Here is a 57,543-nt window from a genome sequence, read left to right as displayed (position 1 = left end):
TTCCCGGAGTTCACGTCATTCAGGACCACCAGGTCCCGGTTCACCCGGAAGACATACGACGGCGAGGCACTCGCCTTGGGCACGTCAACGTTCTTGTCATCACCATCATTGACACAGTCCCGCACATACTTGTTAGCCCCGGACCACGCCGCATGCACACACCCGCCCAACTGGACCGGGGCAGCCGGCACGCCCTCGCCGTCGAACGCCACCGCCTTCGCCGTGGATCCGTCCAGGGGCTGCTTCAGCAACGCCTTCCGCGTGGCGATGGCCACGAAACCGCTGGCAGGGCCGCCCTGCTGCAGCTTCGCCTCCCGCGCATTCTCCAACTGGAGCCGCTTCCCGCCGGGCAGGAACAACTTCCCGGCCGCCGCATCCAAAAGCACCGGCTTGTCCCCCACCACCGTGATCTGCAGATCCCCCGAACCCTTCAGCTCGGCCCAGGTCTCCGACTCCGAGGCCGTCACCTCGCCGTTGGCGTCAACAGCCGTCACCGTCACCGCGCCGGACTTGGGGTCCGCCGAGTAAATCCGGTCATCATCCCCGACCGCCGAGACAATGCCCTCCGAACCCACCATCACGGGCTCCGACGCTTCCTCGTCAAAACCATTAACAGTGGACGGAGACACAGCCCACACCTTGCCCGACGCCGCATCCGTCACGGAAATAACCTCCGAGCCGAAGCTCACGTCCGCCGATCCCGGCAACTGCTTATCCCCGCCCAGCCGCATGTTCGCCGGCGACACCTGGTTCAGTGTTGACCCGGTCTCATCATCGACGAACACATCCCCCGCATCCTGCAGGATGTCGAACGTCGTCGAAGCGGGCGTCACCGCCCCATCAAGAACGCGGGAGGGGTAGTTAAGCCGGCCCACCGCATTCTTCGACTTCGAGACCACCCACACCCCGCCGTCGTTCAACTCCACCTCGGTGGTCTTGAACCCCGGATACAGCACGGCACCGGTGACCAGGACAGCGACGACGGCACTGAAGGCAGTGCCCGTGACGAGTTTTTTGTGGCGTCTTTTCAGCCCAAGCTTCCCCAGCAGAGTTGTCACAGCTTTACTTTTCCCCTGAAATTTGTGGCGGCCCCCAGGCCAGCCCGTCCAAAGACCCGGTATAGGGCTCTCTGTTCCCGGGTTAGCCTACCGAAGCAGGACGGCGGCCGCGATGGGGAGCGCTCCCCCGCCGTGCCACCTGTGGCGCTGCCCGTTACTTCTAGCATTGCGGGATTCCATGTCCCTCAGGCTCACCCAAGGTGGTGTTGCCGACCTGGACGGTGCGGCCAACGTAGCGCCCATCAGGATGCGAACTGATGCGGTACCACTTGTAGGTGCCCCGGGCGTCGGGGACGGTCCGCCACATAAAGCAGTTGACGGTGAAGGTTGGGCCGGAGCCGTAGATCCAGGGATAGCCGCTGACCACACCATCGCAGGTGTGTTCCGCGCCCGTCGGCGACCGCCACGAGGTCTGGCCTGAGGCAGGCGCATCAGTACACGTCCGGTAGCCAACGATTGAGTTGCCCCACTCCGTCTTGGCCGGCCCGGACCTGGCGGTCGCCTCGGCGACGCCTCCGCCGTTCCCTATGGAATTCACGGTCTGCACCTGGATCGAGTGGGGCTCGTCGAAGCCGCCGGTGTTCACTGTCCGGCTTCCCGAAGCCGCCACCCTTTCCCAGCCCCGGCCGTCAATGTTGATCTGCGTGTAGGCGACATCGTTGGTGGCCGTGGACGGCGAGGTCCAGCTGAAGCTCAGCGACTTCTGGTTTTGCCCGCCGTTCTGCCCTGTCGCAGAGGGTGTGCCGGGTGCGCCGTGCGGCGTGGTGGTGGCGGCCGTGCTGGCGTCTGAACTCGGTGCCACACTTGAGTTGGCCACCACCGTGATGGACGTGGGCGTACCGTTCGTGAAGCCACCCACGGTTTGCCCGGGCCTGATGGGACCGGTTTGCCCGGTGCTGGCGTTGTAGCTGTAGCTGACCTCGCCATACGCCGACCCGTTGCGTTCGGCCGCCGTTAGTTCCTTGAAGTTGATGGTCACCTGTCGCCCAGCGCCGCCGGTGTCTGCCGCGGCGGCCGTCACTCCGGAGACCTGGCCCAGCTTGCCGGTGGCGCGCCGGGGTGCCGAAGCGGGACTGACGGCGCCCTTGCCGGCCTTGTTTTCCGCCTGGACGGTGAAGGTGTATTCGGCTTCGGAATTGTTGGCCGTGAAGTTGGCCGTGCGTACCGTGCCCGGGATGGCCTGGGTCTGCGGCGCGCCGCCGCCGCCGCTCATGGTGACGTAGTAGTTTCTGATCGCGTCACCGTTGGTGTCGGGTTCGGTCCAGTTCACGCGCAGTTGGTTGGTGCTCCCCACAGCAGACGCCACGGCGGAGGTCGGTGCCGCGGGCGCAGCGGGCACGCCGGCAGGGTTGTCTTCGGAGGAGTAGATGCCCCAGTCGGACGGGCCCAGCTCGTTGACCGCCTGGGCGCGCACCTTGTAGCGGACGCCGTTCGTCAGGCCAGGCCAGGTGTAGGTCAGGCCCGTGACCCCGTTTTTCACGGCGATGCCGCTGGCCGGCGGTGGCGAGATCTCCAGGTTGTAGCTCTTGACGGCCGAACCCTCGCTCCTGGCAGGGGGCCAGTCGATCACCATGTTCTTGTCGCCGGCTTTGACCGTGGGCGCCTCCGGCGGGGACGGCTTTTCGTCGGGCCGGATCTCGTTGGACTGCGCAGACGCCTGGGAGTCGCCCACCTCATTCGTGGCGGTCACAGTGAAGACGTACTTCACGTCGTTGGTCAGACCGCTCAAAGTGCACGTGGTGGTGGCGCACTGTTGTTCAAATCCGGTGTTGGAGCGCACGGTGTAGCCGGTGATGGTGGCGCCGTTGTCTGACGGCGGCGCCCATTTGAGCACAGCCGTCCGGCTGCGCACGTCCGTGGCGGTGGGGGCCGAGGGCGGGTCCGGCTTATCCCGGACGGTGATGCGCACCCGGCCGTCAGCATGGCGGGAAGGGTCATCGGTCTTGTCCGAAATGACGTAACGGAGCACCATGACGCCTTTGAATCCCTCTGCGGGAGTCACCGTGAGCGAGTCCCCGGCGACCACCGGCTGCCCTGTTGCGGACCCCGTTTCCACCGCCACTGAAACGATTTCCAGCGGGGTGTCGGCAAAGGGGTTGAAATCATTGGCGAGGACGTTGATGGTCTCGGCCCGGCCCGCGTTGGCCTTCTCGATGACGTCTTCCCCGGCTGTGGGAAGGGGCCGGTTGGAGGCGACTACCGTGGCTGTTACCGAGGCCTTGACCGGTTCGGATCGGCCGTCGGTGACCTTCAGCGGGATGTTTCCCTTCCGGCCGGCAGGCGAGCCTGCCGCAGCACTGACCTTGAGTGTCTGCCCCTCGAGGGAGGCAGTGAAGCCTTCCGGCATGGTCCCGTCAAACTCAAATTTGAGCTTCTCCTGGTCCCCGGCATCCACGTCCCTGGCCAGGGTGCCCAGTTCAAGGGCAGCAGTTTCGGCCTTCGGCACGTCAAGGTCGGTTCCACTGAAGGTGGGCTCGTGGTTCGCGGCCGGGTCCGGAATGACCCGAGTGATGATGGTCAGGGTGGATTTCAGGCCCTGCGGATCTTCCGGACCGGACCCGTCTGTCACTTCGAACGTCACTGAGCCGGGGCCGACGTAGTCTTTGAGCGCCGCATAGCGCAGGGCGTCACCGTTTCCGGCGATGACGCCCTGGGTGTCAGCGCCCTGGACCTGAACCTTGTCTGCCTGCGTAATGTGGGGAGAGCGGCCCTCCCGGACCCGCACGTATTCGCTCAGGGCGAAGGTGATTTCCTTGCCGGCCATCACTTCCACAACGTCGGTCCTGGCCAGGCTGGGGTGCTGTTCACCCTGACCGGGCACCCAGATGACAGCAGTGGCGCTCTGGCCGTCCACGTCGGTGACAGTGTATGGAACCAGCTGGTCCCCCGCGGCAAGGCCGACCACAACGTTGCCGTCGCCGCCGACGCGGGCGTTCGGGTTGCCGTCCGGCAGGCTGACCTTGAGTTCGGCGGCCACGCCGTCGGGGTCTGAATCGTTCTTCAGCACCGGCACGTCGACAGCGGACTTGCCCAGCGTCTCGGCGGGGGTGATCACATCGTCCTTCGCCACCGGCGCCTTCAGCGTGGCGTCGGGAGAGATGCTGACCCGGATCACTGCACTGCCCTGGGCTTTTTTGTCATCCTGGATCTTGTAGCTGACGTTCTCATTGCCCGCGTTGCCGGGCGCAGTAAGCAGCACCCTGCCGTCAGCGGTTTCGACACCGAGTTCCGGCCGGGCTTCAAACGCGTTACTGACGAGCCCGATCGGGTCACCGTCCGGGTCAGAGTCGTTGCTGAGCGCGTCAACGGCGATCTTGCGTCCGGGACGGACATCCACGGAATCGTCCACTGCGATGGGTCTCTGGTTGTTGGCCTCGGGCGGCGCGATGCCCGCAATGACCGTGCCGGTGTTCTCGGCGCCGATTCTGTCCCTGACCCGGTAGGTGAAGGTATCGGTGCCGGCCGCCGTGCCCGTGGCGGTGAATTCGAGGTAGCCGTCCCTGGCCACGGCGGTTCCCATGGCGGGGGCTTTGTCCACCCCGATGAGCTGCACGGAGTCGCCGTCGGAGTCGATGCCGTCCAGCGGGACGGGGATCCGAACCACCATTCCAGACACCACGCGGGCGGTGAGGTTCTTCGGCTCGGGACGGGTGTTCCGCTCGTCGTCCCGGGCGCGGATGCGGATGGTGACCTGCTGCGAATCCGACTGGCCGGATTCATTGGTGACTTTGTAGATTGCGTAGACGGTCTTGGGCACGTCTCCGGCGATAAAACGCAACGTGCCCCCGGCGTGGAACATCCGTCCGTCGGTGTCGTCGGGCTTCTGCGCCAGTTCGGGCTCAAGCGTGAGTTTCCCGCCGTTGGGGTCGGAGTCGTTCGCGAGGACCGGGATGGTCACCACGTCGCCCACCCGGACGGACACTTCGTCGGGTTTCGCCTGGGGGGCCTGGAGCTTGGCCGGGGCGGGCACCACCAGCACTGCGATGTCGCCACTGGCCGAGGCCAAGCCGTTCGAGATTGTGTATTTGACGTTGAGCTGGCCTTGCGCCCGGATGTCGGTGATCCGGATGACCGCGTGGTCCAGCACTGAAACGCTGACCGGCAACCCGTCGGTAGCTGTGACGGACTGGACTACCAGGACCCCGCCGGACGGGTCCGAGTCATTGCCCAGGACGTCCACCAGCACAGTTCCGCCGCTTGGCAGCAGGGCTGTGTCGCGCACCGCGACGGGGGCGCCGTCACCGTCGCCGGACACCACGTCCACCCGGACCAGCTGCTGGGCGCTGGCCGGCCCGTTGGTTACCAGGTACGTGACGTAGTGCGGTCCCTGGGCCGCGGAGTTGAACGTAAAGGTCTGCTGGTCCGCCCGCAGGGTTGCTGTGGCGTTGCCGTCCGGGGTGACCTGGGCCAGGCGGAGGGCGCCGCCCTGGGGGTCGGAGTCGTTTTTCAGGGGTGCTATCACCGCGTCGACGCCTGCGACGGCCACCACGTGATCCGCGTTGGCGATCGGGGGCAGGGCACCGGAGGCGCGGACGTCTACCGTGACCTTGCCTTCCGTTGTGGACTGGCCGTCGGAAACGGTCAGGGTGACCACCTTGCGGCCGGGCTCCGTTCCGGCGTCCTGGAAGGTCAGCAGGCCGTCCGGTCGGACCTTGACCTGGTCGCGGGGATCGCTGCCCGCAGCGCTGACCACGTACAGATCGTCGCCGTCCGGATCCATCCAGTCAGGAAGCACATTCTGGCTGACGATCTTGCCCGCCTGCACAACGAGCGTAGTGTTGCGGTTCGGCTTCTGCCGCGGGGCGGAGTTCTCCCCTGCCGGGATGATATTGAGCGTGACGTCGGAGGAGGCGGTGAGGCCCCGGCCATCGTCCACTGAGTATTTGAAGGTCTCGGAACCGGCTTTGTCCGCAGGGATGGCGACCTGGAAGCCGGTGGACCCGTAAATCGGGGCGAGAACGCCGGACTTAAGCTGATCAGGGGCGCGCACGGTGAGGATGTCGCCGTCCGGATCAGTGTCGTTGTCCAGGACGGGGAGCACAGCGGTCTTGCCGGCCCGGACCCCGAAAGTGTCCGGCTTGGCAACCGGAGCGCTGTTGGGCTTGGTGCGGTCCGGCAGCACCGTCTGCTGGACTTCGTCGGCGGAATCCTTGTCCGCGTCATCGGACGTTTCCTTGGGCGGGATGACGTCGTCCCAGTTGTTGACCAGCTGCATGTTCTGGTTCACCAGCCACACATTCCCGGAGTTCACGTCATTCAGGACCACCAGGTCCCGGTTCACCCGGAAGACATACGACGGCGAAGCACTCGCCTTGGGCACGTCAACGTTCTTGTCATCACCATCATTGACACAGTCCCGCACATACTTGTTAGCCCCGGACCACGCCGCATGCACACACCCGCCCAACTGGACCGGGGCAGCCGGCACGCCCTCGCCGTCGAACGCCACCGCCTTCGCCGTGGATCCGTCCAGGGGCTGCTTCAGCAACGCCTTCCGCGTGGCGATGGCCACGAAACCGCTGGCAGGGCCGCCCTGCTGCAGCTTCGCCTCCCGCGCATTCTCCAACTGGAGCCGCTTCCCGCCGGGCAGGAACAACTTCCCGGCCGCCGCATCCAAAAGCACCGGCTTGTCCCCCACCACCGTGATCTGCAGATCCCCCGAACCCTTCAGCTCGGCCCAGGTCTCCGACTCCGAGGCCGTCACCTCGCCGTTGGCGTCAACAGCCGTCACCGTCACCGCGCCGGACTTGGGGTCCGCCGAGTAAATCCGGTCATCATCCCCGACCGCCGAGACAATGCCCTCCGAACCCACCATCACGGGCTCCGACGCTTCCTCGTCAAAACCATTAACAGTGGACGGAGACACAGCCCACACCTTGCCCGACGCCGCATCCGTCACGGAAATAACCTCCGAGCCGAAGCTCACGTCCGCCGATCCCGGCAACTGCTTATCCCCGCCCAGCCGCATGTTCGCCGGCGACACCTGGTTCAGTGTTGACCCGGTCTCATCATCGACGAACACATCCCCCGCATCCTGCAGGATGTCGAACGTCGTCGAAGCGGGCGTCACAGCCCCATCAAGAACGCGGGAGGGGTAGTTAAGCCGGCCCACCGCATTCTTCGACTTCGAGACCACCCACACCCCGCCGTCGTTCAACTCCACCTCGGTGGTCTTGAACCCCGGATACAGCACCGCGCCAACCACCAGCACAATGAGCGCCAGCCCAAATGCGGTGCTGCCGAAAAGGCGGGAACGGAAGAGCCTGTGGCGGAACGCGGGTGCGGATACGGCGCCTTTTGCGCGTGCTTTCCCGCGAAGATTCATGGATCGGTTCCCCCAAGTAGACCCCGGCGACGGCCGGCTTCCGGCTTTAACAGCCGGGCAGAACAAATATAGCCCTATTGGCTAACAAATGGATAAACCTCCGGCCTTTCCCAGGCCTTAGTCCAGCACCAAGCCTTTGCCGAGCCCGCGGCTAAGCCGCACGGGGCGGATTTCGCCGAATCCGCGGACGTTTTCGGGCGGCTGCGGTTCCAGCACGAACCGTTCGTCGTGTTCCAGTGCCGAGGCGGTCATCGAGTCCACCAGCACCGTGCCGGGATCCGCGAGGGTGGTGAGGCGGGCGGCCAGGTTCACGGTGGGGCCATAGATGTCGCCGAGCCGGGACAGGATCCTTCCCCACACCATGGCCACCCGTGCTTCGGGAAGGATTTCGTCTTCCGTGAAGGCCTGGGCAAGAGCCAGGGAGATCTCGGCACCGGCGGCCGGGGTTTCGGCGATGTAGAGGACTTCGTCGCCCACGGTCTTCACCAGCCGGCCGCCGCCCACGGAGATGATCTCCGCGCACTTGTTCTCGAAGCGCTGGACCAGCCGGGCCAGGGTTTTTTCGTTCATGCGACGGGACAGGCTGGTATACGAAACAAGGTCCGCGAAGCCGACGGCGCGGGCCAGCGGAAGCGGGGCATCGTCCTCGTCGCCTTCCCGGCCCTCTTCGCTCGCCTGCAGGCCCGCTTCGGCCCGGACCGCGAGCCGCTGGACGCCTGCGTTGAGCTGGCGCCGCCAGGAGTAGACCAGCATTTCTTCCAGGGCGTCCACCAGTGCGGGAAGCTCATTGACCAGGCGCTTGCGGGCGACGGCATCGGTAACACCCTGCTCATGGACCATGTCCTCCACCAGGGCTTCGATCTGCCACACCACCATCCGGTCCGTCATCTGCCCGATGGAGCGGGTGACGGAGATGGCGGCTTCCTCGGTCAGTTTCCCCGAGCGGACCAGGTCCACCACGGTGGAGAGCGCGGCCTGGTCGCGTTCAGTGAACGCGACGTCCTCGTCGCCGAAGTTGGGGAAGCCGAGGGCACGCCACAGTTTGCGTGCGGACAGCAGGGACAGCCCGGCGCCGGCGGCGACTTCGCGGCGCCGGAGCTTGCGTTCGCCGCCCAGCAGCCTGGCCTCCAAAGCCTTCATGGCGAGCCGCTCGGCAGACATGGTGCCGGTGGCGGGGTGGGACTCCATCGCGGGCGGGGGTGTGGTGGAGTCCACGCGCTCCTGCTGGTCCTCATCGTTCATCCCGTCCACCTTCTCTCAATTCCCAGGGCAAAGCTCCGGCCGGATCGTCCATTGCTCCGCCGGCCTGGCTGTCATGTTCGTCGGGCAATTCCTCGATGGCATCAAGGATGAAATCCCGGAACGTGGCAACCTCCGGCACGTCCTGGAATGTCACCACGCCCTGGTACCCGGTTTCCAAGGATATATTCCCGGAACGCAACAGGCGCTGAAGTACCGATTCATGGACAGTCAGGTTGCGCACCGAAGCCAGGTTCACCTGCTGGTCCCGTCGCCGCAGGATGCCGGACCGGGCAACGAGCCGCCGGCTGGTGAGCGTGTACCTGGTGCCCTGCCACCGCAGCAGCCGGGGCAGGCAATAACCCAGCCAGACCCCCGCCACCGCCAAGGCAAACCCGGCCACCAGCCACGGCGTCCACCGGGGAGTCAGCGCGGGAATGAGCTTGGTCGCCTCCCCGCGGGTTGCCCAGGCGGAAGCGAACGCGGCAAGCGCCGGTGAAAATATAAAGGCCGCAGCTGCCCCGGCCAGCTTCCTCGGCTGCGGGCGGGTGGTGACAATCACCTGCTCGCCCGGAACGAGGTCTTTACGCATAACCGCCCTGGCCGGAACCCTCCGGGGAATGCCACGGACGCAAATGCACAACGTCGCCGGCCGTTACCACATGCTCCTTGGACTCGCGGTCCACCACCAGCAGTGAACCATACTCGTCGAGGCGGGTCGCGTGGCCGATAATTTCGTGGTCGCCCGGCAGCTGCGCCCGCACCTGCTTGCCCAGGGTGGTCAGGACGGCTTCCACCCGCTTGTGCAGCGAAGGGCCGCCGGACAGGCCTGCCGCCGGGTCGCCGTCGGCGTTGCAGAAGCCGCGGTAGAGCACGGCGAAGTGCAGAAGGTAGCTCTTCAGCAGCTCCGTACGGTCCGCAGTGCGCGGTGACTCCAGCACCACCGACGTGGCGGTGGGGACCGGGAGTTCGGCCGCCTGGAGGGTGACATTCAAACCGGTTCCCAGGATGACCGGGGGCGCGGAGCCGTCCACCATGGGGCCCAGCTGGGCCAGGATTCCCGCGATCTTCCTGCCGCGCACCAGGACGTCGTTGGGCCACTTCAACTCGGCAGGCAGGCCGGCCGTTTCCAGGAGGGTTTCCCGCAGCGCCAGGGCGCCGATGAGGGAAAGCCAGGAATAGCTCTGGGTGGGAAGCGGCCTTCCTTCGGCGTTGGCCGGCCGCAGAACGACGGAAACGGAGACGGAGCTCAGGGGCGGCGCTTCCCAGCGCCTGTCCAGGCGGCCGCGGGCCGCCGTCTGGTACTCCGCGGTCAGCACTGACATGTCCGGCCAGGCCGAAGGCTCCACCGTGACAGAGCGAAGGAGATCGGCGTTGGTGGAGCCGGTGGAGTTAACAACGTCGAGCCGCGGGATGCCGGCCGCGGACAGAAAGTGCTGGTCCGCGAGGGCCCTCCGGTCCAGTGGCGTGCCGGGGGCATGTGCGTCATCCATAGCTAAACTCTACCGACCCGGCTTAGTCCTGGCAGCCCGGCGTGCCGGCCCGCGGGAACCGGAAGGACGACGGCGGAGGCCAGGGGAAGCGGAGGCTAGAGGAAAATGTCCGGCACCAGCTGGTCTTCGGGAGCGCCAAGGCTGTACGGCCGGAAGTCGGTGACCCCCGCTGCCGCGAGCACTTCCTCATCCGTGTAGAAGTTGCCGCTTGGCCGGCCGCCGTCCGTGAGGTTGGAGCCCGTAAGCACGGCATGGGCTGCGTCCGCCATGATCTCCGCACCCCGGGCGGCCTGGACGATCCTTTCCCCGTGCGGCATGTTCCTGATGGCCGCGGTATCAATGAGGGTGCGCGGCCAGAGCGAATTCACCCGGATTCCGTCAGCCTTCAGCTCCTCTGCAAGGCCGAGGGTTGTAAGGCTCATCCCGTACTTAGCCATGGTGTAGGCAAGGTGCTTTCCCGCCCAGCGGGGATCGAGGTTCAGTGGCGGGGAGAGCGTAAGGATGTGGCCCTGGTCGGAGGCCCGGAGCGCCGGGAGCGCCAGCTTGGACATCAGGAAGGTTCCGCGGACATTGATGTCCTGCATGAGGTCGTACTTTTTCATGTCCACGTCATCGGTCCGGGAAAGGTCGATGGCGGAAGCATTGTTGATGACGGCGTCGATGCCCCCGAACCGTTCCACTGCTGCCGCCACGGCGCCCGCGACGTCGTCGTCATTCCGGACGTCACCCACCAGGGGAAGCGCCTGTCCGCCCGCCTCCACCAGTTCCCGGGCAGCTGTGTGGACAGTCCCGGCCAGTTTTGGGTGCGGCTCCCCCGTCTTGGCCATCAGCACGATATTGGCGCCGTCCTGCGCCGCGCGCAGGGCGATTGCCAGGCCGATACCCCTGCTCCCGCCGGAGATGAGGATGGTCCTTCCCTTGAGTGAACCGGCAGCCTGGTAGGGTCCGCCGAGGGCACGCGAAGCGTCATTGCTCGAAGTCATGGCACCACTGTAACCCAACTAAGTTACCGGCAAGTAACATGGCGCTACTGCTGATGACGGCGCAGAAAATTGTAGGTTCCCTACAGCCGCAGCCGCCGTAAGCGTCACTAGACTTGCCAGCAGGGTTCGCCTGTTGTGTGGAAGCTACTTAAACCTCAGTGCCACAGCCCGCCAGCATTCACAGCACCACAGAATCAATCTGCTACAGAGCCGGAGATACTTGATGAGCCACGATCTGACAACGACAGCGGGAAAGATCGCCGATTTCCGCGACCGCCAGGCGCGTGCCGAACAGCCCTCCGGTCCCGAAGCAATCGAAAAGCAGCATGCGCGCGGCAAGAATACGGCCCGGGAGCGCATTGCGCTCCTCCTCGACCAGGACTCCTTCGTTGAATTCGATGCCCTGGCTGTACACCGTTCCACGGCGTTCGGCATGGAGAAGAAAAAGCCGCTCGGTGATGGACTGGTTTCCGGTTACGGCACCGTGGACGGGCGCCTGGTGGCCGTGTACAGCCAGGACTTCTCGGTTTACGGCGGGTCGCTGAGCCAGGTCAACGGCGAAAAGATCGTCAAGGTGCAGGAGTTTGCGCTGCGCAACGGCTGCCCCGTGGTGGGCATCCTGGACGGCGGCGGAGCACGCATCCAGGAAGGCGTTGCCTCGCTGGCCATGTTTGCGGACATCTTCCGGAACAACGTCCACGCGTCCGGCGTGGTCCCGCAGATTTCGCTCATCATGGGCCCGTCGGCAGGCGGCGCTGCTTACTCCCCCGCGCTCACCGACTACGTGGTGATGGTGGACAAGACCTCCCACATGTTCATCACCGGTCCGGACGTCATCAAGACGGTCACCGGAGAGGACGTTGACATGGAAACCCTCGGCGGTGCGCGGCAGCACAATGCCACCACGGGCACCTCCACCTACCTCGCCTCGGACGAAGCGGACGCGATCGAGTTCGTGCGCGAACTGCTGGACTTCCTGCCGTCCAACAACCTTTCGGAGGCACCCGTCCTGGAGCACACGCAGGAACTGGAGCTCGACGACGACGACCTCGCCCTGGACGCGCTGGTCCCTGATTCCGCCAACCAGCCCTACGACATGCGCACCGTGGTTGAGCAGATCGTGGACGACGGCCACTTCCTGGAGATGCAGGCCCTCTACGCGCCGAACGTGATGATCGGCTACGGCCGGGTGGAGGGCCACACGGTGGGCATCGTCGCCAACCAGCCCCTGCAGTTCGCCGGCACGCTGGACATCGCCGCCTCGGAAAAGGCTGCCCGGTTCGTCCGCCACTGCGACGCGTTCAACATCCCCATCATTACCCTGGTGGACGTTCCCGGCTTCCTGCCCGGCAAGGACCAGGAATTCCAGGGCATCATCCGCCGCGGCGCCAAGCTCCTGTATGCCTACGCCGAAGCCACGGTTCCCAAGCTCACCGTGATCACCCGCAAGGCCTACGGCGGCGCCTACATCGTGATGGGCTCCAAGAAGCTCGGCGCCGACCTCAACCTCGCCTGGCCAACCGCCCAGATCGGCGTGATGGGTGCCCAGGGTGCCGTCAACATCCTGTACCGCCGCGACCTTGCGGCGGTTGCGGAGGCCGGCGGCGACGTCGAAGCACGGCGCGCCGAGGTCATCCGGCAGTACGAGGAAGAGCTCCTCAACCCCTACCAGGCGGCTGAACTCGGCTACGTTGACGCCGTCATCGCCCCGTCCGAGACGCGGCTGCAGATCATCAAGGGCCTGCGTGCCCTGCGCGACAAGCGCGCCAGCCTCCCCGCCAAGAAGCATGGGAACATCCCGCTGTGAACGCGGAAAAGCCGGTGGCCAAGGCTGCCGAAACCGAGGCACCCGCTGAACCCCTGCTGTCCATCGTCAAGGGGCAGCCCACCGCCGAGGAACTGGCGGCGCTGACCGCCGTCGTACTTTCCCTGGGCGGTGCAGAACAGGCGGAGACGGAGAAGCCGCCGGTGCGGCACTGGGTCCGCCGCCAGCAGCTGAGGCTGGAGCCCACCCCCGGCCCCGGAGCGTGGAAGCGAAGCCGCGGCTGAAAGGCAGGCCTTCCCGGATTCCGGGCGCTAGTCTCGGAGTGTGACTACAGACACCTCTCCTGCCGCCCGCCCGCACACCCGGATTGACGCCGTCGCAGATGACTACACCGAGACGCTCATCAGGCTCAATCCGTCCTTCGCCACCACCCTTGGCCTTGCCGGACACGAAACCGAATACCAGGACTTCTCCCCCGCAGGCATCGCCGAATTCGCGGAGGCCGCCCGGAAGGCCCTGGTTGACCTCGAAGGCCTCGAGCCGGAGGACGACGTTGACGCGGTCACCCTGGACGCCATGCGGGAGCGGCTGGGCCTGCAGCTGCTGATCCACGCCTCGGGATGGGATTACGCCGACCTGAACAACATTGCCTCCCCCGCCCAAGACATCCGGGCGATCTTCGACCTTATGCCCACGGAGACCGAACAGGACTGGCGGCATATTGCCGGCCGCGCGTCCAACGTACCCGGCGCCATCGCCGGGTATACAGAATCCCTGCGGCAGGCGAAGGACGCCGGCCGGGTGGCCGCCGCCCGCCAGGTGAAGATCGTCATTGAGCAGGTGACGAAGTACGCCGCGGAGGATGGCTTCTTCGCGAAGCTGGCGGCGGGGGCAGCCACTGCCGCCGGGCCGCTGCCCCCAGCCATCCGGGAAGAGCTCGACGCCGGTGCTGCCGCCGCCAGGGCAGCCTACGCCGGGCTGGCGGACTTCCTCCGCGCAGAGCTGCTGCCCGCAGCGCCCGAAAAGGATGCCGTGGGCCGGGCCCGTTACGCCCTCGCCTCCCGGTCCTTCCTCGGCGCCGCCGTGGACCTCGAAGAGACCTACGCGTGGGGCGTGGAGGAACTGGACCGACTCATCGCCGAGCAGGAACAGGTGGCCCACACCATCAAGGACGGCGCCACGATCGCCGAGGCCAAGGAGATCCTGGACAACGATCCCGCCCGCCAGCTGAAGGGCAAGGACGCGCTGCGGCGGTGGATGCAGGAACTCTCCGACAAAGCCGTGGCCGAGCTTGCCGGCGTCCACTTCGACATCCCCGACGTCATGAAGACGCTGGAATGCCTCATTGCCCCCACCGACGAGGGCGGCATCTACTACACCGGCCCGTCCGACGACTTCAGCCGACCGGGCCGCATGTGGTGGTCAGTCCCCGCCGGTGAGGACACGTTCACCACCTGGGCCGGAACCACCACTGTCTACCACGAGGGCGTCCCGGGCCACCACCTCCAAGTGGCCACCGCCACCTACCGCCGCGAGTTGCTGAACAAGTGGCGGCGCAACGTGTGCTGGACTTCGGGCCACGGCGAAGGCTGGGCACTGTACGCCGAGAAGCTGATGCAGGAACTTGGCTACTTGAGCGACCCGGGCGACCACATGGGCATGCTGGACATGCAGCGGATGCGCGCCGCCCGCGTGGTGTTCGACATCGGCGTCCACCTTGAACTGGAGATGCCGGAACGCTGGGGCTCCGGCACCTGGACCCCGGACAAAGGATATGAATTCCTGAAGGCAAACCTGCCCATCAGTGAAGGCCAGCTGAATTTCGAGTTCACCCGCTACCTGGGCTGGCCCGGCCAGGCGCCCTCCTACAAAGTTGGCCAGCGCCTGTGGGAGCAGATCCGCGCCGAACTCGAAGCCCGCCCCGGGTTCAACCTCAAGGAGTTCCACACAAGGGCTTTGAACATCGGCTCCGTAGGACTGGACACCCTGAGGCGGGCACTGCTTTCCTAGCTCTGGCTCCGCAGTCGCCCCGGCCCGCCGAGGGTGCCTTCCTCTGCTTGCTGCTCCTTCGTCGCTTTGACGCAAGCTGACGGAAGGCACCCACGTCGGGCCTTTTGCCGTATCGCGCGAGATGTTAAGCACACTCAGGCAGGGAATAAGTAACATGGCCGCCGTACAACCTTGATTTCCCGGGGTTTTTGGGCGCAGGCCGGATCGATGGACGCGTAATATTTCTCAATGTTCGTTCGCCGTGGTATTCGGGGTGGCTCTAGCGTGTTCGGGTGAGCACTCAGACAAGCACCCCCTCCCCTGCCGGGAAGACCGGCTTCCAGCTGCCCAAGTGGGCCGGCTCGTTCGGCGTCCAGATCATCGCCGCCCTCATCGTGGGGCTGGGCCTCGGCCTGCTGGCCAAGTACACCGGCAGCACCAAGGCAGCCCCGAACGGCCTCGGCGCCACGCTGCAGACCATCGGCTCCAGCTATGTGTCCCTGTTGCAGACCGCCGTCGTACCCCTGATCTTCACCGCTGTGGTCAGCTCCATTTCCAACCTTCGCCAGGTGTCCAACGCCGCGAAGCTGGCCTGGAACACCCTGCTGTGGTTCGCCATCACGTCGCTGATCGCCGTACTGATCGGCATCGGGCTGGGCGTTCTCCTACAGCCCGGCGCCAACACGGGCATCACCCAGGAAGCCAAGTACTCCGGCAAGTCCGGTGACTGGTGGGCCTTCCTGGTCGGCCTGTTCCCCAAGAACTTCCTGGGACTGGGCGCCAGCTCCACCGTTGCCGAGTCCGGCGCCGTCACCACCTCGGTCAGCTTCAACGTGCTCCAGATCCTGGTGATTGCCATCGCCGTCGGCGTTGCCGCGCTGAAGGTGGGCAAGGCTGCCGAACCGTTCCTGAACCTGAACGCCTCCGCACTGGCTGTCATCCAAAAGGTGCTCTGGTGGATCATCCGCATCGCACCCCTGGGCACCGTGGGCCTGATCGGCAACGCGGTGGCTGTCTACGGCTGGGACACCATCGGGGCCCTCGGCAAGTTCACCTTCGCCATCTACGCGGGCCTTGCCCTGGTGCTCTTCGCGGTCTATCCCATCCTTGTCCGCACCCACGGCCTCTCCGTCAAGCAGTACTTCTCGGGCGTGTGGCCTGCCGTCCAGCTGGCCTTCGTCTCCCGCTCCTCCGTGGGAACCCTGCCCCTGACCCAGCGCGTCACCGAACGAAGCCTGGGCGTCCCCCGCGCCTACGCCTCCTTCGCCGTTCCGCTGGGCGCCACCACCAAGATGGACGGCTGCGCCGCCATCTACCCCGCCATCTCCGCGATCTTCGTGGCCCAGTTCTTCGGCATCCAGCTGGACTTCACCCAGTACCTGCTGATCGCTCTGGTGTCCGTCCTCGGTTCCGCTGCCACCGCGGGAACCACCGGAGCCGTGGTGATGCTCACGCTGACGCTGTCAACGCTGGGACTGCCGCTGGCCGGCGTCGGACTCCTCCTGGCCATCGATCCCATCCTGGACATGGGCCGAACCGCAGTGAACGTGGCCGGGCAGGCACTCGTCCCCACCATCGTGGCCAAGCGCCAGGGCATCCTCGACGAGCAGCTGTACAACGCTCCCCGCAACGGCACGCCCTTCGTGGACGATTCTGTTGCCGGCGCTGATACCGATGCCCCGTCCGACGGAACCGCCACGGACACCGCCTCGCGTGAACTGGACGACGCGAAGGCCTAAGGGCCTCTGCTCACCCCCTGCAACAACACAGTAGAAGTTCCCGGGAAGTCTTCCCGGGAACTTCTACTGCGTTAGGCGGCTGGCCCACTTGGCGTCATGGCCGCGTCAGTGACCGCCGCCGCCGATTATGCCGTTTTCCACCGCCTTGGTGACAGCGTCGGCCTCGGCCTGCGTCAGCTTTCCGTCCGTGACGGCCTGGTCCAGCCGCGTCTTGAGGGCCGCAGCCTTCGCGGCCTGCCTCTCCGTGCGGAGCTCCTCCAGAGCAGCAGTGACCTTGGACTCCTCGATGCCCAGCGATTCGGCAAGCGACTTGGCCAGCGCGGCATCGCGGGCGGCGGGGTCCGGCCTCTCCCCCTCCGCAGGCGGCGTGGCAGGCTTATTGGCTTCGCGGAAGGCCTGGAGCGCTTCGGCCACCTTGGCTTCGTCGACACCCAGCTTCCCGGCGAGCGCGGCTGCCTGGGCTACGCCCCGTTCGCCGCCCCGGCCGTGCTTGCCCATGCCTCCGCCGGGAGCGGTGCCGGTGCTCCCGTCCGGGGACGCGCTGGAGCTGGCACTGGGCGTGGGAGCGGGTGCGGTGGTGGCGGAGGCCATGCCGGCAACTCCGATACCGGCACCAAGGGCCAGCGCCGTAGCTGACAGGCCAAGGGTCATCTTCTTTGTGCGTGACATTACGTGTCTCCTGGATCCGCCGTCGGGTGACGGCTGCTAATGATTGGTCCTTTTCGGGACACTTCCAGAATTGGGCAGCAAGTCATGCGGGGCCTGTTCGGAACCTTTCATTCTCCTGTGAAAGTAAGTTGCGCAGAGTGCAAAGTTGCACATAGTGTAAACGGGTGACTGTTTCTGCAGAGTCTGTCCAAGAGGGAACCTCCGTCCCGCCACCGGCCGCACCATCGCGCCGCGAGCTGAACAAGGCGGCCACCCGCCAGGCCATTACCGACGCCGCACTGGGCCTCCTGCGAACCAAGGGCCCCGGCAACTTCACGGTTGAGGACATCGCAGACGCCGCCGGGATTTCACGCCGGACGTTCTTCAACTACTTCGGCAGCACCGACGCCGCCCTGGCCTCCATCACCCATGGCTTCCTGGATAACGCGATACAGCAGTTCAAACTCCGGCCCGCGGAGGAGCCCATCCTGCAGTCGGCGCAGGAGGCCCTGATGGCGCTGGCGGACCCCATGACAGTGGCCCCGCTGGCAGAACTCTTCACCCTGACCCAGCAGAGCACGCTTATGTCCCACTCCGAACTGGAAGCATGGGACCACTGCCGGGAACAGATCACCGCCGTGGCACGCAGCCGGGCTGCCGCCACTCCGGGCGCCGAAAACGAGCTCTACCTCCGTGCCCTGGCCGGTTCCGTCATCTCCTGCGGCAAGGCGGCAATGGAGGTCTGGTTTGCCCGCCGCGGCGCGGACCTCTCGCCGGCATCCCTGGCCGAGCTGCGGCAACTGCTGATCGACGCCATGGCACTGCTCGGCTCAGGCTTCACCACAGGCAGTGCACCTGCCCCATCCTCTTCCGCCACCCGTTCCTCCTGATCAGATCGGTTTCCTCGCATGGCACTGTTCCTGTACCGCCTGGGCAAATTCTCCTACCGCCGGCGCTGGCTGGTCATCTCACTGTGGCTTGCCGCCCTGGTGGCCGTGGGTGGTTCCGCCGCAGCCTTCCACGGCACACTTTCCAACAACTTCCAGATCCCAGGCACTGAGACGCAGCGGATCGCGGACAAGCTGAAGGAAGAGCTTCCCTCGGCGTCCGGAGGCACCGCCACCATCGTCTTTGAAGCGCCCGACGGCGGTTTCACCGCCGGGAGCCGGGCCGCCGTCTCTGAGGCCCTGGAGAAGCTCAAGACCGTGCAGGGTGTCCGCGGCACCGTGGATCCCTTCGCCACCCAGGCCCAGGTGGACCAGGCCGGCCATGCCATCACCGACGGCGAGCAGCAGCTTGCCGCAGGCCAGGCACAGCTGGACGCCTCCCGCGCCCAGCTTGAAGCCGGGCAGGGGCAGCTCGCCGCAGCGGAACAGCAGCTGGCGGCGGCCGGCGCCCCGGCGGCCCTGATCGAAGCCCGGCTCGGCCAGCAAAAGGCAGCACTTGCCGAAGGGCAGGCCCGGCTCGAAGCCGGCACCCGGGAACTGGAAGCGGGCAAGGCAAAGCTCGAGCTGGGCAAGCGCCAGGCCGAGGCATCGTCCGCCATCCGCTTCGTGTCGGAGGACGGGCGCGCGGCAGTGGCACAGGTGCAGTTCAACACCTCCATCAATGGCCTCAGCCCGGAGGTCCGCCAGCAGGTCCAGGACATCGCCCACGAAGCTTCCGCTGCCGGCGTGACCGCCTATGCCAGCAAGGAGATCACCGAGGACATCTCCGAACTCTTCGGCGCGGCCGAGGTCATTGGCATCGCCGTCGCGGCCCTGGTCCTGATCCTCATGCTGGGCACCCTGGTTGCCGCCGGGCTGCCGCTGCTGATGGCGATCGTGGGCGTCGGCATCGGCGTCGGCATCACGTTCGCCCTGTCCGGCCTGTTCGACATGAGCTCCATTTCACCCATGCTGGCCCTCATGCTGGGCCTGGCCGTCGGCATCGACTATTCCCTGTTCATCGTGAACCGGCACCGGACCCAGCTGCTCGCCGGAATGGATCCGGAGGAATCCGTGGCCCGGGCAACCGGAACGTCCGGCAATGCGGTGGTCTTCGCCGGGCTGACCGTGATCATCGCCCTTGCGGCCCTGGTGGTTCCCGGGCTGCCCTTCCTCGCCGTGATGGGCCTGGCCGCGGCCGGCACCGTGGCAGTGGCTGTCCTGGTGGCCATCACCCTCACTCCGGCCATGCTGTCCCTGATCGGGCGCCGCATCATCTCCCGGCGGGCCTGGGCCAAAGCCGAGGCCCACAACGCCGAACCCGGCCATGAAGCAGCCGATGAGGCAAAGGACCGCGAACGCAGCACGCACGGCTGGGGCGGCCTGGTCACCCGGCACCCCATCGTGGCGCTCCTGGCCGGGGTGCTCCTCCTCGGCACCCTCGCGCTCCCGGCCACCCAGCTGCAGCTTGCACTGCCCGACGGCGGCTCGGAGCCGGTGGACTCCGAGGCCTACCAGGCCTACGACCTGACCGCGCGGAGCTTCGGCGAAGGCGTCACCGGCCCCATCGTGGCTGTGGGTGAGTTCCCGGAAAACCTGGACGAGGCCCAGGCGCAGGCACTGCAGTACGACGTCGCGGACAAGCTCCGTGCCGTGGACAACGTGGTGGCCGCCGTGCCCGTCGCACTCAGCGAGGACCGCCGCACCGCGGTGTTCCAGGTCATCCCCGAGGAAGGCCCGGCGAGCGCCAGCACCGTCCGGGTCGTCTCGGAGCTTCGCGGCCTGAATGACGACATCCAGTCCGAGTATGGCGTCGCCATGGGCCTCACCGGCCAGACCGCCGGCAACATCGACGTCTCCACGAAGCTCGGCGACGCCCTGCCGCCCTACCTGGCAATCGTCGTCGGACTTTCCTTGGTCCTGCTCCTGCTGGTGTTCCGCTCCATCGTGGTGCCGCTGCTGGCAACCGGCGGCTTCCTGCTGTCCCTCGCCGCTGCCTTCGGTGCGGTGGTGGCCGTGTACCAGTGGGGCTGGCTGGGTGGCGTGTTCGACGTCGCCAACCCCGGCGCCGTGCTGAGCTTCCTGCCCATCATCCTGATCGGCGTGCTGTTCGGCCTGGCCATGGACTACCAGGTGTTCATCGCCTCCGGGATGCGCGAGGCCTACATGCACGGGTCCTCGGCCAAGGAAGCCGTCCGGGTGGGCTTCCGCCACGCGGCCGCCGTGGTGACCGCCGCCGCGATCATCATGGTCAGCGTGTTCGCCGGCTTCATCTTCAGCCACCTCACCATGGTCCGGCCGCTGGGCTTCGCGATGGCGTTCGGCGTGCTCCTGGACGCCTTCGTGGTGCGCATGACCATCGTTCCGGCCGTGATGTACCTGCTGGGCGAAAAGTCCTGGTGGCTTCCCCGCTGGCTGGACCGGATCCTGCCGGATGTGGACGTGGAGGGCGCCAAGCTCAGCCGGCCCGAGGCCGCACGGGCGTCCGGGGAACTGGTCCACTAGGCTGGAACCGTGCCCCGCCTGATTCTCGCCTCCCAGTCGCCCGCCCGCACCAAACTCCTGGCCGAGGCCGGCATCCGCCACACCGTCCTGGTCTCGGACGTGGACGAGGACGCCGTCCAGGCCCGGTACGGCGTTACCGACCCCCATGACACCGCGCTGCTGCTTGCCCGGGCAAAGGCCGAAGCCGTGGCCGCCCTCCCGGAAGCAGAAGGGGCGCTGGTCCTTGGCTGCGATTCCGTCTTCGAATTCGACGGCGAGGCGCACGGCAAGCCGTACACCGCCGCCGTGGCCCGTGAGCGCATGCTGCGGATGAGCGGCAACACGGGGGTGCTGCACACGGGCCACTGGCTGGTGGACTGCCGGGACACCGATCCGGACGACGACGGCGGCGGGGAACAGGGTTCGGGCGCCACTTTGGGGACGGTTGCCTCCGCCGCGGTCTCCTTCCTGGAGATGGAACCGGCCGAGATCGATGCCTACATCGCCACCGGCGAGCCGCTGCACTGCGCCGGGTCCTTCACCATCGACGGCCTGGGCGGGGCGTTCATCCGGAAGGTCGACGGCGACCCGCACACCGTCGTCGGGCTTTCCGTCTCCACCCTCCGGGACCTGCTGGCCTCGGCGAACGTGCGCATCACCGACCTCTGGCCCGCTTGAGCGGAGCCCCGCCCGGCGCGGTAAAAGCGCCGCATTTCGTAGCGTCTTGTAGCTTCCCTACAAAGGCTGGAGCGTTTACACGCGGATTCCGCAAGTAATATCGGCGGAACCCTCAAAACCGCGCTAGGCTCCCTGAAGGAAAGAAGGAGACGCCTTGTCAGCAAATTTGGAGCAGTCCGCAGGAACCACGCAGTCGACCCTCACGAAGGTGCTGATCGCCAACCGCGGTGAAATTGCCGTCCGCATCATCCGCGCCGCACGTGATGAAGGCATCGCCTCCGTGGCGGTCTACGCGGACCCGGACCGTGACGCCCTGCACGTCCGCCTCGCTGACGAGGCCTACGCCCTGGGCGGGAACACCGCGGCCGAGTCCTACCTGGTGATGGACAAGATCATCGACGCCGCCCTCCAGTCCGGCGCCGACGCCATCCACCCCGGCTACGGCTTCCTTGCCGAAAACGCCGAATTCGCCGCGCGCGTGATCGACGCCGGCATCACGTGGATCGGCCCGTCGCCGGAAGCCATCTCTGCCCTCGGCGACAAGGTCCAGGCCCGGCACATCGCCGAAAAAGTGGGCGCCCCCCAGGTTCCCGGCACCGCCGACCCCGTGCAGTCCGCCGAGGAGATCCTGGACTTCGTGGACCAGTACGGCCTGCCGGTGGCCATCAAGGCCGCGTTCGGTGGCGGCGGCCGCGGCATCAAGGTGGCCCGGACCAGGGAAGAAATCCCCGAACTGTACGAGTCGGCCGTCCGCGAAGCCACCGCCGCCTTCGGCCGCGGCGAATGCTTCATCGAGCGCTTCCTGGACGCCCCCCGGCACGTGGAAACCCAGTGCCTGGCTGACGCCCACGGCAACGTCGTGGTGGTCTCCACCCGCGACTGCTCCCTGCAGCGCCGCAACCAGAAACTGGTGGAGGAGGCCCCCGCCCCGTTCCTGACCGAGGACCAGAACCGGCGCCTCTACGAATCCTCCAAGGCCATCCTCAAGGAGGCAGGCTACCTGGGCGCCGGCACCTGCGAATTCCTCGTGGGACAGGACGGCACCATCTCCTTCCTGGAAGTCAACACCCGCCTGCAGGTGGAGCACTGCGTTTCCGAGGAAGTCACCGGCATCGACCTGGTGCGCGAGCAGTTCCGGCTGGCACGTGGCGAAGAGCTCGGCTACGGCGACCCCGAGGTGCGCGGCCACTCCATCGAATTCCGCATCACGGGTGAAGACCCGGGCCGGAACTTCATGCCGGCTCCCGGCACCGTGCGCGTGCTGAAGAATCCCACTGGCCCCGGAGTCCGGATCGACTCGGGCATCGAACAGGGTGACGAGATCAGCGGCAACTTCGACTCCATGCTCTCCAAGCTGATCGTGACGGGCGCCAGCCGGCCACAGGCCCTGCAGCGGGCCCGCCGCGCCCTGGAGGAGATGGTGGTGGAGGGCATTCCCACCGTCATCCCGTTCGACCTCGCGGTGGTTTCCGATCCCGCATTCGCCCCGGCCGAGGGCCCGTTCAAGATCCACACCCGGTGGATCGAGACAGAGTTCGTCAACAACCTTCCGGCCTGGACGCCCGACGGAGTTGCTGACACCGACGGCGCGGAAGAGCGCCGGCGCGTGGTGGTGGAAGTGGGCGGCAAGCGGCTCGAGGTGGTCCTGCCCGCCTCCCTCGGTTCCCTGGGAACGGGCGGGGCGGCAACGGCAGCCAAGCCCGCCAAATCGAAGAAGCGCTCACGCTCCGGCGGCCCGGCTGCCGCCACCGGCAACGCCCTCACCTCCCCCATGCAGGGCACCATCGTGAAGGTCGCCGTCGCGAACGGCGACCTTGTGACCGAGGGAGACCTGGTGGTGGTCCTCGAGGCGATGAAGATGGAGCAGCCGCTGACCGCGCACCGCTCGGGAACCATCATCGGGCTCCAGGCATCATCCGGCGAAACAGTGTCTGCCGGCGCTGTCATTGCCATCATCGAAGACTAAGCGCCGGAGGCACCCATGCTCGCACCCAGCTTCCAGGAAGAAGTGGACCGCTACCACCTTGCCGTCCCCGAAATCACCCAGGGCAACCCCGGCCCCATCAAGGAGCTCTATTCGCGGCTCGACGACGTCACCCTGGCCAACCCGTTCGGCGGGATAGCCCGCGGCTGGGCACAAGTGGAGGCCAGGCTGGACCAGGCTGCCCGGCAGTTCCAGGACGGACAGATGCTCGGGTTCGACACCATCTCGTCCTACACCGCCCGGGACACCGCCTACCTCGTGGAGACCGAACATTTCCGGGCACGCCTGGACGGTGCTGCCGCCGCGGAGGAGTTCGCACTCCGGGTCACCAGTATTTTCCGGCGCGAGGAAGGCTACTGGAAGCTCGTGCACCGGCACGCGGACCCCGCCGCGCGGCCGCAGTCGCGCCGCTCCCTCACCCAGCCTGCCAGCTGATATTGGCTGACAGACCGGTCTCCAACCGGCACACTTAGCAGATGTTGCCTTTCCTGCTCCTGGCCTCGCGGGCGGAGGATGCTGCCGCCGAGGACGAGTATGCCGCCTACCTCCGGTACGGCGGGCTGGAGCCGCGGGAGCTGCGGAGGGTGCGCCTGGAAGCTGCGCCGCTGCCCAGCCTGGACCTTTCCAGCTACTCGGGCGTGATTGTGGGCGGCAGCCCCTTCACCTCGAGCGATCCCCCGGAAACGAAATCCCCCGTCCAGCACCGGGTGGAGCGCGAGCTCGCGGGACTGCTGGACGAACTGGTGGCCCGCGACTTCCCGTTCCTGGGGGCATGCTACGGGGTGGGGACGCTGGGGCGGCACCAGGGCGCCGTGATCGACAGGACCTACGGCGAACCCCTGGGCGGGGTGGAGATCGAGCTGACGGAGGCCGGGCTTGAGGACCCCTTGCTGGAGGGACTCTCCCCGACATTTACGGCGTTCACCGGCCATAAGGAGGCCTGCACCGTCCTGCCCCCGCAGGCGATCCTGCTGGCCCGCTCCGCGGCCTGCCCGGTGCACATGTTCCGGGTCCGGGAAAACCTGTATGCCACGCAGTTCCATCCGGAGCTGGACGCTGAAGGCCTGTGCACCCGGATCGACATTTACCGGCACGCGGGGTATTTTCCGCCGGAGTCGGCCGAGGAGCTGATGGAGAGCGCCCGGCAGTTCACTGCCACCGAACCCATGAAGATCCTGCGGAACTTCGTGGCCCGCTACGCCCGGTAGGCATGAAAATGCCCGGCAGGCCGCAGGGCCATACCGGGCATCTCCATCAGGACCGGGTCAGGCCACGTTGTTCTCGTAATCCAGGTCGCGGGTCTCCTTGCTCACAAACAGGGCAATGAGGGTCAGGACGGCCATGGAGGTCAGGTAGATGCCCACCAGGACCGGGCTGCCGTCCGCCATTTCCCACAGCGCCACGGCGATGAACGGGGCCACCGCCGCACCCAGGATGCTGGAGAAGTTGTAGCTGACGGCTGAGCCCGTGTACCGGACGTTCGTGGGGAACAGTTCGGGCAGCAGCGCACCCATCGGCCCGAACGTCAGGCCCATCAGGGAGAAGCCGATCACCAGCAGCGCCATGGTGCCAATGAAGCCGCCGCTGAACAGCGGGACGAACAGCAGGCCGAAGACGAAGATGCCGCCGGTGACGGCCAGGAGCATCTTGCGGCGGCCGTACTTCTCGGCCAGCGGTCCGGAGACCAGCGTGAAAATGCCGAAGAAGACGACGCCGGCGATCAGCATCCACAGGAAGTCGTTGCGGGTGTAGCCCAGGCCTGGGACGAACGCGGCGGCGGCCGCTTCCGACATAGGCTTGCCGGCCTTTTCAGCCGCGGCCCTGGCGGCCTCGAGGCTGGCGGGGCGGGTGCCGTAGGTCAGGGTGAAGGTGGTCATCAGGTAGAAGAGCACGTAGGTGGCGAGCATGATGAACGTACCCAGGATGAGCTGGCGCCAGCTGGTCTTGAACACCCGGCCCAGCGGCAGTTTGGCGACCTCGTTGGACTCGATCACCTTGGTGAAGGCGGGGGTTTCGATCAGCTTGAGCCGGACGTACAGGCCGATGATGACCATGACGGCACTGAGCAGGAAGGGAACGCGCCAGCCCCAGGCCTGGAAGTCGGCCGGGGAGAGTGCGTAGCTGAACACCAGGAAGATCACGTTGGCGATGATGAAGCCGATGGGGGCGCCCAGCTGGGGGAAGGTGCCGTAGATGGCCCGCTTGTTCGCGGGCGCATTCTCGGTGGCCAGGAGCGCAGCGCCGCTCCATTCACCACCCAGGGCCAGGCCCTGGGCGAAGCGCATGACCACCAGCAGCGCGGGGGCCCAGAACGCCCAGCCCGGAACCAGGGCGGTGGGCAGGCAGCCGATGAGGAAGGTGGCAATACCCATGGTGAGCAGGGATGCCACCAGCGTGCCCTTGCGGCCGAACTTGTCGCCGAAGTGGCCAAAGACGATCGAGCCGAGCGGGCGGGCCACGAAGGCCACACCGAATACCGCAAAGGAGCTCAGGAGCTGGGTTGTTTCGTTCTGGTTGGGGAAGAACAGCTGCGGAAAGACGAGCACCGCGGCCGTGGCGTAGACGTAGAAGTCGTAGAACTCGACCGTGGTGCCGATCAGGCTGGCTACGATCACGCGGCCCCGGGAGTTCACGGGCTGCGGGGATCCGGGCACCGTGGAGGTTTCGGTGGATGACATAGGTAAACGCTTTCGTGAGAACCGTCCGGAGGCAGCAGTCGTGCTCCGGGTCGAAATAGTTAGAGTCCAATATTAGTTCCCGCGTTCCAGTGAATGGACAAAAGGTCCAGCATGCGGACAGATGCAGTCCGTCTCATTTTTGGCCATTAACCCTCGCCTAACAGCGGCCCATGGCCGCCGATAGGCAAATGTCACAGCGCGTTAACAAACATCGTCGGTCCGTGAAACGCGGCTTCTTTACCTTGGAGGAACAACATCCCCCGAAGGAGGTACACCGTGACTGTTGATCGCACCGCTGATGCCGGCACCGGCAATTCCCTTGACCTCGACGTACAAGGTTCCGCAGCCGCCAGCGCACAGCCCGGCACCACCCGCACCACAGACTCCCCCGCCCTTGAATTCCGCCCCGGCCGCTGGATCGCCAACTGGGATGCCGAGAACAAGGAGCAGTGGGAAACCGCCGGCCGCACCATTGCCCGCCGCAACCTCAACTGGTCCATCTTCGCCGAATTCCTCGGCTTCGTCGTATGGCAGCTCTGGTCCATCGTTGTGGTCCAGCTGCCCGCAGCAGGCTTCACGTTCTCCACCTCCGAGATTTTCTGGCTCATCTCCATGCCCAGCCTGGTGGGCGCAACCCTCCGCATCCCCTACACCTTCATGGTTCCCCGCTTCGGCGGCCGCAACTGGACCATCGTGTCCGCCCTGCTGCTCCTGATCCCCGCCATCGGCCTCGGACTCTGCGTGTCCAACCCGGAAACCCCCTTCGGCGTCATGCTCCTCGTGGCAGCCCTGGCCGGCTTCGGCGGCGGCAACTTTGCCAGCTCCATGGCCAACATCACGTTCTTCTACCCCGCCCGTGAAAAGGGCTGGGCACTGGGCCTGAACGCTGCGGGCGGCAACATGGGTGCCGCCGTGGCACAGCTCGCCGTCCCGATTGTGATCACCATGCTCGCCGTCGGCAGCGTCAACCTCCCCATGGCCGGCTGGATGTGGGTCCCCTTCATCCTGATCGCCGCGTTCGGCGCCTTCAAATACATGGACAACCTCACCAGCGCCAAGGGTGACGTGGCCGGTTCGATCGCAGCGCTGAAGGAACCGCACCTGTGGATCATGGCACTGCTGTACATCGGCACCTTCGGTTCGTTCATCGGATTCGCCGGTGTCTTCCCCAAGCTCATCAAGGACTACTTCCCGGCCTTCTCCTCGATCGGAGTGGGGACCGTGGCACTGTCCCTCGCGTTCCTCGGCCCGCTGGTGGGTTCCCTGGCCCGGCCCTACGGCGGACGGATGGCTGACCGGATGGGCGGCGCCCGCATGACCATCGCGGCATTCGCTTCCATGGCCGTGATCACCCTGACCATGATCTGGACCCTGCCGCTGAAGAACTTCTGGCTCTTCCTGGCGCTCTTCCTGATGCTCTTCACCGCCAGCGGCTTTGGAAACGGCGCCACGTACCGGATGATCCCGGTCATCTTCGCCACCTCCAGCCGGGCAGCAAAGAACGGCGCCAGCTCCGTAGCCACCCAGCGCCTGGCCTCCTCGGCCCTTGGCCTCATCTCGGCCATCGGCGCCTACGGCGGATTCGTGATCCCCCAGGTACTGAACGCATCGAACTCCGCCAGCGGCTCCTACACATCCGCTTTCTACGGCTTCGTCGGAGCGTATGTCCTGATGCTGGTTGTCTGCTGGGCCTGCTACATCCGCAACGCCAACCGAAATGCGATGGGACACGTCTAACATGACCACAAGCGCCGACACGCACTGCCCTTACTGCGCCCTGCAGTGCGCCATGACGCTCACGTCTCCAACGGGCCTGGCCCCGGCTTCCCAGCCGGGGCCAGTCCCCGTGTCCGCACCACCCGCAGCGGAACATGAAGCGCCCCAGGCGCCCACCAACGTTCCGCTCACAGTCCAAGGACGGGATTTCCCCACCAACCGCGGCGGCCTCTGCCGCAAGGGCTGGACGTCCCCCAGCCTCCTGAACCACGCCGGCCGGATCACCGAGCCGCTGCTGAAAGGCCCCGACGGCGTCCACCGCCCCATCAGCTGGGAGCAGGCCCTGGACCTTGCAGTCGCCGCGGTGAAGGATGCCCGCGCACGCCACGGGGCGGACGCCGTCGGCGTTTTCGGCGGCGGTGGCCTGACCAACGAAAAGGCCTACATGCTGGGCAAGTTCGCCCGGCTCGCCCTGGGCACGTCGAGGATCGATTACAACGGCCGCTTCTGCATGTCCTCCGCCGCGGCTGCCGGGATGCGGGCCTTCGGCATCGACCGCGGCCTGCCGTTCCCGCTGGAGTCCCTGGACACCGCCAGCACCATTTTGATGCTGGGCTCGAATGTGGCCGAGACCATGCCGCCCTTTGTGCAGCACCTCAAGGGAACGCGCGACGCCGGCGGGCTGATCGTGGTCGATCCCCGCCGCTCCGCCACAGCTGCCTTCACGGCCGACGGCGGAGGCCTCCACCTCCAGCCCCTGCCGGGCACCGACCTGGCCCTCCTGCTGGGCATCTCCCACGTGGTCATCCACGAGAACCTGGTGGACACTTCCTACCTGGAGGAACGCACCTCCGGCTACAGCGCCGTAGCCCGCAGCGTCAACTCCTTCTGGCCCGAACGCGTCCAGTCCCTCACCGGCGTCCCGGCCGAACTCATTCGGGAAACAGCCCGCCGGCTCGCCGCCGGGGCCCGCCAGGGCGGCAGCTACATCCTCACCGGCCGCGGCGTGGAACAGCACGTCGACGGCACCGATACCGCAACGGCGGCCATCAACCTGAGCCTCCTGCTGGGCCTGCCCGGTTCCGCCCGCAGCGGCTACGGCACCCTCACCGGCCAGGGCAACGGCCAGGGCGGCCGCGAGCATGGCCAGAAGGCGGACCAGCTCCCCGGCTACCGCAAGATCACCGACCCCGCCGCCCGCGCCCATGTAGCCGGCGTCTGGGGCGTTCCCGAGGAACTTATTCCCGGCCCCGGCCTGCCCGCCGTCCAGCTGCTTCAGTCACTGGGAAAGCCCGACGGCGTCCGTTGCCTTTTCGTCCACGCCTCCAATATCGCCGTGGCTTCCCCCGACGCGAACGCAGTGATCCAGGGGCTCCGCAGCCTGGACTTCCTGATGGTCTGCGACTTCTTTATGTCCGAGACCGCAGCCGAGGCGGACCTCATCCTCCCGGTGCTCCAGTGGGCGGAGGAGGAAGGCACCCTGACCAACCTCGAAGGGCGGGTGCTGCGCCGCCGCCGCGCCCTTGCGCCCCCGCCGGGTGCCCGTAGCGAACTCTGGATCATGGCGCGGCTGGCCGAGGCCCTGGACGCACCGTCCACCTACAGCGAAGACCCCGAAACCGTCTTCGAGGAACTCCGCCTGGCCTCCGCCGGCGGGCTGGCCGACTACTCGGGCATCGACTACGCCATGCTGGACCGCGGGGAGGCCGCCTACTGGCCCTACCCCGCCGGCAGCACCGGCACGCCGCGCCTGTTCCAGGACGCTTTCGCGCACGCTGACGGCAAAGCCGTGATGGTCCCGGTGACGCCGCGCCGCCGTCGTACTCCTGCTGCGCCCCCTGCAGGGGATGGCACAGCTGCCAAGACCATGACACTGATCACGGGCCGACTCCTGGAGCACTACCAGTCCGGCGCGCAGACCCGACGGGTGCCGGAACTGCTGGCAGCGCAGCCGGAGGCACAGGTGCAGATCCATCCGGCAGCCGCAGCATCGATGGGCATCACCGAAGGCGCGCTCGTGTCGGTGGCCAACGAGCGCGGCGAAGTGGTGTGCCGGGCCCAACTCAGCAACGCCATCCGTCCCGAGACGGTCTTCCTGCCCTTCCACTTCCCCGAACTGGAGAGCGCCAACCGCCTCACCGAGGCGGCCACGGACCCCATCTCCGGGATGCCCGAATTCAAGTTCAACACCGTGTGGGTCCGGCCCGTGGCCGTTCCCCTCTCCACCAACGTGCTTCAAACGACGGAGGCCTCATGAGCGAGCAGATTGTCATTGTGGGATTCGGCCCGGTGGCGGCCCGGCTGGTGGACGAACTCCTGCCCGCGGTCCGCACCGGCCTGGCCACCCTGATTGTGGTGGGCGAGGAAGCTGAAGCAGCCTACAACCGGGTTCTCGTCGCCGACCTCGGTGTGGGACGCACCACGGCCGATGCCCTGGCACTCTCCGACGCGGACGCCCTGGCCGGCGACGGTGTGGACGTCCGCCTCGGCCTCCGCGTCCGCAGGGTGGACCGGGCCCGGCAGCAGGTCATCCTCTCCGACGGCGCAGCAGTCCACTACGACCGCCTGGTCTTTGCCACCGGCTCACGCCCGGTCATTCCCAACCTCACCGGCATCAACCCGGACCCCACCCACCCTGTCCTTCCGGCCGGCGTCACCGCGCTGCGCGACCTGCGTGACGCCGACGTGCTGCGCCAGGCAGTGGAGGGCGGCAAGCGGGTAGTGGTCCTGGGCGGCGGCGTCCTGGGCCTGGAGACGGCCCTGGCCGCGGCCGAAGAAGGCGCCACCGTCACCGTGGTCCACAACGGGCCCCACCCCCTGGGACGCAACATCGACCGCGGCGGCGGCGCCGTCCTGGCTGCCAGCCTGCGCCGCTGCGGCGTCCGGATGGCCGGCAATGCCCGCTCCACCGGGGTGGAGCACAACGCTCCCGACGGCGGTTTCTCCGCTTTGCTGCTTGATGACAAGTCAGCGATCGACGGCGACCTCCTGGTGCTGTCCTGCGGCGTCCGTCCCCGAACGGAGCTGGCCGAGGGCTGCGGGCTTTCCACGTCCGCAGGAATCCTGGTGGACCACAAGCTCCGCGCCCACCACGAGCCGCACATCTTCGCCATCGGCGACTGCGCGGAGGTGCGCTGCCCGGACCCTGGCTGCGCATCCTGCCGCAATGCTAAAGGACCGTCGGGCCTGGTGGGGCCGGGCTGGCGCCAGGCCGAATGGCTGGCCGAATACCTGGCCCTCCTGGCCGCAGGCACGCCGGAGCAAGCCGAAGTCCTGCCGGAACTGCCTGCGGAGCAGGCCGGCGTCATCGTCCTGAAGGCACGCGGCATGAACATGGCCGTGGCCGGGGACAACGCTGCCGAGCCGTGGGACGAGGAAGCACTGTCCGCCGGTGCCGTGGACGGGCGCCCGCGCCTCCAGGTTGCCCAGTGGGCGGATCCGGAGCACGGCCGCTACGTGAAGATGACCACCCGCGGCGGCGTTCTTGAAGGGCTGGTGGCTGTGGGCATGCCACGCACCGCCGCCGAGCTTGTGGGGCTGTTCGAACGCAGCGCCGAACTGCCGGCAGACCGGTCCCTGCTGCTGCGCCTTGACGGCCCGGACCAGCTGCCCGGCACGGGTCCCGCCGATCCCGCCGGCACCGTATGCCGGTGCGCGGGCGTCAGCGGAGCCGCCATCCAGGGCGCAGTTGAGGAAGGCTGCTCCACGGTGGCAGACGTGTCCAAGGCAACAAGGGCGGGCACGGGCTGCGGCGGCTGCCACGAGGATATTAAGGGGCTCATCGAAAAACACTTCCAGGCGGTCTCAGCCGCCTGAATTTGGGCCTGGGGGTTGAGGTTCTCCAGCCGCCCTAGGAGGGGTTTGCCGGATTCGCCAGCCTGGCCAGGAAATCCTCCGTGAAGTGCTTTACGCCGTCCCATTCGGTATAGATGTAGTCGCGGGAGGTGTCGAGGTCCTGGGATCCCTTGTCCTTGACGATCTTCTTCATCAGCTGGCGCTTCAGGAAGTTGTACCGGGTGTACAGGAGCGCACCGCCGAACATTGCCACGTGCCGGGGATGCCAGCCGGTCTCCTCCTCGAACTGCTTCACCTGGCTTTCCGCGTTGGCTTCGTCCCCGTGGGCGGCCAGGCTGACCGAAACCAGGGCGGAGGGCACCTGGTCTAGTTCCGTGCGGTTTTCGCGGACGAAGTCGGCAACAAAGCCCTCGTGCTTGCCCATGTGCACCGATGCCGCCACGATGACGCCGTCCTGCCCGTCCGGAAGCCTGCCCGTGTTGTGCTTGAGGTCCACCGTTTCGGCCTGGTGCCCGTGGGCCCGGATGACGTCCGCGATGTACTCGGCTATGTGGGCTGTCTGCCCTTCAAGGCTGCCGTAGGGAATATGGATCTTAGCCATGCTCAACTGTGCGTTCAGGGCGCAGCGGAAGACTAGGGCACAACGTCCCAGCGGCGCGGACCGGTCCGCAGGCCTTCCGGCCCGGGACCCGGCCCCCGGCCAGCATGTGTGGTTACGCCGGTTCCTTGGGAATGATGATCCACAGCACGATGTAGGCGAGTTCGCCTACCCCTACCAGCCCAAAGATCACGAAGCCCAGCCGGACCAGGAATTTCGGGAGTCCAAAGCGGGCTGCCAGGGCTGCGCAGACGCCGCCAATCATCTTGCCGCGGCGCGGCCTCACAAGTGCTGTTGTCATTGCTGGTACCTAACCTTTCATACCGGTTGATTCATTGCTGCCGAATATGTGCGCATGGTCAAGGGCCAAGGAAACCGGCCACCAGGGCATAAATTCCCCAGAGCCCGGCCCCGAGCAGGGCTCCCAGATACGTCAGTACCAGCCTGGTGTCCTGAAGATAGCAGTTTGACTTCTTGAGGCCATTGCGCCGGGCTTTCCAGTAGCCGGCGAACCCGATGGCTGCGAACACCGTCAGCGCTGCGGGGCCGGCCACCCAGCCGAGCAGGGCGATAGTGGCGAAAATGCACAGGCGCAGCGGATCGTACGGTGCCGTGGGCTGGTTGTCATGGCCTGCGCCGCTGCGGGACGGGTGCGGGGCCCTCCCGGACGCCACAAGCTCCGACGGCAGTGCCCCCGCTGCAATGCGCCCGGCATCCGAGGCAGAGCTCATCATTCCTCCTTAAACCTGGCGGACCGGGAGAAGCTGTTGGCCAGTGGCCGTGCTCATCCGCTGCACCGCCAGGGCTGGCCATGCCTGGACTGCGCAGAAAGGAGCGCACTGGTGGTCACCGGTGTCGCTCTTGGTTCCCACGTGCACGCAGCACTGGGTGAGCCGTTCCTCGATCATGGTGGACATATCCATGAACGGTTTCACCATGATCCTGGTGACCCGCTCTGCGAGGAGCCGGCGCAGCCGCTGTTGCTGGCCCGGAAGCTTGCCGGCGGCAAGCGTGGTGAGAGTACCGATGCCAAGGTCGCACTGGGTGCAGATGTTTTTCCAAAGATCGGCTGTCCGCGGATGGGAAAGGGAAGACTGCTCGCTGAGCAGGTCGAGAAGCGAAGACTTCATGAGGCTGCGCAGTTCAAGCGGGACTGCGCTGTCGGCGATACGGTTGGCAATGCTGTCAGGATGCAGCTCGAGCCATGCCAGCAGTTGGTCATGCCCGATCAGGGCAGCGAGCGATCGCCACGTTCCGGAATCGTCCTTCAGCATGTACCCGACGGACGCGCAGTGCGGATGCGAGCACGGCAGGGCTGTCAGGTCGTGCCAGGAAACTACGCCGTTGGTTTGCTCCGCGAGCCTTTGGAGTACGCCCGTATGCGTGAGCCGGTCCATGGGGTCGATGCCGTGCCCGCGTCCTGAACCAAACACCGGTTGCAATGCGACTCCACCGACAAACGGGGTCTCCAAGGCGCGCATGACGACGGCGCCGACCTCGCCGTCGTTGACGCCGAGGGTTGCCGTCATGGTCAGCGTGGTGAAGACGCCCGCCTCGGAGAGGCGTGAGATCGCTGCGTCCTTGAAGCGCGTCAGGTCACCGCCGCGGTGGTGGACCGAGGCCTCCTTCGACGGCCCGTCGTACTGGAGGTAGACCTCCACACGGTCCCGGTGCCTGGCCAGCAGCGAGAGCAACTCATCGTCGGTGGCGAGCAGCATGCCGTTGCTGTTCACCATGATCCGGACAATCGGCCGCGCAACCAGCTCCGCCAGCAGTTCGGCTAGCTGCGGGTAGAGCGTCGGTTCCCCGCCGGACAGCATCAGCACATCCAGGCGCCCATTCTCACGGGAAAGCCGGGTGTCAACGTTCGCCAGCACCTGGTCCAGGGGCGCGACGCCCTGTAGCTGCGGGCCCGATGCTGTGAAGCAGGTGGGGCAGCGCAAATTGCAGTGCTCGATGATGTCCTGCAGGAGGATGCAGGTGTGCTGCGTCTGCATTGCCGGAAGCCCGTAGGCATACGCCTCGGGTATCTGGCGGTAATTACCGGCCTGGTCAGGGATGTGCTGCTTGGTCGGCGCCTGCCACTTCTCCAGGTAGCGCAGGATTTCCGGAGACTCGTCGTACAAGGTGCTGACCAGCCCGTGGTCCGGGCAGCCGCGTTCCAGCCACACCCGGTCATCCCGGATCAGCAGCGCGCCGGAGAGCCGCCGCACCTGTGCGAGCGGTCGATTCGTTTCGTGGCAATAGGGACAGAATGCTGTGACGTACCGGTGGATCCGGTCGCCGCGCAGCGGTTGGCCGGGGCCGGGCAGGATCCGTGCCGGGGACGCAGAGGACGGGTTCATCTCAGGCTCGCATCCGCGCGAGGGCTCCAACGCAGATCCCGCCGCCGAGCAGGGTGAAGATCCCCAGGCCAATAAGCAGCCCCGCACCCAGCCGGGACGTGCGGGGCTGGACTGCAAGCACAACGGCCAGCCCCAGGTAGGCTGCCACTGGTATTAATGCGGCGGGCCCAGCGAGGAAGGTCTTATACCCTTCATCCGGAGCAATGCCACTCGTTGTCCCGAAATAGAGGGCATAAAGGGCAGCAGCCCCCACCAGGATTCCGAGCCCCATGGAACCGCGCCTTGGTTCGGCGGGCGGCTCCTCACGCCCGGGCGGTGGGGGCGGGTTCCGCGGAACGTCGGGGTTGTCCTCGCTCATGCCATTTTTCCTTCCAACTTCGGGCGGAGTGGTTTCCCGAACACCCGCTGCATCCGCCAGAACAGCAAAGGGAGGACAGCCAACAGGAACCATTGCGGCCGGCTCATCCCCAGCCAGAGCACTTCATTGCCGCGGACGAACTCCACGCCGAAGCGGAACAGGGCGTAGGAAGCCACGTAGCAGATGAAGAGGTCGCCAGGATGAGGCAGGCTGTCCCGAAAACGCCACATTGCCCCGAACGCGGCAAGATGGAAGGCAATTTCATAGGCAAAGGACGGATGCAGCCCCACGCCAGGGGATCCGTTCACCAGAGCAGCCTGCGCGGGGGTGAGGACAATCCCCCACGCGCCGCCGGTCGGAGTCCCGGGCAACTCGGTGAGGAGGCAGCCTACCCGCCCAATGATCAGCGCCAGGGCAACCGCGGGTGCGATGAGATCACCGGTCTTTTCCCGGTACCCCGTCAGCCGTTTCGCCAGGAGGACGCCAAGCCAGGCCCCGACAAGGCCCGCCAGGATACTCCGGTCACCATTGCCCCACCACTCAGCCAACGAAACCCCGCGGGAAAAGTCCCACGTGAGCACCCTGGAACCAACGGCCCCGAAGGCTACTGCGAAACCGGCAATGGGCCACAGCCGTGGATCGGACAGGCCGCGGCGGCGCTTTTCATAGGCGTAGAACAGCAGGGCTGCGAGGATTCCCAGCCCGACGAAGCCGGCATGCACCAGCCCGTTTCCCGTGAAGGGAAGCCCAACCATGAGCAGAGTGTAGCAATGGGGCGCAACCCGGCAGGGGACTTTGGGCCCTTACCTATGGACTACAGATGCACGTGCAGGCGCCGCGCCGCTTCCGAGATCGATCCGCTCAGGGATGGGTAGACGGTAAAGGTGCTGGCGACGTCGTCAACGTGCAGCTTCTGCTTCACCGCGATGGAGATTGGGAAGATCAATTCGGACGCGTTCGGTCCCACCACCACCCCGCCAATGACGGTGCCTGAGCCTTTGCGGGCGAAGATCTTCACGAAGCCGTCCCGGTGGTTGCGCATCTTGGCGCGGGCGTTGCTGCGCAGCGAGAGCTTGATGACGTCGCCCTGGTACTTGCCGGAATCGATCTCGGCCTCGGAAACGCCAACATTGGCAATTTCCGGCGAGGTGAAGATGTTGGACGCCACCTGGTGCAGCTTGAGCGGCGTAACGGTGTCGCCCATGAAGTGGGCCACTGCAATGCGCCCCTGCATTGCCGCGACGGAGGCCAGCGGGAGCACGCCGGTGCAGTCGCCTGCGGCGTAGATGTTGGGCGCGGAGGTGCGTGAAACGCCGTCGACTTTAATATGGCCGCTCTCGCTGAGCGCCACTCCGGCCTCCTCGAGGCCGATTCCGGCCGTGTTGGGGATGGAGCCCAGGCACAGCAGGCAGTGGCTGCCCGTCACCTTGGAACCGTCGCTCAGGGTAACCAGCACGCCGTCGTCCGTGCGCTCCACGGTCTCCGCGCGGGAACGGGACAGGACGCGGACGCCGCGGCGCTCGAACACTTCCTCCAGCACCACTGCAGCATCCACGTCGGACCCGGGAAGCACGCGGTCACGGCTCGAAATCAGCGTCACCTTGGACCCCAGGCCGTTGTACGCGGAGGCGAATTCTGCGCCCGTGACACCGGAACCCACCACGATCAGTTCCTCAGGCAGTTCATCGAGGTCGTAGATCTGCGTCCAGTTGAGGATCCGCTCGCCATCCGGCCTGGCCGTGGCAAGCTCGCGCGGGTGGGCACCCACGGCGAGCAGGATCGTGTCCGCTTCAACTGTTTCGGTGCCCTCCGCCGTGAGGACCTCGATGGTGTGGTCGTCCAGCAGGCGGCCGGATCCGGCAAGGATCCGCACTCCCTGGTGCTCCAGGCCGTCATGGATGTCCTTGGACTGGCTGCGCGCGAGGTTCAGCAGCCGGTCGTTGATGTGCTTGAGGTCGGCGCGCATTACCGGGACAAAGTCGCCGCCGTCGACGTCGAATTTCACTCCCAGCTCGCCCGCCTCGCCGACGCGCGTCATGAGGTCCGCGGTGGCGATCAGGGTCTTGGACGGGACGACGTCGGTCAGCACCGCTGATCCGCCCAGCCCGGCCCGCTCGATGATGGTGACCTGCGCCCCGAGCGAGGCGGCCACCATGGCGGCTTCGTACCCGCCGGGACCACCTCCCAGGATTGCGATCCGGGGCGAGCTGAAATCTGGATGCGTAGTCACAATCCACCATTCTCCTGCAACTCCCCCGCACCGCCAAAGAAAACGGTCTCTCAGGACCTCGCAGGAAGGCGGACGGCAGGGCGGGCGGCCGGGGTGGGCGCCAGCGCAGGCGGCAGGATAGCTTGTACCAGTGAGTACAACTGACTTCCTGAACACCGATCCCTTCGCGGCCGCACATGCCGCCGCCGACTACATCGCCGAGGAAACAGGCGTGGACAGCCACGACGTCGCCCTCGTGCTCGGCTCCGGTTGGGCTGAGGCGGCCGACCTGATCGGCGAGACCACCGCGACCCTGTCCGCGGAAGAAGTTCCAGGCTTCCATGCTCCTGCCGTGGAGGGCCACGTGGGCACCATCCGCTCGGTGCTGACCAAGGGCGGCAAGAGGGCCCTGGTCCTGGGCGCAAGGACGCACTACTACGAGGGCAAGGGCGTGCGCGCGGTGGTGCACGGCATCCGCGCAGCCGCGGCGGCGGGCTGCAAAACCCTGGTGCTCACCAACGGCTGCGGCGGCCTGCAGGAACAGTGGACCCCGGGAACTCCCGTGCTGATCAGCGACCACATCAACCTCACCGCCGCCTCTCCGCTGGAGGGCGCCACCTTCGTGGACCTCACGGACCTTTACTCGGCGCGGATCCGCGGCCTGGCCAGGGAGGTTGACGCCTCCCTGGAGGAGGGCGTGTATGCGCAGTTCCCCGGCCCGCACTACGAGACGCCGGCCGAGGTGCAGTACGCCAAGCGCATCGGCGCGGACCTGGTGGGCATGTCCACGGCGCTGGAGGCCATCGCCGGGCGGCACGCAGGGATGGAAGTCTTCGGCATCTCGCTGGTCACCAACCTTGCCGCCGGCATCAGCCCCCGGCCCTTGAGCCACCAGGAAGTCATCGAGTCCGGACAGGCGGCGGGGCCGCGGATTTCCAAGCTGCTCGCCGAAATCATCGCCCGGCTCTGACGCGGGACAGCCCTGCGGTGAATTTTCCGCTTTTCCGCGGGAGGCGGCACGGCTTCGGCGGCCAATGACGATAGCGTTAGGCCCATGACGTCTTCCGATGCCGATTTCCGCCTGCTCAATGAAGCCCGCGAATGGGCTGCCCAAGACCCGGATCCCGTCACATCGGCTTCCCTCCTGGAACTCGTCCAGCTCGTCGACAACGGCGTCCCCGCCGCACGCCAGGAACTGGCGGACAGCTTCCGCGGCACACTGCAGTTCGGCACGGCGGGGCTCCGGGCCGCCCTGGGGCCGGGCCCGAACCGGATGAACCGGGTGGTGGTGCGGCGGGCCGCTGCCGGCCTCGCGGACTTCCTGCTCTCGGCGGTGGCCGAGGCCTCGCCGGGAACGCGGCCGCGCGCCGTCGTCGGCTACGACGCCCGCTACAACTCAGACATCTTCGCGGAAGAAACTGCCGCCATCTTCACGGCCGCCGGAATCGAGACCTTCCTGATGCCCGCGGCGCTGCCCACTCCCCTGCTGGCCTACGCGGTCCGGGAGCTGGAGTGCGACGGCGGGGTCATGGTGACCGCCAGCCACAATCCTCCCCAGGACAACGGCTACAAGGTGTACCTGGGCCGCCACGCCGTGGCGGACAGCGGCAACGGTGCCCAGATCGTGGCCCCCTACGATGCCGAGATCGCGGCCAGGATCAACGCCGTGGGGCCGCTGGAATCCATCACCCTGGCCCCTGCCGGCTGGACCCTCCTGGACAGCTCCATCGCTTCAGACTACGAACGGGCGACCGCCGGGCTGGCCCTGCCGGACCACTTCCCGGCCCGCGACCTGCGCATTGTCCTGACCCCCCTGCACGGCGTGGGCGGCGGGACCGCACTGGCAGTGCTGAACGCGGCAGGTTTCACGGACATCACGCTGGTGGCGGAACAGGCCGAGCCGGACCCGGACTTTCCCACTGTCAGCTTCCCGAATCCGGAAGAGCCCGGGGCACTTGACCTCGCGCTGGAGGCCGCTGAGCGGCAGGCCGCGGACATCGTGATCGCCAATGATCCGGATGCCGACCGGGCCGCCGTTGCGGCCAAGGACCCGGACACCGGGGCCTGGCGGATGCTCCGCGGGGACGAAGTGGGCGCGCTGCTTGGCGCGCACATAGCCGCCCGGCTTGCCGCGGGCGGAGGAAAGGACGACGGCGGCGCGGACGAGGGCGGCAAGGGCGTGTTCGCGAATTCGATCGTGTCCTCCAGGCTGCTGGCCCGCATCGCTGCGGCAGCCGGATACGCCCACCAGGAAACCCTCACCGGTTTCAAGTGGATTTCCCGGGTTCCCGGGCTGGTGTACGGCTACGAGGAAGCGCTGGGATACTGCGTGGCCCCGGACCTGGTGCGGGACAAGGACGGCATTTCGGCTGCCCTCCTCATTGCCGAACTTGCCGCGGCCGCCAAGGCTGACGGCAAATCCGTCTTTGACACCCTGGACGAGCTCTACCTGCAGCACGGCCTGCACGCCAGCGACCAGCTCAGCATCAGGGTTGCGGACCTGGGGCTGCTGGACGCCATGATGAATCGGCTGAGGGTTTCCCCGCCGGAAACGTTCGGGTCATCCGCAGTTGAGGTTTATGCCGATCTTGCCGAGGGCAGCGACGGGCTTCCGCCCACTGACGGCCTCCTGTACGTCACCAGGAACCTCACCAGGGTGATCATCCGGCCCAGCGGCACCGAGCCCAAGCTCAAGTGCTACCTCGAGGTGATCCACCACGTGGGGTCCGCGGCCGAACTGCCCGCCGCCCGGCAGGCGGCGCGGGCCGCGCTGGACGAGGTGCTCCGCGACGTCAGCGAAGCCCTGGGGCTCTAGCCCCTGCTACAGCTCGATCTCCACGACTCCGCCTGCAATGCGGGTCCGGAATGTGGCAAGGCTCAGGTCCGGGCTGCTGAAGCATTCACCCGTTTCAAGGTCGTAGACCTCTTTGTGCAGCGGCGAAGCGATGGTGGGACGCTCGCCGCGTGAGCCCAGGATCCCGCGTGCCATGACATGGGCGCCCGTTGCAGGGTCCTCATGGGCCACCGCGAAAACCTCGTCGGCGCCGGTGCGGAAGAGTGCAACCTGGCGTCCCGCGATCAGGGCGGCTTCACCCCAGGCAACCTCCAAGTCGTCCACCCGGCAGACGGTGTGCCAGCCGGCAATGCCGGAGACAGCCTCATCCATGCCGGCTTCGAGTGCCCCAAGTTCCAGTGTTGCCGTCATGTCCGGCTCCTCTCCCTGTGCGTGTAGTCCTGCTCATTGGCCACCTCTGCGGCCGTGATCCACGCTAGGCCCGCGGTGTTTCAGAGGCATGCAGTGAATGTGTCCACAACGTAAAAGACACCTCACGCGGCCGGAAATGCGTTCGTGATGCAGAAGTTAAGTTGACGAAACAATTGGGAAACTGAAGCGAAACTGCGCCTCCCTAGTCTGAATGGACAGCTCGTCAGAGAAGGCTGCAGGAAAACTGCCTGCGGCCCATGCGAAAGGCCCATCAGTGACCGAACAGACTTCAAGCACAGAGACTCCGCGCCGCATCGTCGTCGCCGGCGGCGGCCCCGCGGCCCACCGTTTTGCGGACGCCATGCATGCCCGTGGCCTCGATGGCTGGCATGTCACGGTCCTCACTGAGGAAGCCCACCTCCCCTACGACCGGGTGGCCCTGTCCAAGGCCCTCACAGACAAAGACGTCGACCTGACGTTGGGGACGGCGGCCATGTGGGAGCACCCTTCCCTGGAACTCAGGACCGGCGAGCGTGTCGTCAAGATCAACGCCGAAGCCAAGAGCGTGGAAACCGCTGCCGGCAACACTTTCGAGTATGACGAACTGGTGGTTGCCACCGGTTCGAATGCTGCCCGCCTGCCCATCCCGGGCGCCGAACACACGCACGTCTACCGCACCCTCGAAGACGTGTGGGCCATCAACGAGGCCATCGCCGGGCTGAAGGAGAAGCTGGGCCGCAAGGTCAACGCCGTCACCATCGGCGGCGGGCTCCTGGGCCTCGAGTCCGCCGCCGGCACCGAGCAGCTGGGCGCCAACCCCATCGTCATCGACGGTTCGCAGTGGCTGATGGCCACACAGCTGGACGAAGGCGCGGGCCAGGCCATGGGCCGGCTCATCAAGGCCAAGGGCTTTGAGGTCCACGGCGGCGTGTTCCCGTCCGAGGTTCTCTCGGACGACGACGGGCAGGTCACCGGCGTCCTCATGGCGGACGGCCGCATCATCGACGCGGACATGGTCATTGTGGCCATCGGCGTCCGGCCCCGCGACGAACTCTTCCGCGCCGCCGAGGGCGAGGAACAGGTGTTCAGCCTGGGTCCCCGCGGCGGCGTGGTCATCAACGACTACTGCGAAACCGAAGTGCCGGGCATCTGGGCCATCGGCGAAGTGGCCAACTACGGCGGCATGTGCCTGGGCCTGGTCGCTCCGGCCAACACCATGGCGGAGATCGTGGCCGACCGCCTGCACGGCGGGGACGCCACCTTCCCGGGCTTCGACACCGCCACCAAGCTCAAGCTGTCCGGCGTGGACGTGGCCAGCTTCGGTGACGCGTTCGCCAAGACCGAGCACGCCCTCGAAATCGTTTATGCCGACCCGGCCCGCGGCGTGTACCAGAAGATCGTCACCACCGATGACGCCAAGACCCTGCTGGGCGGCATCTTCGTCGGCGACGCCACACCGTACATGAGCCTGCGTCCGCTGCTGGGCCGCGAACTTCCCGCCGAGCCCGGCGCCTTCCTCAGCGCGGCAGGCGGCGGCGACGCTCCCGAAACCGAACTGCCGGACGACGCAACCCTGTGCTCCTGCAACAACGTCACTGCCGGAAGCATCCGTGACGCCATCAACGGCTGCGGCGCCTGCGAGGGCAACGCCCCCGTCCAGGAACTGGGCGAACTGAAGGGCTGCACCCGCGCCGGCACCCAGTGCGGTTCCTGCGTGCCGATGCTCAAGAAGCTGCTGGAAACCGAGCTGACCAAGTCCGGCGTCGAGGTTTCCAAGGCACTCTGCGAGCACATCGAACTGTCCCGCCAGGAACTGTTCGATGCCATCCGCGTCCTGGAGCTGACCTCCTTCGAAGAGATCATGGCCAAGTACGGCACCGGCGCCGGCTGCGACATCTGCAAGCCGACCATCGCCAACATCCTGGCCAGCCAGAACAGCGCCTACGTCCTGGACGCCGGCCGCGGCACCCTGCAGGACACCAACGACCGCGCCCTGGCCAACATGCAGAAGGACGGCACCTACTCGGTGGTCCCCCGCATCGCCGGCGGCGAGATCACCCCCAAGAAGCTCGGTGTCATCGCGGCCGTCGCGGAGAAGTACAACCTGTACACCAAGATCACCGGCGGCCAGCGCATCGACATGTTCGGCGCCCGGCTCGAGCAGCTGCCGGAGATCTGGAAGGAACTGGTGGACGCCGGCTTCGAATCCGGCCAGGCGTACGGCAAGAGCCTGCGCACCGTGAAGTCCTGCGTCGGATCCACCTGGTGCAGGTTCGGCGTCCAGGACTCGGTGGCCATGGCCATCCAGCTGGAGTTGCGCTACCGCGGCCTCCGCAGCCCGCACAAGCTCAAGATGGGCGTCTCCGGCTGCGCCCGTGAATGTGCCGAGGCCCGCGGCAAGGACGTCGGCGTGATCGCCACCGCGGACGGCTGGAACCTGTACGTCGGCGGCAACGGCGGCGCCACTCCTGCCCACGCCCAGCTGCTGGCCAAGGACCTGGATGACGAGACGCTGATCAAGTACATCGACCGCTACTTCATGTACTACATCCGCACCGCGGACAGGCTGCAGCGCACCGCACGCTGGCAGGAAGAGCTCGACGGCGGCATCAAGCACGTTGAGGACGTGGTGGTCAAGGATACCCTGGGCATCGCCGCGGACCTGGAAGCCGCCATGGCCAAGCACGTGGACACCTACATTGACGAATGGGCAGACACCCTCAAGGACCCCGAGCGCCTGCGCCGGTTCCGCTCCTTCGTCAACGCCCCCGACCAGAAAGACGACTCCATCACCTTCGTCCCGGACGAGCGCGGCCAGATGCGCCCCGCCACCCCGGAGGAAAAGGCGGCGGCCGCCCAGCAGCCAGTCCTGATCGGAGCCTCCATCCCCGTCCGGCCCAGCAACGGGAATGAGGCATAGGCATGCAGCTCAGCATTGATCTGACCGGCCGGGAAGTGCTGGTCACCGGCTCCGACCACGCTGCCCGCCAGGCCGTCCGCCGCTACGAAGCGGCCGGCGCCGTCGTCTACCGCCTCAGCACCCCCCAGGGGGCAAGCCATGACGGCCCGCTGCCCGAACGCCCCTTCCTGGTGGCGGCAGTCGACGACGGACAGCCCGGCTGGGAGGTCCTGCTGGAGCGGTGCCGCACCACCGGCATCCCGGTGGCGGCCGAACCGGCAGCCGGCCCAGCGGGCCACGTCACCCTGGTGGGCGGCGGACCCGGAACCACCGAACTCCTCACGGTCGCTGCGATCAAGGCCCTGCGTGATGCGGACGTCGTCTTCTATGACCGGCTGGCCCCGTACCAGGAGCTGCCGTCCATGACCTCGGCCGAACTGGTGGACGTCGGGAAGAAGCCCGGCCACCACAAGGTGAGCCAGGGGGACATCGAGAAGCTCATGGTGGAAAGTGCCCTGGCCGGCAACAACGTGGTCCGCCTCAAGGGCGGGGACCCCTACGTGTTCGGCCGCGGCGGCGAGGAAGTTGCCGCCTGCGTCGCCGCCGGCGTCAAGGTCCGCGTCATCTCCGGCGTCACCAGCGCGATCTCCGTCCCGGCCGCCGCCGGGATCCCGGTGACCCACCGCGAAGTCAGCCACATGTTCACCGTGGTCTCCGGCCACGCGCCGCTGACCGAAAAGGAGCACAAGCACCTGGCCGGGCTGGGCGGGACCATCGTCGTGCTGATGGGCATCGGAACCCTCCACCAGCTGGCTGCCGGCCTGCGCAGGGCGGGGATGCGCGCTGACATGCCCATGGCCGTCGTCGAACGCGGCTACCGCCCCGGCCAGCGCACCACCATCGCGGATCTTGGCACGATCACCTCGGCCGCTGCCGGATGCAGCAACCCTGCCGTGCTGGTCATCGGCGAGGTGGTTCGGGTGGCTGAGGCCAACCGCGGGCATGCCGAGGCCGCCGCCGACCTGGACAGGCTGGCGGCCTCGCTGCTGGGTTCATGAAAGGATTGACCCCCATGACTGCACTTGCACCGGCCGAAACGCCGCAGGTCGAACAAAGGGCTGACGAAGCCCCGGACTCCGCCGAGTCGCCCCTGGAGGGCTTCCGCATCGGCGTGACCTCGGACCGCCGCTCCAGCGACCTCATCGAGGCCCTGGAACGCCGCGGCGCCGAAGTGCTGCACGCCCCAGCGTTGAAGATCGCCCCCGTGCAGGAGGACATGCGCCTCATCGAGGACACCAAGGCCATCATCGCCGCCAGGCCGGACCTCTGCATCGCCACCACCGCCTACGGGATGCGCCGCTGGTGCGAGGCAGCGGATTCCTTCGGGATCGGCGAGCAGCTGCTGGACGCCCTGGGTGCCTGCCGGATGTTCGTCCGTGGCCCCAAAGCCCGCGGCGCCGTGCGCGCGGCCGGCCTTGCCGACGTCGGAATCAGCAGCGACGAAACCACCGCAACACTGGTGGACATGCTGCTCAAGGAGGGCGTCCGGGGCAAGACCGTCGCGGTGCAGCTGCACGGCTACACGGACGTGCGGCAGCTGGAGCGCCTGCGGATGTCCGGTGCGACGGTCCTGACGGTCACGCCCTACCGCTGGGTAAAGCCCGACGGCGAGGACCGGCTTCCGCGGCTCATTGAGGCTGCGTGCAGCGGCAACCTGGATGTCCTCACCTTCACCAGCGCGCCCGCCGTCGATGCCCTGTGGAGCACCGCCCACGAGATGGGCGTGTACAAGCAGCTGATCGAGAGCCTGAAGACAAACGTCACCACCGCCGTGGTGGGTCCGGTCACCGCGCAGCCGCTGCTGGATGCCGGCGTCACCCCGCTGATCCCGGAGCGCTTCCGGATGGGCGCCCTTATCCGCCTGGTGTGCGAGCACCTTGCCCTGAACCACGTGCGCCGCCTCGACACCCGGTCCGGGAACATCGAACTGCGCGGCCGCAGCCTCCGCATCAACGGCCAACTCGTGGAACTGGCGCCCGCTCCCCTGCTGCTCCTGCGTGCCCTGCTCGGAGCGGGCGGCGCCGTCCTGTCCCGCGAGTCGCTGTCCGACCTGCTGGAACTGCGCGGTTCCGTCCACGCGCTGGACATGACGGTCAGCCGGCTCCGTTCGTCCCTGCCCGACGGGCGGCTGGTGGAGACCGTGGTCAAGCGCGGCTACCGGATCCGCGTCTAGCCTGGCCGGAGCCGGGCGCTCATGTGTCAGCCGCGCACGCGGATGAGAGGCACGTCACGGGTTCTGTTACCGGCCGGTAAATACTGGCGAACACAGCCCTGATAAACAGCAACTGCGGGGAAACACCCCGGAAAAGGCGCGGGCCTACGCTGGGTCCATCACGAAGTTACGGCCGTTCCCGGCCGCCAGCGAAAGGGCCAGCACATGTCCGCTCCGGCACCCTCCACCTCCGCCGCTCCCGCCACCCGCATCGTCATCGCAGGTGCAGGCCCGGCTGCCCAGGCACTGGTCAGCCAGCTTGACCGGGCGCGTTTCACCGGCACCATCACAGTCCTGAGCAACCGGGACGACACCCCGGCGGAACTGCTGGAGCTGGCGATGCTGCCCCAGGTTTCGGTGAGGTTCGGGCAGCCGGCCAGCCACATCGACGCCGCGAACCGCACGGTGGCCACGGCGGACGGCATGGAATTTGCCTACGACCAGCTGGTCATCGCCACTGGCTCGGCGCCCGTGGCCAGCCCCGTCGAGGGAGCGGGCCAGTGCCTGAGCTACTCCACCATCGACGACGCCGCCCGCGTCGGCGAGGCCGTGAGCCAGGTGGCCAGGGAGCTGGGCCGGCGTCCGCTGGGAATCCTGGTGGGCACCGGCGCCGCAGCCGGCCAGGCAGAGGCGGTCCTCCGGGCCCGCGGCGTGCGGCCCATCCGCACCACGGCCCGCCCGGCCTCCGTGATCCCTGCCCCGTCAACCTCGGGCTTTGCAGCCTCCGGGGTGGTGTTCGAGGACGGCAGCAGCATGTACGGCGACCTGGTGGTCCTCGCCGAGGAACGCGAATCCCGGGACGACCTCGCCGCCAGTGCCGGCCTGGAGACGGCGGCCACCGGCGGGATCGTGATCAGCCATGACTTCCGGACGTCCGTACCGGGCATCTGGGCCCTCGGAGACGCTGCAGCGTTCGACGGCGTCCGGCTGGGACTCCTGGTGGCCGCCGCGTCCGCTGCGGGAGCCTGTGCCACCCAGCTGCTGACGGCGGCCTGATCAAGCAACGCGGGGTCACTCCCCGCCCGATAACCGGCTCGGATTGGGCGGAAACTGACCGCGCGTTGCCGTTAGTCGGGGGTGGTTCTGGCCGCTTCAGCGTATGGCAAGATGGTTGCGAAACGAGTCGCGGGCGTTACAACGCCCGGCCCACAGGCCCTTGGAGAGGACCATCATGAGCAACGAAGCCACCCCTTCCGTTCAGGCTGCAGCCACCGGCGCCGCGGGCTCCGGCAGCATAGCGTCCTTCATCGACCACACGCTGCTGAAGCCGGAGGCCAGTGAGGCTGAGGTCCTCAAGGTCTGTGCGGAAGCAGCTGAATACGGCTTCAAGTCCGTATGCGTCAATCCCATCTGGGTCAAGACGGTGAAGAAGGCCCTCAAGGGATCCGGCGTCCTGACCTGCTCGGTGGTGGGGTTCCCGCTGGGTGCCACCCCCACCGACGTCAAGACCTTCGAAGCCCGGGGCGCAGTGCTGGACGGTGCGGACGAAGTGGACATGGTCATCAGCATCGCCGCCGCCCGGGCCGGGGACAAAGGGGCGCTTGTCGAGGACATCGCCTCGGTGGCGGAGGCCGTGCACGCCAGCGGGGCCATCCTGAAAGTCATCATCGAAACCGCGCTGCTCACCGACAGCCAGAAAGTCCTTGCCTGCGAAGCCGCAGTGGAGGCAGGCGCAGACTTCGTGAAGACCTCAACGGGCTTCAACGGCGGCGGCGCTACGGTGGAGGACATCGCCCTGATGCGCAGGACTGTGGGGCCTGGCCTGGGCGTCAAGGCCTCCGGCGGGGTGCGGTCCCTTGCAGACGCGCAGGCTATGATTGCAGCAGGTGCAACACGTATTGGTGCGAGCTCCGGAATTGCCATTGTCAAGGGTGAACAGGGTTCATCCGGCTACTGACAGCAACCGGACGCGGCCACAGATTGAGCCCCGAGGGGCCGAGGAGGAACGAATGTCCAGCAAGATTATGGCGTCCAACGACGGCACGGATTCCAGCCGCGGAGCACATCAGGGCACGCTGCAGACCCCGCAGAACGAGAACAAGCTGGGAACCAGTGTCTTCCTCTTTGTGGTCATGATCGCGCTGTTCCTTGGTGCCGTGTACTCGCTTTCCTTCCTCACGCTGGACAACCCCTGGCCGATGGCTGTCTGCATCGCGCTGTTCGCCCTGGCCTTCTGGATTCCGCAGACCGTCCTGGGACGCTCCGACTCAGCCGGCGAGCACTAGCCCACACCAACCAGCCAGCACAAAACCCCTGGACGCTGTCCGGGGGTTTTGTCGTATGCCCGGCGGACGCCGCCCGGGCATTACAGCCAGAGCCGGGCCCAGGCCACCGCTGCCTCTGCCGCGCGGCCCCAGTGGCTGTGCGCTATGGACCAGCCGGCCATGCACATCCCCACCATGGCGTAGGCGCTCACCGGGATCAGGACAAGCCACTCGCGTTTTGACCCCGCCCGGCCCAGCAGCGGGAGGGACAATGCACCGTTGGGCCGCCAGACCTGGCGCAGCAGCGGTACCCGCCGCAGGGGTTTGGGCGGCCTGACCACCAGTGGCCACAGCAGCGGCACTCCTCCCGTGGTGACCAGGTCGCCCACGATATGGACCACAACGCCGGTCAGCATCGAAATGGGGAGCCAGGTCCACTGGTCCGGGGCAAACCAGGTGACCAGGCCGGCCATGGTCAGCGCGAAGATCCAGTTGCTGATGAACCCCGCCTTCGGAAAGAGCTTCAGTGCCTTGGCCGCGATGTTGATCATGAACATGCACAGCAGCCCCGCACCCACGGACAGCAGTCCCCAGTCCGTTTCCAGCTGGAATTGGCCTGCCAGGGTGGCGAGAAGGACAAAAAAGGCTGCCCCGAGGACGGAGTGCGTGCCCTGGCGGTGCCCGCCGCTGGCGTTTTCAATCCCGACCGCGATCACATTGGACAACGGCGGCAGGGAATTTGCCACCGTGCTGTGCCGGTGGTCCCAGTCGCACACGAGGGCGGTTCCCGCCGTCGCCATCCCGCCGATCAGGATGCCAGTGGCGTCCAGCGGGTACCAGCCAAGGGTGTAGGGCCCGGTTGAGGCAATAGCTACCCACGCCGCGGCTCCCGACGCGGCGTGGTGTCCTCCCATCAAGTGCTAGCTCCCGGTCGGCGCGACAGTGACCGGTTGGTCCGAGAAGATGTTCCGGATCACGCCGTTGGCCCATTCCAGGATTTCCGCATCCTGCAGGTCCCGGCCCCCGATCCTCGCGGTCTTCGGCTTGGGGATGAGCACGGCATCGAGGGCGGGCTTGGACTGGGACCCCGGGTACATCCGGTTCAGGCGCATGACCTTGGATTCAGGAAGGGTGGCCGGCGAGAACTTGATGAAGTTGCCCTGCAGGGCAACATCGGACAGCCCGGCTTCACGGGCTCCCACCCGGAAGCGGGCCACGGCCACCAGGTTCCGGGCCGGGAGCGGCGGCTCGCCATACCTGTCAACCAGTTCCGCCAGGACTTCGTCGATTGCCTCATTCGTGAGCGCAGCCGCGAGCTTGCGGTACGCCTCGAGGCGGAGCCGCTCCCCGGGCACGTAGTCGTGCGGAAGGTGCGCGTTGACCGGCAGTTCAATCTTCATCTCGGCGGCCTTCTCCTCGGCCTCGCCGCGGAAGTCAGCCACGGCCTCGCCCACCAGGCGGATGTAGAGGTCGAAGCCGACGCCCTGGATGTGGCCGGACTGCTCACCGCCCAGCAGGTTTCCGGCGCCGCGGATCTCCAGGTCCTTCATGGCCAGCTGCATGCCGGCACCGAGCTCGTTGTGGGTGGCCACGGCCTTGAGCCGTTCCAGCGCCACCTCGCCCAAGGGCTTCTCGGACGGGTAGAGGAAGTAGGCGTAGGCGCGTTCACGGCCCCGGCCCACGCGGCCGCGGAGCTGGTGCAGCTGGGACAGGCCGTACTTGTCCGCGCCGTCCACGATCAGGGTGTTGGCGTTGGAAATATCCAACCCGGTTTCGATGATGGTGGTGCACACCAGCACATCGAATCGCTTTTCCCAGAAGTCCACGATGATCTGCTCCAGGCGGCTTTCGGACATCTTGCCGTGCGCCACCTCGACGCGCGCCTCCGGGACCAGCTCACGGATTTTCGCCGCGGTCCGCTCGATGGTGGAGACCCGGTTGTGGACGAAGAAGACCTGGCCTTCGCGCATCAGCTCACGCCGGATGGCCGCGGAGGTCTGCTTGTCCGTGTAGGGACCCACGTAGGTCAGGACCGGGTGCCGTTCCTCCGGCGGGGTGGCCAGGGTGGATGTCTCGCGGATTCCCGTCAGCGACATCTCCAGGGTGCGCGGGATGGGGGTTGCGCTCATGGCCAGCACGTCCACATTGGTGCGCATCTTCTTGAGAGCTTCCTTGTGCTCCACGCCGAAGCGCTGTTCCTCGTCCACGATCACCAGGCCCAGGTCCTTGAAGGCAAAGTCCTTGGACAGCAACCGGTGCGTGCCGATGACGACGTCCACCGAGCCGCTCTTGACGCCCTCCACGGTCTCCTTGGTTTCCTTTGTCCCCTGGAACCGCGACAGTGCCTTGACCCGCAAGGGGAATCCGGAGAACCGTTCGGTAAACGTCTCGTAGTGCTGCTGGGCCAGCAGCGTGGTGGGCACCAGCACGGCCACCTGCTTGCCGTCCTGCACCGCCTTGAACGCGGCGCGCACGGCGATCTCGGTCTTTCCGTAGCCCACGTCGCCGGAAACCAGCCGGTCCATGGGGATCTCGCGCTCCATGTCCGCCTTCACCTCGTTGATGGTGGTGAGCTGGTCCGGCGTCTCCACGTAGGGGAAGGCTTCCTCAAGCTCGCGCTGCCAAGGAGTGTCCGGGCCGAAGGCATGCCCGCGGGACGCCATCCGGGCCGAGTACAGCCGGATCAGCTCGCCGGCGATCTCCTTGACGGCTTTCCGGGCCTTGGACTTGGTGCTGGCCCAGTCCGCGCCGCCCATCTTGCTCAGGACGGGGGTGTCACCGCCCACGTAGCGGGTCACCTGGTCCAGCTGGTCCGTGGGAACGAAGAGCCTGTCCCCCGGCGCGCCGCGCTTGGACGGCGCGTACTCGAGGACCAGGTACTCGCGCACCCCGGCTGTATCTTTCGAGCCGCCGACGGTGATCTTGCGTTGGATCAGCTCCACGAACTTGCCGATGCCGTGCTGTTCGTGGACCACATGGTCCCCCGCCACGAGCTGCAGCGGGTCCACGGCGTTGCGGCGTTTGGAGGGCATGCGGCGCATGTCCTTGGTGGACCCGGCGGAGGTGCGGCCCAGCAGGTCGGCTTCGGTGAGCAGGCCCAGTTTGAGCCCGTCCAGGACAAAACCGCGTCCGACGGCGGCGGTGGTCACCTCGATGATGCCCGCCTGGGGCTCGTGGTCCAGGGTGTCCACGCGGGCGCACGGGATGTCGTTCTCATGGAACAGCTCTGCCAGGCGCTGGGCAGGACCGGGGCCTTCCGTGGCGACAACGATCCGCCACTGGTCCCGGACATGTGAGCCGATGAAGTCCATCATCTCGGCCACATCGCCCTGGTAGCCGCGCGGTTCCCGCGCATGCAGGTTCAGGACGTCGATGTCCGGGAGAAGTTCCTCGTCCTGCGCGAGCGACGTGATGGACCACCATGAGACCCCGTGCTCCAGGGATGAGGTCCGCGTTTCCGTGAGGGAGCGGAAGCTGGCGGAATGGAGCGCGGCGCTTGCCTGCGAGCTGAGATCCAGCGGCGCCGTCCCGCCGTCCGAGGCGGTGGACCAGGCGGCCTCGAGGAACTCCTCATTGGTGGCGGCGAGGTCGTGGGCCCGGGTCCGGACCTTCTCCGGCTCGATGACCACCGAGATGGAGCCTGCAGGCAGCTGCTCCACGAACGGGACCATGGAGTCCACCAGCACGGGTGCCAGGGATTCCATGCCCTCCACGGTGATGCCGCCGGCGATCTTTTCGAGCATGTCGGCAGCTGCCGGGAGCTGCGCCTTGAGGGTGGCTGCCCGGGACATGACGGCCGGGGTGATGAGGATTTCCCGGCACGGCGGGGCATGCAGTTCGGTGGGGTGGTGCAGGCCGGGCGAGGACAGCGAGCGCTGGTCTGCCACCGCGAACCAGCGCATCTGGTCCACCTCGTCACCGAAGAACTCGACGCGGATGGGGTGGTCCTCGGTAGGCGGGAAAACGTCGATAATGCCGCCGCGGACGGCGAACTCCCCGCGGTGCGTCACCATGTCCACCCGGGCGTAGGCGGCGTCCGCGAGGCTCCGCACCACTTCGGTGAAGGGTTTCTCCTGGCCCACTTTCAGGGTGACCGGGACCAGCTCGCCCAGGCCGGCCACCACCGGCTGGACCACGGCGCGGACGGGCGCCACCACCACCCGCAGCGGACCCGATGCGGAGGTTTCCGGGTGCGCCAGGCGGCGCAGGACGGAGAGGCGGCGGCCCACGGTGTCAGAGCGCGGCGAGAGGCGTTCGTGCGGGAGGGTTTCCCAGCTGGGGAATTCGGCTATGCAGTCCGCGGGAAGGTACGCCCGCAGCGCCGCCGTAAGGTCCTCGGCCTCGCGGCCGGTTGCGGTGACGGCAAGAACGACACCCGGCCTGCCGTCGTCGTGCCCTTCGCCTGCGGCGGCTGCCACGCCGTCCGCCATCTCGGCAAGCAGCAGCGGGCGAAGCCCGGCGGGTGCGCTGATCTGGTAGTCCTGGCCCCGGACCTCGAACCCCCGGGCGGCCTCGGCGCGGACGCGGGCGAAGGTCTGGTCCGCGGCGAGGGCGCGGCGCAGTCCGTCCAGCGATGGGCCCGTGCTGGTGTGGCCGGCGTTGGACGGGCCTGGAAGGCTCATGGCAGAAAGCTCCTGTGGTGTGCAACGAAAGGCAGGCAACGCGAAAACCCGAAATTCTCTTCGAATCCCGGGTAAACCCAGCCTACCGCGCAGCAGCGACTATGCGAGCCGGCCCGGGGATAGGCTGGCAGGGCGGGGCCCGCCGGCAACGGGCCGCGAGACAGGCAGTCCAAACAGCAGGCCGCTCCGAATGGCCTGTGGACACTAAGGAGTCAGCATGACCGAACCCGGGAACACCGCCCGCACCTCCAGAACGGTCCTGGTCACCGGGGCTACCGGCTACATCGGCGGCCGGCTGGTGCCCAAGCTCCTTGAGGCCGGCCACAGGGTCAAGGTCCTGGTGCGCTCACCGGACAAGATCGCCGGGGTGCCATGGCGGGACCGGGTGGACGTGGTGGAGAGCAGCCTCGACGACGGCGACGCCCTCCGCCAGGCGCTGGCCGGCGTCGACGTCCTGTATTACCTGGTCCACTCGATGGCAGCAGGTGCGGGCTTTGAAGCGAAAGAGCAGGCGATGGCGCGCACGGCCGCGGACGCCGCAGCCGCCGCGGGCGTTGGCAGGATCGTCTACCTGGGCGGGCTGCACCCCACGGGCGTCGAACTGTCCACCCACATGCGGTCCAGGGAAGCGGTGGGGAAAGTCTTCCTGGATAGCCCCGTGGACGCCATCGTGTTCCAGGCGGGCGTGGTCATCGGCTCCGGCTCGGCGTCCTTCGAGATGATCCGCCACCTCGCCGAGACACTCCCCCTGATGCCGGCGCCCAGCTGGGTCCGGAACCGGATCGAGGCCATCGCCGTGCGCGATGTCCTGTACTACCTGGTCTCCGCCGCATCGCTGGACGGCCCGCTCAACCGCACGTTCGACGTCGGCTGCCGGCAGGTCCTCACCTACGCCGGGATGATGCAGGAGTACGCCGCCGAGGCCGGCCTGCCCTACCGCCCGGTGCTGGCACTGCCCATCCCGGCGCCGAAGCTGGCCGGCATGTGGGTTGCCCTCACCACGCCGATCCCCTTGTCCATGGCAATGCCGCTGGTCCAGTCCCTGCAGCACGATGCCGTGTCCGACGAGCACGACATCGACCAATACATCCCGCAGCCCGACGGCGGCCTGACCGACTATCGCACCGCCGTCGCCCTGGCGCTCGGCAAGGAACGTGACGGGCAGGTGGAAACCACCTGGGCAAACGCCGGAGCTGCTTCCGATCCCCTGCCCAGCGACCCCGAGTGGGCCGGCCACAAGGTGTACATCGATGAGCGGACGTTCCACGGGGACGTGGATCCCGCGAAGGTGTGGACGGTCATCGAGGGGATCGGCGGCCGGAACGGCTGGTACTCCCTGCCGCTGGCATGGCAGGTGCGCGGCTGGCTGGACAAGCTGACCGGGGGCGCCGGGCTCCTGCGCGGCAGGCGGCATCCCCACACCCTTGCGGCCGGCGAGGTGGTGGACTGGTGGCGTGTTGAACGGATTGACCGCGGCAGGCTGCTGAGGCTCCGCGCGGAAATGCGCGCCCCGGGGCGCGCCTGGCTGGAACTCTCCGTGGAGCCGGACGGGAACGGCAGCCGCTACCGGCAGCGGGCCATCTTCTTTCCTAAAGGACTCAGCGGCCGGCTGTACTGGCTGGCCGTCCTTCCGTTCCACAGCCTGATCTTTCCCGCCATGGCCAGGAACATCACCCGGGCCGCCCGGGAGATCGCGGATGCGGAGCACGCGGCCAGGACACCGTAGGATGTTTGGAGCCTAATCCGACCCCCACGTCCCAGGAGGACCCATGGCCTTGAGCGCAACCACCACCCTTCCCCACTCCGTCGACAGCGTCGCAGCTGTGCTGGTGAACGAAGATTTCCAGCGCCACGTCAGCCAGCTGGTGGGCGGCTCGCTGGAGTCATTCACCGTGGACGGAGACGTCGCCGGAGCGTTCAACGCCACGTCCGTGCGCACCCTTCCCACCACCCGCCTCCCCGAGATCGCGCGGAAGTTCGTGGGTGAGCACCTCAAGGTCACCCAGGTGGAGAACTGGGACGCCCCCGCAGCGGACGGCTCCCGCCAGAGCAACATCTCGCTGAAGATCGCCGGCGCCCCCGTGGACGTCACCGCCGTTCAGCGCCTGGTGGCAGACGCCGGCGGAACCCGCGTGGAGCTTGAGGGCGCCGTGAAATCGTCCGTTCCATTCCTCGGCGGCAAGATCGCTGATGCAGCGGAGCCGATGGTGTCCAAGGCCCTGAACCTCCAGGCCAAGCAGGCGCAGGCCTGGCTGGAAAGCCACTAAGTTCATGGAGCTGCCCGTTTTCGCTTCACTGGTCCTGATCATTGCGGGAGTATGGTCCCTGGTGGTCTGGCCGCAGTTCCTGCGCCGGGTCATGAAGGATCCCCGCGCCAGGGACTCCGCCGGGAAGGCCACGAAGTTCCTCACCGTCCACGTGGTGCTGGTGGGCGTCTCCATGGTGCTTGGCGCGGCCACTGCCGTGATCGGCATCTTGGCGCTGGCCGGCTAACAAACTGCAAAAGGAAGGCCCTCGTCCCGCTGGGACGAGGGCCTTCTCCGTATGAGGCGGGAACCTGCGCCGGCAGGACCGGGTCAGGCGGCCTGATTCAGCGCATCCTCCGCCGCAACCCAGGAAATCATGGCGCACTTGACCCGCGCCGCGTAGCGGGCCACGCCCTCAAACGCCGCGGCATCGCCCAGCAGCGCCGGATCCGCAGGGACCTTCCCCCGGGAGCGCAAAACCTCCCGGAAGCTGTCAATCACTTCATGGAGCTCCGCCACGGTCATGCCCTCCGCCAGTTCGCTGAGCACGGACGCGGAGGCCATGGAGATCGAACAACCCGCCCCGTCCCACGAAACCTGGGCCACTTTCCCGTCAGCGACAGCGAGCCTCAGGGTGACCTCGTCCCCGCACACCGGGTTGAGCTGGTGGGACTGGCCCGTGGAAGCGCCCTCAGGGGCCTCTGTCCCGGCCAGTCCACTGCCGTGCCGGGCCTTTGAATGGTCCAGGATGATCTGCTGGTACAGCTGGTCAAGGCTCATGGTGTCCTTCGGTCTTCCCCGCTAAGCGCGGAAATAGGCCCGCACGCCGGCTACGGCATCCAGGAATTGGTCGACGTCGTCCGTCGTGTTGTACAGGTACGCGCTGGCCCTGGTGGTGGCAGTTAGGCCCAGCCTGCGGTGCAGGGGCTGCGCGCAGTGGTGGCCAACGCGCACGGCGATACCCCGTGAGTCCAGGAACTGCCCCACGTCATGGGCATGGACACCCTCGACGTCGAAGGCAGCCAGTCCGATGCGTTCCTGGCCCGCGGCGGGGCCCAGGACCCGGATTCCGGGAAGGGACTCAAGCCCGGTGACCATACGCTGGCCGAGCCCGGCTTCCCACTGATGGATCCGGTCCAGCCCGGTTTCCGTCAGGTAGTTGGCCGCAGCCGCCAGCGCCACGGCCTGGGAGATGCGCTGCGTTCCGGCCTCGAAGCGCTGTGGTGCCGGCAGATACTCGGCACGTTCCATTGTGACAGTGGTGATCATGGAGCCGCCGGTCAGGAAGGGCGGCAGGACATCCAGAAGCTCCTGCTTCCCGTACAGCACCCCGATCCCGGTGGGTGCCAGCATTTTGTGGCCGGAGAACACGGCGAAGTCCACGTCAAGGTCCTTGACGTCCAGGGCCAGGTGCGGGGCGGACTGGCAGGCGTCGAGGACCACCAGGGCGCCGGCCGGGCGGGCGAGGGCCACAAGGTCGGCGACGGGGTTGATGGTGCCCAGGACGTTTGACGCGTGGGTGAACGCCAGCACCCGGGTCCGGGCGCCGATGATCTCTGCGGCTGCATCCATGCGGAGGTGGCCGGCGTCGTCGACGGGGATGTAGCGCAGGGTGGCACCGGTACGGAAAGCCAGTTCCTGCCATGGGATCAGGTTGGCGTGGTGCTCCATTTCCGTGACCACGATTTCGTCACCCGGGCTCAGTGCGAGCTCCTTGAGCCTGGCGTCGCCCCGGCCCTGGGCGGCCCATAGCCCTGCATTGGACAACGCGTAGCTCAGCAGGTTGAGGCCTTCAGTGGCGTTTGACGTCCAAACGGTCTCCGCGTAATCCGCGCCGATAAAGTCCGCGATGGTCTGCCGGGCATCCTCGAAGGCCTCGGTGGCCTCGACGGCGAGGTGGTGCGCCCCCCGGTGCACGGCCGCGTTGCGCTGTTCGTAGAATTCCTGTTCGGCTTCAATGACGCTCAGCGGGTTCTGTGAGGTGGCGCCGGAGTCGAGGTAGACGAGCGGCCTGCCGTTGACCAGCTGGTTCAGGACGGGAAAGTCGTTCCGGATGCGGAGTACCTCGGCGTCATCCATGGCCGGCAAGGCGCGTTCCAGTGTGGCTGGCGTTGATACTACGGCCAAGACTAACTCCTTGAGATGCCAACGGATGACACTCAATTGTCCCACAGCACGGCTGTGGCGGCCGCCCGGGAAGGGTAGCCGCCACAGCCGCTCCGGGCTTCAGCCCGCGGAATGGAGGGCCGGCGACGGCTGGGGGGAGAGTCTCGGTCTCAGAAGACTCTGACGTCGCCGGCCCCGTCTGGCCCGGTCACGGGGACCGGAAACTCAAGGAGCCTTGTACTGCTCTCAGCATGCTCTGCGGCTTTGTTTCCGCCGCGTCCTTTGCTTCCTTAAGTAAATACTGCGGCGGCGGGAGGTACACGAGTAGGCAGTACTCGAATTCCGCGAGCCAGTACTACCGGGACCGCCCGGCATATACCCGGGAGGGTGATTTGCGACGGCGGGTGGCCACCACGTCCATCAAGCGGAGGCGGGCAGGCAAAAGCGGCTGCGCCGCCTGGGCACAGCGGGGGCGGGTGTCTTTTCCGGTACCGGCTGCCGGGGCTACTTGGGGAGCGCTGCGTCGAGCTCGTCCCGGCTGCGCACACCGAGTTTCACGTAGGTGCGGTACAGGTGTCCCTCTACCGTACGGACAGAGACCATGAGCCGCTGGGCAATCTCGCGGTCGGTGAGGCCCTGCACGGCAAGCTCGACGATGTCCTGCTCCCGGCGGGTGAGCTGTACGGCCGGGGTGGCGGCAATGAAACGGCCCTCCCGGAACCGCTCGCCCAGTTCGTGGTCGCACTTTTCGCGCTGGGCCACGGCCTGCCTGGAGCGGCGGCGCTCCCCTGACTGCTCCAGCACGGTGCTGGCGCGGGCGTAGGCCTCACGTGCAAGGTTGACGAAACCGGATTCCTCCAGCGAGGCCGCGGTATCCATCAACGCATCCCCGTCAGCGGCTTCCCAGTCCGTGGCCAGTTTCAGCATGGCGGCTGCCCAGCGGCCTTCCACGCCGTGAGCTGCCCTCTGCACCATGGGG

General features: G+C 67.0%; 44 protein-coding genes and 1 pseudogene (1 of these 45 running past the window's edge). 24 read left to right on the top strand and 21 right to left on the bottom strand.

The genetic code is table 11. From position 1 onward, the window contains the following. From ACQ3DC_RS07975 to ACQ3DC_RS07950, 6 genes and pseudogenes are all read right to left on the bottom strand, one after another. Positions 1 to 1,058 (bottom strand): annotated as a pseudogene (locus tag ACQ3DC_RS07975) (Ig-like domain-containing protein); the annotation flags it as partial. 160 nt (positions 1,059 to 1,218) lie between these two features. Further along, positions 1,219 to 7,383 (bottom strand): Ig-like domain-containing protein, encoded by a 6,165-nt coding sequence (locus ACQ3DC_RS07970; RefSeq protein WP_430751956.1) that lies wholly within the window; start codon positions 7,381 to 7,383, stop codon positions 1,219 to 1,221. A gap of 117 nt (positions 7,384 to 7,500) precedes the next feature. Further along, positions 7,501 to 8,625 (bottom strand): adenylate/guanylate cyclase domain-containing protein, encoded by a 1,125-nt coding sequence (locus ACQ3DC_RS07965; protein ID WP_321215783.1) that lies wholly within the window; start codon positions 8,623 to 8,625, stop codon positions 7,501 to 7,503. After that, the gene (locus tag ACQ3DC_RS07960) at positions 8,615 to 9,214 is read right to left on the bottom strand and encodes a PH domain-containing protein (protein ID WP_430751955.1); all 600 of its coding nucleotides are present in this window, start codon (positions 9,212 to 9,214) and stop codon (positions 8,615 to 8,617) included. Before ACQ3DC_RS07960 ends, ACQ3DC_RS07965 begins: the two co-directional genes overlap by 11 nt. Then, positions 9,207 to 10,115, bottom strand: a complete 909-nt coding sequence (locus ACQ3DC_RS07955; protein ID WP_430751954.1) for a biotin--[acetyl-CoA-carboxylase] ligase — start codon at positions 10,113 to 10,115, stop codon at positions 9,207 to 9,209. The genes ACQ3DC_RS07960 and ACQ3DC_RS07955 overlap by 8 nt, the downstream gene beginning before the upstream one ends. A gap of 95 nt (positions 10,116 to 10,210) precedes the next feature. Next, a complete protein-coding gene (locus tag ACQ3DC_RS07950) occupies positions 10,211 to 11,098 on the bottom strand; it encodes an SDR family oxidoreductase (protein WP_430751953.1) in 888 nt (295 codons plus the stop codon). Positions 11,099 to 11,321: 223 nt separating this feature from the next. Here ACQ3DC_RS07950 and ACQ3DC_RS07945 point away from each other — a divergent pair, with 223 nt between their 5' ends. The 4 genes from ACQ3DC_RS07945 to ACQ3DC_RS07930 all read left to right on the top strand — a co-directional run bounded on the left by ACQ3DC_RS07945 (position 11,322) and on the right by ACQ3DC_RS07930 (position 16,591). Continuing rightward, positions 11,322 to 12,905, top strand: coding sequence for an acyl-CoA carboxylase subunit beta (locus tag ACQ3DC_RS07945; protein WP_157238678.1), 1,584 nt, complete (start codon positions 11,322 to 11,324; stop codon positions 12,903 to 12,905). Further along, a complete protein-coding gene (locus ACQ3DC_RS07940; protein WP_321215779.1) occupies positions 12,902 to 13,147 on the top strand; it encodes an acyl-CoA carboxylase subunit epsilon in 246 nt (81 codons plus the stop codon). The genes ACQ3DC_RS07945 and ACQ3DC_RS07940 overlap by 4 nt, the downstream gene beginning before the upstream one ends. Before the next feature lie 40 nt (positions 13,148 to 13,187). Continuing rightward, positions 13,188 to 14,873: a DUF885 domain-containing protein gene (locus ACQ3DC_RS07935; RefSeq protein WP_430751952.1), complete on the top strand. Its 1,686-nt coding sequence runs from the start codon at positions 13,188 to 13,190 to the stop codon at positions 14,871 to 14,873. Between the two features lie 272 nt (positions 14,874 to 15,145). After that, the gene (locus tag ACQ3DC_RS07930) at positions 15,146 to 16,591 is read left to right on the top strand and encodes a dicarboxylate/amino acid:cation symporter (RefSeq protein ID WP_323056195.1); all 1,446 of its coding nucleotides are present in this window, start codon (positions 15,146 to 15,148) and stop codon (positions 16,589 to 16,591) included. 105 nt (positions 16,592 to 16,696) lie between these two features. Here ACQ3DC_RS07930 and ACQ3DC_RS07925 read toward each other — a convergent pair whose 3' ends face one another. Beyond that, positions 16,697 to 17,260 (bottom strand): hypothetical protein, encoded by a 564-nt coding sequence (locus ACQ3DC_RS07925; protein WP_323056196.1) that lies wholly within the window; start codon positions 17,258 to 17,260, stop codon positions 16,697 to 16,699. A 164-nt stretch (positions 17,261 to 17,424) separates the two neighbouring features. Between ACQ3DC_RS07925 and ACQ3DC_RS07920 the strand changes: the two genes are divergently transcribed. The 6 genes from ACQ3DC_RS07920 to ACQ3DC_RS07895 all read left to right on the top strand — a co-directional run bounded on the left by ACQ3DC_RS07920 (position 17,425) and on the right by ACQ3DC_RS07895 (position 24,519). Further along, positions 17,425 to 18,129, top strand: coding sequence for a TetR/AcrR family transcriptional regulator (locus ACQ3DC_RS07920; RefSeq protein WP_323056197.1), 705 nt, complete (start codon positions 17,425 to 17,427; stop codon positions 18,127 to 18,129). A gap of 18 nt (positions 18,130 to 18,147) precedes the next feature. After that, entirely contained in the window at positions 18,148 to 20,670 is a 2,523-nt protein-coding gene (locus ACQ3DC_RS07915; RefSeq protein WP_430751951.1) for an MMPL family transporter, read from the top strand. Positions 20,671 to 20,679: 9 nt separating this feature from the next. Next, entirely contained in the window at positions 20,680 to 21,327 is a 648-nt protein-coding gene (locus ACQ3DC_RS07910; protein WP_321215773.1) for a Maf family protein, read from the top strand. A 154-nt stretch (positions 21,328 to 21,481) separates the two neighbouring features. After that, positions 21,482 to 23,293, top strand: a complete 1,812-nt coding sequence (locus ACQ3DC_RS07905; protein ID WP_157238681.1) for an acetyl/propionyl/methylcrotonyl-CoA carboxylase subunit alpha — start codon at positions 21,482 to 21,484, stop codon at positions 23,291 to 23,293. Positions 23,294 to 23,308: 15 nt separating this feature from the next. After that, entirely contained in the window at positions 23,309 to 23,746 is a 438-nt protein-coding gene (locus tag ACQ3DC_RS07900) for a YybH family protein (protein WP_104997279.1), read from the top strand. A 41-nt stretch (positions 23,747 to 23,787) separates the two neighbouring features. Then, the gene (locus ACQ3DC_RS07895) at positions 23,788 to 24,519 is read left to right on the top strand and encodes a glutamine amidotransferase (protein ID WP_323056199.1); all 732 of its coding nucleotides are present in this window, start codon (positions 23,788 to 23,790) and stop codon (positions 24,517 to 24,519) included. A gap of 57 nt (positions 24,520 to 24,576) precedes the next feature. Here ACQ3DC_RS07895 and ACQ3DC_RS07890 read toward each other — a convergent pair whose 3' ends face one another. Beyond that, positions 24,577 to 25,989, bottom strand: coding sequence for an MFS transporter (locus ACQ3DC_RS07890; RefSeq protein ID WP_157238683.1), 1,413 nt, complete (start codon positions 25,987 to 25,989; stop codon positions 24,577 to 24,579). A 276-nt stretch (positions 25,990 to 26,265) separates the two neighbouring features. On the opposite strand from ACQ3DC_RS07890, the gene ACQ3DC_RS07885 reads away from it, so the two are divergent. Genes ACQ3DC_RS07885 through ACQ3DC_RS07875 form a run of 3 tightly spaced genes read left to right on the top strand, consistent with a single transcriptional unit; the run spans position 26,266 to position 31,521 of the window. After that, positions 26,266 to 27,726, top strand: a complete 1,461-nt coding sequence (locus ACQ3DC_RS07885) for an MFS transporter (protein ID WP_321215772.1) — start codon at positions 26,266 to 26,268, stop codon at positions 27,724 to 27,726. A gap of 1 nt (position 27,727) precedes the next feature. Beyond that, positions 27,728 to 29,962, top strand: a complete 2,235-nt coding sequence (locus tag ACQ3DC_RS07880) for a molybdopterin oxidoreductase family protein (protein ID WP_323056200.1) — start codon at positions 27,728 to 27,730, stop codon at positions 29,960 to 29,962. Then, positions 29,959 to 31,521 (top strand): FAD-dependent oxidoreductase, encoded by a 1,563-nt coding sequence (locus ACQ3DC_RS07875; RefSeq protein ID WP_323056201.1) that lies wholly within the window; start codon positions 29,959 to 29,961, stop codon positions 31,519 to 31,521. The genes ACQ3DC_RS07880 and ACQ3DC_RS07875 overlap by 4 nt, the downstream gene beginning before the upstream one ends. A 34-nt stretch (positions 31,522 to 31,555) precedes the next feature. On the opposite strand, the gene ACQ3DC_RS07870 is transcribed toward ACQ3DC_RS07875, so the two are convergent. From ACQ3DC_RS07870 to ACQ3DC_RS07840, 7 genes are all read right to left on the bottom strand, one after another. Continuing rightward, positions 31,556 to 32,101 carry a flavodoxin domain-containing protein gene (locus tag ACQ3DC_RS07870; RefSeq protein ID WP_430751950.1) on the bottom strand — a complete coding sequence of 182 codons (546 nt, stop codon included), beginning with the start codon at positions 32,099 to 32,101 and terminating at the stop codon, positions 31,556 to 31,558. Positions 32,102 to 32,213: 112 nt separating this feature from the next. Further along, complete coding sequence (locus ACQ3DC_RS07865) at positions 32,214 to 32,399, bottom strand: PspC domain-containing protein (protein ID WP_321215769.1); 186 nt, start codon at positions 32,397 to 32,399, stop codon at positions 32,214 to 32,216. Between the two features lie 58 nt (positions 32,400 to 32,457). Then, positions 32,458 to 32,829: a hypothetical protein gene (locus tag ACQ3DC_RS07860; protein WP_157238688.1), complete on the bottom strand. Its 372-nt coding sequence runs from the start codon at positions 32,827 to 32,829 to the stop codon at positions 32,458 to 32,460. 9 nt (positions 32,830 to 32,838) lie between these two features. Next, entirely contained in the window at positions 32,839 to 34,443 is a 1,605-nt protein-coding gene (locus ACQ3DC_RS07855; RefSeq protein WP_323056203.1) for a radical SAM protein, read from the bottom strand. A gap of 1 nt (position 34,444) precedes the next feature. Beyond that, a complete protein-coding gene (locus ACQ3DC_RS07850; protein WP_157238690.1) occupies positions 34,445 to 34,801 on the bottom strand; it encodes a hypothetical protein in 357 nt (118 codons plus the stop codon). Beyond that, a complete protein-coding gene (locus ACQ3DC_RS07845; RefSeq protein ID WP_323056204.1) occupies positions 34,798 to 35,556 on the bottom strand; it encodes a prolipoprotein diacylglyceryl transferase in 759 nt (252 codons plus the stop codon). Before ACQ3DC_RS07845 ends, ACQ3DC_RS07850 begins: the two co-directional genes overlap by 4 nt. Positions 35,557 to 35,615: 59 nt before the next feature. Then, positions 35,616 to 37,031 carry an NAD(P)H-quinone dehydrogenase gene (locus tag ACQ3DC_RS07840; RefSeq protein WP_323056205.1) on the bottom strand — a complete coding sequence of 472 codons (1,416 nt, stop codon included), beginning with the start codon at positions 37,029 to 37,031 and terminating at the stop codon, positions 35,616 to 35,618. A gap of 130 nt (positions 37,032 to 37,161) precedes the next feature. Between ACQ3DC_RS07840 and ACQ3DC_RS07835 the strand changes: the two genes are divergently transcribed. Together ACQ3DC_RS07835 and ACQ3DC_RS07830 are read left to right on the top strand one after the other, a co-directional pair. Next, positions 37,162 to 37,980 (top strand): purine-nucleoside phosphorylase, encoded by an 819-nt coding sequence (locus tag ACQ3DC_RS07835; protein WP_321215765.1) that lies wholly within the window; start codon positions 37,162 to 37,164, stop codon positions 37,978 to 37,980. Between the two features lie 84 nt (positions 37,981 to 38,064). Next, positions 38,065 to 39,825 carry a phospho-sugar mutase gene (locus ACQ3DC_RS07830; RefSeq protein WP_323056206.1) on the top strand — a complete coding sequence of 587 codons (1,761 nt, stop codon included), beginning with the start codon at positions 38,065 to 38,067 and terminating at the stop codon, positions 39,823 to 39,825. 6 nt (positions 39,826 to 39,831) lie between these two features. On the opposite strand, the gene nirD is transcribed toward ACQ3DC_RS07830, so the two are convergent. Beyond that, on the bottom strand, positions 39,832 to 40,215 hold the full coding sequence (nirD, locus tag ACQ3DC_RS07825) for a nitrite reductase small subunit NirD (RefSeq protein WP_157238693.1): 384 nt from the start codon (positions 40,213 to 40,215) through the stop codon (positions 39,832 to 39,834). Between the two features lie 274 nt (positions 40,216 to 40,489). Here nirD and nirB point away from each other — a divergent pair, with 274 nt between their 5' ends. The 6 genes from nirB (at position 40,490) to ACQ3DC_RS07795 (ending at position 47,611) form a co-directional block, all read left to right on the top strand. Next, positions 40,490 to 43,135 carry a nitrite reductase large subunit NirB gene (gene nirB, locus ACQ3DC_RS07820; protein ID WP_321215762.1) on the top strand — a complete coding sequence of 882 codons (2,646 nt, stop codon included), beginning with the start codon at positions 40,490 to 40,492 and terminating at the stop codon, positions 43,133 to 43,135. A 2-nt stretch (positions 43,136 to 43,137) separates the two neighbouring features. Then, on the top strand, positions 43,138 to 44,172 hold the full coding sequence (gene cobA / locus ACQ3DC_RS07815) for a uroporphyrinogen-III C-methyltransferase (RefSeq protein ID WP_157238694.1): 1,035 nt from the start codon (positions 43,138 to 43,140) through the stop codon (positions 44,170 to 44,172). Positions 44,173 to 44,186: 14 nt separating this feature from the next. Further along, positions 44,187 to 45,347: a uroporphyrinogen-III synthase gene (locus tag ACQ3DC_RS07810; protein WP_323056207.1), complete on the top strand. Its 1,161-nt coding sequence runs from the start codon at positions 44,187 to 44,189 to the stop codon at positions 45,345 to 45,347. A gap of 204 nt (positions 45,348 to 45,551) precedes the next feature. After that, entirely contained in the window at positions 45,552 to 46,382 is an 831-nt protein-coding gene (locus ACQ3DC_RS07805; RefSeq protein ID WP_157238696.1) for an FAD-dependent oxidoreductase, read from the top strand. A gap of 175 nt (positions 46,383 to 46,557) precedes the next feature. Beyond that, positions 46,558 to 47,283 (top strand): deoxyribose-phosphate aldolase, encoded by a 726-nt coding sequence (gene deoC, locus ACQ3DC_RS07800; RefSeq protein ID WP_157238697.1) that lies wholly within the window; start codon positions 46,558 to 46,560, stop codon positions 47,281 to 47,283. A gap of 52 nt (positions 47,284 to 47,335) precedes the next feature. Continuing rightward, positions 47,336 to 47,611 (top strand): hypothetical protein, encoded by a 276-nt coding sequence (locus tag ACQ3DC_RS07795; protein ID WP_197432393.1) that lies wholly within the window; start codon positions 47,336 to 47,338, stop codon positions 47,609 to 47,611. Between the two features lie 80 nt (positions 47,612 to 47,691). On the opposite strand, the gene ACQ3DC_RS07790 is transcribed toward ACQ3DC_RS07795, so the two are convergent. Both ACQ3DC_RS07790 and mfd read right to left on the bottom strand, forming a co-directional pair. After that, positions 47,692 to 48,504: a metal-dependent hydrolase gene (locus ACQ3DC_RS07790; RefSeq protein ID WP_157238698.1), complete on the bottom strand. Its 813-nt coding sequence runs from the start codon at positions 48,502 to 48,504 to the stop codon at positions 47,692 to 47,694. Positions 48,505 to 48,510: 6 nt separating this feature from the next. Next, the gene (gene mfd, locus ACQ3DC_RS07785) at positions 48,511 to 52,212 is read right to left on the bottom strand and encodes a transcription-repair coupling factor (protein ID WP_323056208.1); all 3,702 of its coding nucleotides are present in this window, start codon (positions 52,210 to 52,212) and stop codon (positions 48,511 to 48,513) included. A 217-nt stretch (positions 52,213 to 52,429) separates the two neighbouring features. Between mfd and ACQ3DC_RS07780 the strand changes: the two genes are divergently transcribed. Genes ACQ3DC_RS07780 through ACQ3DC_RS07770 form a run of 3 tightly spaced genes read left to right on the top strand, consistent with a single transcriptional unit; the run spans position 52,430 to position 54,705 of the window. Further along, positions 52,430 to 53,938 (top strand): SDR family oxidoreductase, encoded by a 1,509-nt coding sequence (locus ACQ3DC_RS07780; protein WP_321215758.1) that lies wholly within the window; start codon positions 52,430 to 52,432, stop codon positions 53,936 to 53,938. A 43-nt stretch (positions 53,939 to 53,981) separates the two neighbouring features. Further along, positions 53,982 to 54,479 carry a DUF2505 domain-containing protein gene (locus ACQ3DC_RS07775; RefSeq protein ID WP_430751949.1) on the top strand — a complete coding sequence of 166 codons (498 nt, stop codon included), beginning with the start codon at positions 53,982 to 53,984 and terminating at the stop codon, positions 54,477 to 54,479. Between the two features lie 4 nt (positions 54,480 to 54,483). Then, positions 54,484 to 54,705, top strand: coding sequence for an SCO4848 family membrane protein (locus tag ACQ3DC_RS07770; protein ID WP_157238701.1), 222 nt, complete (start codon positions 54,484 to 54,486; stop codon positions 54,703 to 54,705). Between the two features lie 83 nt (positions 54,706 to 54,788). Here ACQ3DC_RS07770 and sufU read toward each other — a convergent pair whose 3' ends face one another. The 3 genes from sufU to ACQ3DC_RS07755 form a co-directional block, all read right to left on the bottom strand. After that, on the bottom strand, positions 54,789 to 55,238 hold the full coding sequence (sufU, locus tag ACQ3DC_RS07765) for a Fe-S cluster assembly sulfur transfer protein SufU (protein WP_157238702.1): 450 nt from the start codon (positions 55,236 to 55,238) through the stop codon (positions 54,789 to 54,791). Positions 55,239 to 55,259: 21 nt separating this feature from the next. Further along, entirely contained in the window at positions 55,260 to 56,585 is a 1,326-nt protein-coding gene (locus ACQ3DC_RS07760; protein WP_321215757.1) for a SufS family cysteine desulfurase, read from the bottom strand. Between the two features lie 483 nt (positions 56,586 to 57,068). After that, a protein-coding gene (locus ACQ3DC_RS07755; protein WP_323056209.1) for a LuxR C-terminal-related transcriptional regulator crosses the window boundary here: on the bottom strand, positions 57,069 to 57,543 show its 3' end. 2,063 nt of this gene lie beyond the right edge of the window; only the last 475 of its 2,538 coding nucleotides appear in the window; its start codon lies off the right edge, out of view; the stop codon is at positions 57,069 to 57,071.

The organism is Paenarthrobacter sp. NEAU-H11, assembly GCF_050573415.1.
Taxonomy (GTDB): domain Bacteria; phylum Actinomycetota; class Actinomycetes; order Actinomycetales; family Micrococcaceae; genus Arthrobacter.
This window is presented reverse-complemented; position numbering and strand designations above follow the sequence as displayed.

Bases quoted from the DNA above. Each gene is read 5' to 3' on its own strand.
- ACQ3DC_RS07970 (WP_430751956.1), bottom strand. From the start codon at position 7,383: ATGAATCTTCGCGGGAAAGCACGCGCAAAAGGCGCCGTATCCGCACCC.
- ACQ3DC_RS07965 (WP_321215783.1), bottom strand. From the start codon at position 8,625: ATGAACGATGAGGACCAGCAGGAGCGCGTGGACTCCACCACACCCCCG.
- ACQ3DC_RS07960 (WP_430751955.1), bottom strand. From the start codon at position 9,214: ATGCGTAAAGACCTCGTTCCGGGCGAGCAGGTGATTGTCACCACCCGC.
- ACQ3DC_RS07955 (WP_430751954.1), bottom strand. From the start codon at position 10,115: ATGGATGACGCACATGCCCCCGGCACGCCACTGGACCGGAGGGCCCTC.
- ACQ3DC_RS07950 (WP_430751953.1), bottom strand. From the start codon at position 11,098: ATGACTTCGAGCAATGACGCTTCGCGTGCCCTCGGCGGACCCTACCAG.
- ACQ3DC_RS07945 (WP_157238678.1), top strand. From the start codon at position 11,322: ATGAGCCACGATCTGACAACGACAGCGGGAAAGATCGCCGATTTCCGC.
- ACQ3DC_RS07925 (WP_323056196.1), bottom strand. From the start codon at position 17,260: ATGTCACGCACAAAGAAGATGACCCTTGGCCTGTCAGCTACGGCGCTG.
- ACQ3DC_RS07915 (WP_430751951.1), top strand. From the start codon at position 18,148: ATGGCACTGTTCCTGTACCGCCTGGGCAAATTCTCCTACCGCCGGCGC.
- ACQ3DC_RS07900 (WP_104997279.1), top strand. From the start codon at position 23,309: ATGCTCGCACCCAGCTTCCAGGAAGAAGTGGACCGCTACCACCTTGCC.
- ACQ3DC_RS07895 (WP_323056199.1), top strand. From the start codon at position 23,788: ATGTTGCCTTTCCTGCTCCTGGCCTCGCGGGCGGAGGATGCTGCCGCC.
- ACQ3DC_RS07890 (WP_157238683.1), bottom strand. From the start codon at position 25,989: ATGTCATCCACCGAAACCTCCACGGTGCCCGGATCCCCGCAGCCCGTG.
- ACQ3DC_RS07880 (WP_323056200.1), top strand. From the start codon at position 27,728: ATGACCACAAGCGCCGACACGCACTGCCCTTACTGCGCCCTGCAGTGC.
- ACQ3DC_RS07875 (WP_323056201.1), top strand. From the start codon at position 29,959: ATGAGCGAGCAGATTGTCATTGTGGGATTCGGCCCGGTGGCGGCCCGG.
- ACQ3DC_RS07870 (WP_430751950.1), bottom strand. From the start codon at position 32,101: ATGGCTAAGATCCATATTCCCTACGGCAGCCTTGAAGGGCAGACAGCC.
- ACQ3DC_RS07865 (WP_321215769.1), bottom strand. From the start codon at position 32,399: ATGACAACAGCACTTGTGAGGCCGCGCCGCGGCAAGATGATTGGCGGC.
- ACQ3DC_RS07860 (WP_157238688.1), bottom strand. From the start codon at position 32,829: ATGAGCTCTGCCTCGGATGCCGGGCGCATTGCAGCGGGGGCACTGCCG.
- ACQ3DC_RS07855 (WP_323056203.1), bottom strand. From the start codon at position 34,443: ATGAACCCGTCCTCTGCGTCCCCGGCACGGATCCTGCCCGGCCCCGGC.
- ACQ3DC_RS07850 (WP_157238690.1), bottom strand. From the start codon at position 34,801: ATGAGCGAGGACAACCCCGACGTTCCGCGGAACCCGCCCCCACCGCCC.
- ACQ3DC_RS07845 (WP_323056204.1), bottom strand. From the start codon at position 35,556: ATGGTTGGGCTTCCCTTCACGGGAAACGGGCTGGTGCATGCCGGCTTC.
- ACQ3DC_RS07830 (WP_323056206.1), top strand. From the start codon at position 38,065: ATGACGTCTTCCGATGCCGATTTCCGCCTGCTCAATGAAGCCCGCGAA.
- nirD (WP_157238693.1), bottom strand. From the start codon at position 40,215: ATGACGGCAACACTGGAACTTGGGGCACTCGAAGCCGGCATGGATGAG.
- cobA (WP_157238694.1), top strand. From the start codon at position 43,138: ATGCAGCTCAGCATTGATCTGACCGGCCGGGAAGTGCTGGTCACCGGC.
- ACQ3DC_RS07810 (WP_323056207.1), top strand. From the start codon at position 44,187: ATGACTGCACTTGCACCGGCCGAAACGCCGCAGGTCGAACAAAGGGCT.
- ACQ3DC_RS07805 (WP_157238696.1), top strand. From the start codon at position 45,552: ATGTCCGCTCCGGCACCCTCCACCTCCGCCGCTCCCGCCACCCGCATC.
- deoC (WP_157238697.1), top strand. From the start codon at position 46,558: ATGAGCAACGAAGCCACCCCTTCCGTTCAGGCTGCAGCCACCGGCGCC.
- ACQ3DC_RS07795 (WP_197432393.1), top strand. From the start codon at position 47,336: ATGTCCAGCAAGATTATGGCGTCCAACGACGGCACGGATTCCAGCCGC.
- ACQ3DC_RS07790 (WP_157238698.1), bottom strand. From the start codon at position 48,504: ATGGGAGGACACCACGCCGCGTCGGGAGCCGCGGCGTGGGTAGCTATT.
- mfd (WP_323056208.1), bottom strand. From the start codon at position 52,212: ATGAGCCTTCCAGGCCCGTCCAACGCCGGCCACACCAGCACGGGCCCA.
- ACQ3DC_RS07780 (WP_321215758.1), top strand. From the start codon at position 52,430: ATGACCGAACCCGGGAACACCGCCCGCACCTCCAGAACGGTCCTGGTC.
- ACQ3DC_RS07775 (WP_430751949.1), top strand. From the start codon at position 53,982: ATGGCCTTGAGCGCAACCACCACCCTTCCCCACTCCGTCGACAGCGTC.
- ACQ3DC_RS07770 (WP_157238701.1), top strand. From the start codon at position 54,484: ATGGAGCTGCCCGTTTTCGCTTCACTGGTCCTGATCATTGCGGGAGTA.
- sufU (WP_157238702.1), bottom strand. From the start codon at position 55,238: ATGAGCCTTGACCAGCTGTACCAGCAGATCATCCTGGACCATTCAAAG.